Annotated in this window: 53 protein-coding genes and 1 pseudogene (2 of these 54 only partly in view); 24 read left to right on the top strand and 30 right to left on the bottom strand. The window is 63.9% G+C overall.

All coding sequences use genetic code 11. The features are described 5' to 3' along the window. Window positions 1–604 carry the 3' portion of a TRAP transporter large permease gene (locus tag DY201_RS08580; protein WP_165915818.1) on the top strand. The gene continues 1130 nt to the left of window position 1, outside the view, so only the last 604 of its 1734 coding nucleotides appear in the window; its start codon lies off the left edge, out of view; the stop codon is at window positions 602–604. Between the two features lie 262 nt (window positions 605–866). After that, window positions 867–1220: a VOC family protein gene (locus DY201_RS08575; protein ID WP_115730830.1), complete on the top strand. Its 354-nt coding sequence runs from the start codon at window positions 867–869 to the stop codon at window positions 1218–1220. Window positions 1221–1283: 63 nt separating this feature from the next. On the opposite strand, the gene DY201_RS08570 is transcribed toward DY201_RS08575, so the two are convergent. Then, window positions 1284–2393 (bottom strand): TRAP transporter substrate-binding protein, encoded by a 1110-nt coding sequence (locus tag DY201_RS08570; RefSeq protein ID WP_115730829.1) that lies wholly within the window; start codon window positions 2391–2393, stop codon window positions 1284–1286. Between the two features lie 297 nt (window positions 2394–2690). On the opposite strand from DY201_RS08570, the gene DY201_RS08565 reads away from it, so the two are divergent. After that, the gene (locus DY201_RS08565) at window positions 2691–3464 is read left to right on the top strand and encodes a gamma-glutamyl-gamma-aminobutyrate hydrolase family protein (protein WP_115730828.1); all 774 of its coding nucleotides are present in this window, start codon (window positions 2691–2693) and stop codon (window positions 3462–3464) included. Window positions 3465–3500: 36 nt separating this feature from the next. On the opposite strand, the gene DY201_RS08560 is transcribed toward DY201_RS08565, so the two are convergent. The 6 genes from DY201_RS08560 to DY201_RS08535 all read right to left on the bottom strand — a co-directional run bounded on the left by DY201_RS08560 (window position 3501) and on the right by DY201_RS08535 (window position 8615). Beyond that, on the bottom strand, window positions 3501–4484 hold the full coding sequence (locus DY201_RS08560) for a 2-hydroxyacid dehydrogenase (protein ID WP_115730827.1): 984 nt from the start codon (window positions 4482–4484) through the stop codon (window positions 3501–3503). Beyond that, window positions 4481–5515 (bottom strand): LacI family DNA-binding transcriptional regulator, encoded by a 1035-nt coding sequence (locus DY201_RS08555; protein ID WP_115730826.1) that lies wholly within the window; start codon window positions 5513–5515, stop codon window positions 4481–4483. The genes DY201_RS08560 and DY201_RS08555 overlap by 4 nt, the downstream gene beginning before the upstream one ends. A gap of 64 nt (window positions 5516–5579) precedes the next feature. Then, a complete protein-coding gene (locus DY201_RS08550) occupies window positions 5580–6518 on the bottom strand; it encodes a DMT family transporter (protein WP_115730825.1) in 939 nt (312 codons plus the stop codon). Window positions 6519–6648: 130 nt separating this feature from the next. Next, window positions 6649–7161 carry a MarR family winged helix-turn-helix transcriptional regulator gene (locus tag DY201_RS08545; RefSeq protein ID WP_115730824.1) on the bottom strand — a complete coding sequence of 171 codons (513 nt, stop codon included), beginning with the start codon at window positions 7159–7161 and terminating at the stop codon, window positions 6649–6651. 258 nt (window positions 7162–7419) lie between these two features. Next, window positions 7420–7824: a hypothetical protein gene (locus DY201_RS08540; protein ID WP_115730823.1), complete on the bottom strand. Its 405-nt coding sequence runs from the start codon at window positions 7822–7824 to the stop codon at window positions 7420–7422. Between the two features lie 59 nt (window positions 7825–7883). Next, on the bottom strand, window positions 7884–8615 hold the full coding sequence (locus DY201_RS08535; protein ID WP_115730822.1) for an intradiol ring-cleavage dioxygenase: 732 nt from the start codon (window positions 8613–8615) through the stop codon (window positions 7884–7886). Window positions 8616–8801: 186 nt separating this feature from the next. On the opposite strand from DY201_RS08535, the gene DY201_RS08530 reads away from it, so the two are divergent. Then, window positions 8802–9884 (top strand): CobW family GTP-binding protein, encoded by a 1083-nt coding sequence (locus DY201_RS08530; RefSeq protein ID WP_115733677.1) that lies wholly within the window; start codon window positions 8802–8804, stop codon window positions 9882–9884. Window positions 9885–10041: 157 nt separating this feature from the next. Further along, window positions 10042–11016 carry a WD40 repeat domain-containing protein gene (locus tag DY201_RS08525; protein WP_115730821.1) on the top strand — a complete coding sequence of 325 codons (975 nt, stop codon included), beginning with the start codon at window positions 10042–10044 and terminating at the stop codon, window positions 11014–11016. 62 nt (window positions 11017–11078) lie between these two features. On the opposite strand, the gene DY201_RS08520 is transcribed toward DY201_RS08525, so the two are convergent. Then, a complete protein-coding gene (locus DY201_RS08520) occupies window positions 11079–11531 on the bottom strand; it encodes a hypothetical protein (RefSeq protein WP_115730820.1) in 453 nt (150 codons plus the stop codon). Between the two features lie 73 nt (window positions 11532–11604). On the opposite strand from DY201_RS08520, the gene DY201_RS08515 reads away from it, so the two are divergent. After that, window positions 11605–12036, top strand: coding sequence for a MarR family winged helix-turn-helix transcriptional regulator (locus DY201_RS08515; protein WP_115733676.1), 432 nt, complete (start codon window positions 11605–11607; stop codon window positions 12034–12036). 49 nt (window positions 12037–12085) lie between these two features. Here the strand turns inward: DY201_RS08515 and DY201_RS08510 are convergent, their stop codons facing one another. Then, window positions 12086–12538: a hypothetical protein gene (locus DY201_RS08510; protein WP_131922232.1), complete on the bottom strand. Its 453-nt coding sequence runs from the start codon at window positions 12536–12538 to the stop codon at window positions 12086–12088. Between the two features lie 151 nt (window positions 12539–12689). On the opposite strand from DY201_RS08510, the gene DY201_RS08505 reads away from it, so the two are divergent. The 4 genes from DY201_RS08505 to DY201_RS08490 all read left to right on the top strand — a co-directional run bounded on the left by DY201_RS08505 (window position 12690) and on the right by DY201_RS08490 (window position 18293). Then, window positions 12690–14075, top strand: a complete 1386-nt coding sequence (locus DY201_RS08505; RefSeq protein WP_425358718.1) for an aspartate aminotransferase family protein — start codon at window positions 12690–12692, stop codon at window positions 14073–14075. Between the two features lie 30 nt (window positions 14076–14105). Next, window positions 14106–15494: a glutamine synthetase family protein gene (locus DY201_RS08500; protein WP_115730817.1), complete on the top strand. Its 1389-nt coding sequence runs from the start codon at window positions 14106–14108 to the stop codon at window positions 15492–15494. 112 nt (window positions 15495–15606) lie between these two features. After that, on the top strand, window positions 15607–16842 hold the full coding sequence (locus tag DY201_RS08495; RefSeq protein ID WP_115730816.1) for a putative DNA modification/repair radical SAM protein: 1236 nt from the start codon (window positions 15607–15609) through the stop codon (window positions 16840–16842). Continuing rightward, entirely contained in the window at window positions 16842–18293 is a 1452-nt protein-coding gene (locus DY201_RS08490) for a UdgX family uracil-DNA binding protein (RefSeq protein WP_115730815.1), read from the top strand. Before DY201_RS08495 ends, DY201_RS08490 begins: the two co-directional genes overlap by 1 nt. On the opposite strand, the gene DY201_RS08485 is transcribed toward DY201_RS08490, so the two are convergent. The 4 genes from DY201_RS08485 to DY201_RS08470 all read right to left on the bottom strand — a co-directional run bounded on the left by DY201_RS08485 (window position 18290) and on the right by DY201_RS08470 (window position 22801). Further along, window positions 18290–19570, bottom strand: a complete 1281-nt coding sequence (locus tag DY201_RS08485; RefSeq protein ID WP_115730814.1) for a glycerate kinase type-2 family protein — start codon at window positions 19568–19570, stop codon at window positions 18290–18292. The genes DY201_RS08490 and DY201_RS08485 overlap by 4 nt on opposite strands. 18 nt (window positions 19571–19588) lie before the next feature. Then, window positions 19589–20095, bottom strand: a complete 507-nt coding sequence (locus DY201_RS08480; protein ID WP_115730813.1) for a heme-degrading domain-containing protein — start codon at window positions 20093–20095, stop codon at window positions 19589–19591. Window positions 20096–20152: 57 nt separating this feature from the next. After that, on the bottom strand, window positions 20153–21469 hold the full coding sequence (gene guaD / locus DY201_RS08475) for a guanine deaminase (RefSeq protein ID WP_115730812.1): 1317 nt from the start codon (window positions 21467–21469) through the stop codon (window positions 20153–20155). Between the two features lie 111 nt (window positions 21470–21580). After that, window positions 21581–22801, bottom strand: a complete 1221-nt coding sequence (locus DY201_RS08470; RefSeq protein WP_115730811.1) for a urate hydroxylase PuuD — start codon at window positions 22799–22801, stop codon at window positions 21581–21583. A 147-nt stretch (window positions 22802–22948) separates the two neighbouring features. Between DY201_RS08470 and DY201_RS08465 the strand changes: the two genes are divergently transcribed. Beyond that, complete coding sequence (locus DY201_RS08465; RefSeq protein WP_115730810.1) at window positions 22949–23869, top strand: LysR family transcriptional regulator; 921 nt, start codon at window positions 22949–22951, stop codon at window positions 23867–23869. Between the two features lie 27 nt (window positions 23870–23896). Here DY201_RS08465 and DY201_RS08460 read toward each other — a convergent pair whose 3' ends face one another. Both DY201_RS08460 and DY201_RS08455 read right to left on the bottom strand, forming a co-directional pair. Next, window positions 23897–25207 carry a serine hydrolase domain-containing protein gene (locus DY201_RS08460; protein ID WP_245432118.1) on the bottom strand — a complete coding sequence of 437 codons (1311 nt, stop codon included), beginning with the start codon at window positions 25205–25207 and terminating at the stop codon, window positions 23897–23899. Between the two features lie 81 nt (window positions 25208–25288). Beyond that, window positions 25289–25621 (bottom strand): annotated as a pseudogene (locus DY201_RS08455) (SRPBCC domain-containing protein); the annotation flags it as partial. Between the two features lie 254 nt (window positions 25622–25875). Here DY201_RS08455 and DY201_RS08450 point away from each other — a divergent pair. Together DY201_RS08450 and dps are read left to right on the top strand one after the other, a co-directional pair. Then, window positions 25876–26391, top strand: a complete 516-nt coding sequence (locus tag DY201_RS08450; RefSeq protein ID WP_115730809.1) for a winged helix-turn-helix transcriptional regulator — start codon at window positions 25876–25878, stop codon at window positions 26389–26391. A 192-nt stretch (window positions 26392–26583) separates the two neighbouring features. Next, window positions 26584–27087 carry a DNA starvation/stationary phase protection protein Dps gene (gene dps, locus DY201_RS08445; protein WP_115730808.1) on the top strand — a complete coding sequence of 168 codons (504 nt, stop codon included), beginning with the start codon at window positions 26584–26586 and terminating at the stop codon, window positions 27085–27087. Between the two features lie 61 nt (window positions 27088–27148). Here dps and xdhC read toward each other — a convergent pair whose 3' ends face one another. The 4 genes from xdhC to uraH are packed head-to-tail and all read right to left on the bottom strand — an operon-like array spanning window position 27149 to window position 32248. Beyond that, on the bottom strand, window positions 27149–28039 hold the full coding sequence (gene xdhC / locus DY201_RS08440; protein ID WP_115730807.1) for a xanthine dehydrogenase accessory protein XdhC: 891 nt from the start codon (window positions 28037–28039) through the stop codon (window positions 27149–27151). Continuing rightward, the gene (gene xdhB, locus DY201_RS08435; protein ID WP_115730806.1) at window positions 28036–30396 is read right to left on the bottom strand and encodes a xanthine dehydrogenase molybdopterin binding subunit; all 2361 of its coding nucleotides are present in this window, start codon (window positions 30394–30396) and stop codon (window positions 28036–28038) included. Before xdhB ends, xdhC begins: the two co-directional genes overlap by 4 nt. Window position 30397: 1 nt before the next feature. Beyond that, window positions 30398–31879 carry a xanthine dehydrogenase small subunit gene (gene xdhA / locus DY201_RS08430; protein WP_115730805.1) on the bottom strand — a complete coding sequence of 494 codons (1482 nt, stop codon included), beginning with the start codon at window positions 31877–31879 and terminating at the stop codon, window positions 30398–30400. Between the two features lie 3 nt (window positions 31880–31882). After that, window positions 31883–32248, bottom strand: a complete 366-nt coding sequence (gene uraH, locus DY201_RS08425) for a hydroxyisourate hydrolase (RefSeq protein WP_115730804.1) — start codon at window positions 32246–32248, stop codon at window positions 31883–31885. A gap of 180 nt (window positions 32249–32428) precedes the next feature. Here uraH and puuE point away from each other — a divergent pair, with 180 nt between their 5' ends. The 9 genes from puuE (at window position 32429) to DY201_RS08380 (ending at window position 43223) form a co-directional block, all read left to right on the top strand. Further along, on the top strand, window positions 32429–33862 hold the full coding sequence (puuE, locus tag DY201_RS08420; protein ID WP_115730803.1) for an allantoinase PuuE: 1434 nt from the start codon (window positions 32429–32431) through the stop codon (window positions 33860–33862). Between the two features lie 6 nt (window positions 33863–33868). Then, complete coding sequence (locus DY201_RS08415; RefSeq protein ID WP_115730802.1) at window positions 33869–34714, top strand: bifunctional allantoicase/(S)-ureidoglycine aminohydrolase; 846 nt, start codon at window positions 33869–33871, stop codon at window positions 34712–34714. A gap of 23 nt (window positions 34715–34737) precedes the next feature. Further along, complete coding sequence (locus tag DY201_RS08410; protein ID WP_115733674.1) at window positions 34738–35238, top strand: ureidoglycolate lyase; 501 nt, start codon at window positions 34738–34740, stop codon at window positions 35236–35238. 3 nt (window positions 35239–35241) lie between these two features. Beyond that, a complete protein-coding gene (locus DY201_RS08405) occupies window positions 35242–35835 on the top strand; it encodes a nucleoside deaminase (protein WP_115730801.1) in 594 nt (197 codons plus the stop codon). 194 nt (window positions 35836–36029) lie between these two features. Continuing rightward, window positions 36030–38030, top strand: a complete 2001-nt coding sequence (locus DY201_RS08400) for a CocE/NonD family hydrolase (RefSeq protein ID WP_115730800.1) — start codon at window positions 36030–36032, stop codon at window positions 38028–38030. Between the two features lie 142 nt (window positions 38031–38172). Continuing rightward, entirely contained in the window at window positions 38173–39756 is a 1584-nt protein-coding gene (locus tag DY201_RS08395; protein WP_115730799.1) for an ABC transporter substrate-binding protein, read from the top strand. 16 nt (window positions 39757–39772) lie between these two features. Next, window positions 39773–40732, top strand: coding sequence for an ABC transporter permease (locus DY201_RS08390; protein ID WP_115730798.1), 960 nt, complete (start codon window positions 39773–39775; stop codon window positions 40730–40732). A 9-nt stretch (window positions 40733–40741) separates the two neighbouring features. Next, a complete protein-coding gene (locus tag DY201_RS08385; protein ID WP_115730797.1) occupies window positions 40742–41572 on the top strand; it encodes an ABC transporter permease in 831 nt (276 codons plus the stop codon). Continuing rightward, the gene (locus DY201_RS08380) at window positions 41565–43223 is read left to right on the top strand and encodes an ABC transporter ATP-binding protein (RefSeq protein WP_115730796.1); all 1659 of its coding nucleotides are present in this window, start codon (window positions 41565–41567) and stop codon (window positions 43221–43223) included. The genes DY201_RS08385 and DY201_RS08380 overlap by 8 nt, the downstream gene beginning before the upstream one ends. Before the next feature lie 149 nt (window positions 43224–43372). Here the strand turns inward: DY201_RS08380 and DY201_RS08375 are convergent, their stop codons facing one another. The 6 genes from DY201_RS08375 to bcoG form a co-directional block, all read right to left on the bottom strand. Then, entirely contained in the window at window positions 43373–44314 is a 942-nt protein-coding gene (locus DY201_RS08375; RefSeq protein ID WP_115730795.1) for an alpha/beta hydrolase, read from the bottom strand. 9 nt (window positions 44315–44323) lie between these two features. Next, window positions 44324–45106 carry a carnitinyl-CoA dehydratase gene (locus DY201_RS08370; protein WP_115730794.1) on the bottom strand — a complete coding sequence of 261 codons (783 nt, stop codon included), beginning with the start codon at window positions 45104–45106 and terminating at the stop codon, window positions 44324–44326. Between the two features lie 12 nt (window positions 45107–45118). Continuing rightward, a complete protein-coding gene (locus DY201_RS08365; RefSeq protein WP_115730793.1) occupies window positions 45119–47236 on the bottom strand; it encodes an acetate--CoA ligase family protein in 2118 nt (705 codons plus the stop codon). 82 nt (window positions 47237–47318) lie between these two features. Continuing rightward, entirely contained in the window at window positions 47319–48482 is a 1164-nt protein-coding gene (locus DY201_RS08360; protein ID WP_115730792.1) for an acyl-CoA dehydrogenase family protein, read from the bottom strand. Window positions 48483–48744: 262 nt separating this feature from the next. Beyond that, window positions 48745–49842, bottom strand: a complete 1098-nt coding sequence (locus DY201_RS08355; RefSeq protein ID WP_115730791.1) for a carnitine 3-dehydrogenase — start codon at window positions 49840–49842, stop codon at window positions 48745–48747. A 31-nt stretch (window positions 49843–49873) separates the two neighbouring features. Further along, window positions 49874–50791 carry a 3-dehydrocarnitine:acetyl-CoA trimethylamine transferase BcoG gene (gene bcoG, locus DY201_RS08350; RefSeq protein WP_115730790.1) on the bottom strand — a complete coding sequence of 306 codons (918 nt, stop codon included), beginning with the start codon at window positions 50789–50791 and terminating at the stop codon, window positions 49874–49876. Window positions 50792–50970: 179 nt separating this feature from the next. On the opposite strand from bcoG, the gene DY201_RS08345 reads away from it, so the two are divergent. Next, the gene (locus DY201_RS08345) at window positions 50971–51951 is read left to right on the top strand and encodes a GlxA family transcriptional regulator (protein ID WP_115730789.1); all 981 of its coding nucleotides are present in this window, start codon (window positions 50971–50973) and stop codon (window positions 51949–51951) included. On the opposite strand, the gene DY201_RS08340 is transcribed toward DY201_RS08345, so the two are convergent. From DY201_RS08340 to xylA, 4 genes are all read right to left on the bottom strand, one after another. After that, window positions 51948–52706 (bottom strand): TIGR01458 family HAD-type hydrolase, encoded by a 759-nt coding sequence (locus DY201_RS08340; RefSeq protein ID WP_342635174.1) that lies wholly within the window; start codon window positions 52704–52706, stop codon window positions 51948–51950. The genes DY201_RS08345 and DY201_RS08340 overlap by 4 nt on opposite strands. A gap of 62 nt (window positions 52707–52768) precedes the next feature. Continuing rightward, window positions 52769–52999, bottom strand: coding sequence for a hypothetical protein (locus tag DY201_RS08335; RefSeq protein WP_115730787.1), 231 nt, complete (start codon window positions 52997–52999; stop codon window positions 52769–52771). Window positions 53000–53052: 53 nt separating this feature from the next. After that, window positions 53053–53595, bottom strand: coding sequence for a GNAT family N-acetyltransferase (locus DY201_RS08330; protein ID WP_115733673.1), 543 nt, complete (start codon window positions 53593–53595; stop codon window positions 53053–53055). Window positions 53596–53720: 125 nt separating this feature from the next. After that, complete coding sequence (xylA, locus tag DY201_RS08325; RefSeq protein WP_115730786.1) at window positions 53721–55046, bottom strand: xylose isomerase; 1326 nt, start codon at window positions 55044–55046, stop codon at window positions 53721–53723. Between the two features lie 151 nt (window positions 55047–55197). Here xylA and DY201_RS08320 point away from each other — a divergent pair, with 151 nt between their 5' ends. Beyond that, window positions 55198–55557 carry a nuclear transport factor 2 family protein gene (locus DY201_RS08320; RefSeq protein WP_115730785.1) on the top strand — a complete coding sequence of 120 codons (360 nt, stop codon included), beginning with the start codon at window positions 55198–55200 and terminating at the stop codon, window positions 55555–55557. A gap of 17 nt (window positions 55558–55574) precedes the next feature. Here the strand turns inward: DY201_RS08320 and xylB are convergent, their stop codons facing one another. Further along, window positions 55575–56476 carry the 3' portion of a xylulokinase gene (gene xylB, locus DY201_RS08315; protein WP_115730784.1) on the bottom strand. Its footprint extends 550 nt past the window's final position, so only the last 902 of its 1452 coding nucleotides appear in the window; the start codon falls outside the window, past its right edge — the gene reads right to left on this strand; the stop codon is at window positions 55575–55577.

Here is a 56476-nt window from a genome sequence, read left to right as displayed (position 1 = left end):
CGGCGTCAACGGCCATCTCTGGGTCGAGCACCTGCTGGTGTCGCTGCCCGGCGGTGAGGTCGGCTTCCTGATCGCCGTCAACATCCTGGTCTTCCTGCTGGCCTTCTTCCTCGACTTCTTCGAGCTGGCCTTCATCATCGTGCCGCTTTTGGCGCCGGCCGCCGACAAGCTCGGCATCGACCTGATCTGGTTCGGCGTGCTCCTGGGTGTCAACATGCAGACCAGCTTCATGCACCCGCCGTTCGGCTTCGCGCTGTTTTACCTGCGTTCGGTCGCGGCCCGTGTGCCCTATCTCGACCGCATCACCGGCAAGAACATCGAGCCGGTGACAACGGGACAGATCTACTGGGGTGCCGTTCCCTTCGTCTGCATCCAGATCATCATGATCGGGCTGACGATCGCCTTCCCGCAGATGGTGATGCACTACAAGGGCACGCCGGTCGATCCAACCACCATCGAGATCAAGATGCCCGACATGCCCGGACTGGGTGGTGGCCTCGGCCTGCCGCCGCTTGGCGCACCGGCTCCCGGCACGGCACCTGCCCCCGGCCCAGCACCTGCAGCACCTGCCAACGACCTGACAAAGCCTCCGAGCTTCAACTAAGCCACAAACCAGAAGGGCGCCCAAGTGGCGCCCTTCTCATTTACCCCGACACGAGTTGCGGTCCCTGACCGGTTCAGTAAGTCCGGTCACTTCCCCCTTGGAAGCCTGTCCACCGTTATGCGGGAGTCCCACGGCCGGACTGCGACGGCACTTGCCGCGCGGCCGGCGGGTTTGTGGCAACACGCTGAACGTCAGCGCACGGTCTTTCCGGTCTCGATAAGTCAAATCCTGTCCGCAACCCATCAAGGACAGGAAAACGAACATGAATCACGCCAATCTGACCACCACCGACGTCGCCGCCCTGTCGGGCTTCTTCGTCTCCCACTTCGGCTTCAAACAGCTCGACATGCGCGGCCAGGAAGCATTTGCCGTCTTGCGCGGCACCGATGGCTTCGTGCTCAACCTGATGAAACCGTCCAGGGATGACGGTCCCTACCCCTCCGGTTTCCATGTCGGCTTCTTCGTCGATAGCCCTCGGAGGGTCCGCGCGAAACAGGCCGAGTTGGCCGAGGCCGGTTTCGACACGGGCGAGGTGCAGGAGCTGACGCGCGGCGGGTCGACGACCTTCTATTGCAATGCCCCCGGCGGCGTTTTCGTCGAGGTCGCCTCCTCCTGAGCAAACGAAGAGGCCCGGGACGCATGTGCGCCCCGGGCCTCTGACACGGTGCAGTGCGGAAGCTTAGAGCTTGCCGTTTCGCTGCTGGATCATCATGAAGGTGTCGTAGTTGTATTCGGCGATCTGGGCCCAGAGGTAGTGCTCCTTGCGGAAGCCCTTGATCGAATCCCAGATCTTCTTGAAGCCGGGATTGCTGGCTTCCATCTCGGCATAGACCTCGTTGGCCTTGTCGAAACAGGCCGAGAGGATTTCCGGGCTGAACGGACGCAACTGCGCGCCGTTGGCAACAAGGCTCTTGACCGCCGTCGGATTGAGGAAGTCGTACTTCTGCAGCATGTTGGCGTCGGCCGCCTGGGCCGCCGTGCGCAGCAGCGCCTTGTAGGCTGCCGGCAGCTCCTCGACCTTGGCCTTGTTGAACATGAAGTGGACCGTCGGGCCACCTTCCCACCAGCCGGGATAATAGTAGTAGGGCGCGACCTTCTGGAAGCCGAGCTTCTCGTCGTCATAAGGGCCGACCCATTCGGCAGCGTCGATGGTGCCCTTTTCCAGCGCCGGGTAGATGTCGCCGCCGGCGATCTGCTGCGGTACGACGCCGAGCCGCTCGACGACCTTGCCGGCGAAACCGCCGATGCGCATCTTCAGGCCCTGCAGATCGGCGACCGTGTTGATCTCCTTGCGGAACCAGCCACCCATCTGCACGCCGGTGTTGCCGCCGGGCAGACCGTAGAGACCCTGGGTCGCCAGGAATTCGTTGAACAGGTCGATACCACCGCCATGGTAGTGCCAGGCGTTCATGCCGCGTGCATTGAGCGCGAACGGAACGGCCGCACCGAGCGCCCACGTGGGGTCCTTGCCCCAGTAATAATATGCCACCGTGTGACAGGCTTCGACTGTACCGGCGGTCGTTGCGTCTGCTGCCTGCAGGCCAGGCACGATTTCGCCGGCTGCAAACACCTGGATGGTGAAGTTGCCGTCAGTGGCTTCCGACAGGTGCTTCGACAGGACTTCAGCACCACCATAGATGGTGTCGAGCGACTTCGGGAAGGACGACGCGAGCCGCCATGTGATCTTGGGATTGGACTGGGCAATTGCCGGTGCCGCAAGCGTCGCTGCGGCGGCGGCCGCACCTACGCCGGTGGTTCCGGCCTTCCTGATAAATGAACGGCGATCCATCAAAATCCTCCCATAGTGGACCGAAAGACATACGACGCTGGGGAAATATCTGGCCTCCCACCACTAACGCCGACCGCGACAATACACGGCGAAGGGGATGAGTAAAGCGCGCCCGAGAGGGCGGGGAAGGTTTGACCGGGCAAAACGCTGCGGCAGCCCAAGCATCTAAAACTATAGTCTAATCCCACTCGTCTGGCACATACGAGATATGCAAACTTGTGTTGGAAAAGCGCCTCGGGATCGCCTATTTTGTAGGCAAGGAAACAGCCTGCTTTCCACAAGGATGCGAACCCGATCATGCACCAGCCGCTTGTTGCCGTGTCGTCAGATGTCAAGCAGTTCGAGAACTACACCTGGCATGCAGCACCCCAGCAATATCTCGAGGCGGCAATCTCCGGCGCCGGTGTGCTGCCGGTACTGGTGCCCAATTTCGGCGACCGCCTAGACCTCGACGAGCTGTTGTCATCCGTCGACGGGGTGATGCTGACCGGCTCGAAGTCCAACGTCGATCCGCGCCTGTATGGCGAGGAAGCGACCGAGGCCAACGGCCCCTACGACTTCGCCCGCGATGCCACGACCATGCCGCTGATCCGCAAGGCGATCGAGCGCGGCGTGCCGCTGCTCGCCATCTGCCGCGGCATCCAGGAATTGAACGTCGCGCTTGGCGGCTCGCTCGCCACCGAAATCCAGGAGCGCGAAGGCATCGCCGATCACCGCGCACCCGTCAGCGACAACCAGGACGAACGCTTCGCCATCCATCAGGTGGCGACCATCAAGCCAGGCAGCTGCCTTGCCGGCGTGTTCGGCCCAGGCGACATCCTGGTCAATTCGGTCCACCGCCAGGCGGTCGAACGGCTCGGTTCGAAGCTCCAGGTCGAGGCGGTGGCACCCGACGGTACTGTCGAAGCTGTGTCGGTCCGCGACTCTCGCGCCTTCGCCGTCGGCGTGCAATGGCACCCCGAATACTGGGTCAAGTCGGACGACGTCTCGCAGCGTATCTTCAAGGCCTTCGGAGATGCCGTGCGGGCCCATGCTGTCGCAAGGCAGGCGGCACGGACGGCAGCGGAGTAAGCTCCGGGCAGCACCACCCCAGCCAGATCGGCTCAGCTAGATCCTGGCCGTCACTTCGGCGGTCTCGGGGACCGGCGTCAACGCCCGGCGCTCTTGGGAAAACCACGAAAAGATGTTGTCGGCGGCAAGATCGGCCATCGCTTGCCGGGTGTGGACGGTGGCGGAGGCAACGTGCGGAAGCAGCGATGCGTTGGGCAGGTCGATCAGCGCCTGCGGCACATTCGGCTCGTCAGTGAAGACGTCGAGGCCGGCCGCCAGGATGGTGCCTTTTGACAGGGCCTCGATCAGGGCTGCTTCATCGACGGTGGCGCCGCGACCGACATTGACGAAGACGCCGTTGGCACCGAGGGCTACGAGAATCTCCGCACTGACAATTTTTTCCGTCTGCGGCGTGGCCGGAGCCACCGACACCAACGTGTCGACGGCGGCTGCCAGTTCCTTCAGCGTCGGATAGTAGGCGTAGGCGACGCCATCGACAGGGCGACGATTGTGATAGGCGATCGGCAGCCCGAAGGCTTCGAGCCGGCGCGCGATGGCCAGGCCGATGCGGCCCATGCCGAAGATGCCGATGCGGCGGCCGCGCAGCGTTCCCGGTGTCAACCGATAGCCGCCCTCGCTGCTCCAGCGCCCGTCGCGCAGCCATGCCTCGGCCCGTGGCAGCTCGCGCACCGTGTTGATGAGCAGGCCGATAGCGGTATCGGCGACCTCCTCGGTCAGAACATCGGGCGTGTTGGTGACCATGATGCCACGCATGCCGGCATGGCGCGCGTCGACGGCATCATAACCAACACCGAAACTGGCGATGATCTCGAGATTGGGAAGTGCGTCGATGAAAACCGCGTCGACGCGGCCGGCCGAGGCAAGGCCGCGCACCTTTGACTTCATCTCCGCAGTCAGCAACGCAGGATCGCCTTCCGCTAAGTGGACGAGCGGAAATGCCGATTTGAGCCGCTCGGCGACGCGCGGGTGCAACAGGCCGGGGATCAGGATCGCCGGCGCTTCGGAATTCGACACGATCATGTGCGTTCTTTGGGCTTTCCGGTCGACTGCCTGACATGCAGCTCGGGCTTGATCAGTTCCTGGGACGGGCGCACCGACTGGCCGTTGAGCTTGTCAAGCAAAGCGCTGGCGGCGCGGCGGCCAACCTCACGCTGGCCGTTCCACACCGTAGTCAGCGCCGGCGTCGCGATCTGCGCTTCCTCGAGATCGTCATAGCCGGTAACGGACACGTCGATACCTGGCACGAGGCCGGCACGGGCGATGCCGTTCATCAGACCGATGGCGACGAGGTCGTTCCAGCAGCAGGCGGCGGTCGGCTTGTCCTTCAGTGCAAGGAACTGCCCCGCCGCCTCGAAGCCGCCTTGCTTGGTGCGCGGGCCGGCGATGCGCCAGGTCGGCAACACTTCGAGCCCCGCCGCCTCCATGGCGTTGAGATAACCCTGGTAACGGTGGCGGCCGGTCGACGTCTGGTCGGTGCCGCCGATCATGGCGATGCGCTTATGCCCGAGCGAGATCAGGTGGTTGGTGGCAAGGGCCGTGCCATAGGCGTCGTCGCCGCGAAACACCGGGACCTCGGCGCCCTCGACCGACCGCGCAATCAGCACCGCGGGAAGTCCGTTCTCCTCGGCCATGACGATGTCTTCCGCCGGCGTTCCAATGGCAGGTGACATGATCACCCCGTCGGCGCCGAGTTGCAGCAGCGTGTCGACGAAGGTGCGCTGCTTCTCCAGGTCGTCATAGTGGTTGGAGAGGATGAAGGTCTGCCGGCTGCGGTCGAGCTCACTCTCGATGGAGCGCAGGATCTCGGCGTAGAACGGGTTCATGATGTCGTGGACGACGACACCGACGATGCCGGAACGCGAGGTGCGCAGGCTGGCGGCGCGGCGATTGTAGATGTAGCCGATCTCGCGGGCATGCTGCTTGATGCGGTCACGGGTGACGTCGGCGACAAGCGGGCTGTCGCGCAAGGCGAGCGACACGGTCGCGGTCGAAACGCCGAGCGCGTCGGCAATCGTCGAAAGCTTGATCTTCTGAGCCAGCGGGCCCTCCATCCGCAAGCGTGAACGGACGGTCTTTTAAACCGTTTAAAGCCGTATGCCATTGTTCAACGGCAAATCAAAGCTTTTTTGCCAGCTCTTCGGTTTCGGCACTTGGTGCGGCGCGGTTCCGGACCCTCAGCGTGTGCTCGCGATGGATGATGTAGAGCCCACTCGCTACGATGATCGCAGCACCGGCAAGCGTCCAGCGATCGGGCAACTGGTCGAATACCAGCCAGCCCAGGATGATCATCCAGACCATCTGCAGATAGGGGTAAGGCGCGAGTGCGGTGGCCGAGGCGCGCTGGTAGGCCTTGATCAGCAGCCAGTGGCCGAAACCACCGAAGACGCCGAGCCCGAACAACACCAGCCAGTCATAGAGGTGGAGCGGCAACGAACCGGCGAGCGGAACGGCGGGCAGCATGAAGATTGCCGGAACGACTGCCGAATAGAGAATCAGGCTCTCTGCCGTCTCCCGCCTGCCCATCTGGCGCGTCATGATGGTGTAGAGCGACGAGCTCAGCATGGCGCACAGCGAAAAGATGTGCCCCATGTCGAAGCCGCCGAAGCCCGGCCGGGTGATGACGAGCACGCCGATAAAGCCGACGAAGACCGCGAGCCAGCGCCGCCAGCCGGCCCATTCGCCAAGTAACGGCCCGGCAAGTGCGGTGATGACCATCGGGCTGGCGAAGTTGATCGACACGGTTTCGGCAAGCTGAAGCGTCTGCAGCGCGAGGAAATTGAAGATCGTCGAGCCGAACATGAAGACGGCGCGCAGGATCTGCAGCCACAGGCTCTGGGGCACCAATCGCTCCGGCCGTTCCCAGGCCTTGAACAGCACCAGCACGATCACCGCATGTACGGCAAAACGCACCCAGGTGACGAAGGGCGCGGCCATGCCCGACGTCACCAGATGCTTGGCGCTGGTGTCGAGGAAGGAAAACACCAGGCCCGAAGCAAATATCAGCAGGATCGCCGACGAGGGCGTTGCGATTTCTGCTGGTTTTTGAGGAGACACGCTGGCAGGCCGGGCAAATGACGATGGATTGTTGGCTATTGCGCCTATCGCGGCTGCCCGGCAAGGCTAAATAGGTGAACCAAGACATTTTCCATCCCTGATACGGGAGGGAACGCCTTTGCCGGTGCGGCTACTCCGCCGCTTCGGCTTCCACTTCGGGCTCGACCTCGGCCGCGCCCTCGACATCGGCGGCTGCCTCGTCATCGATCAGGGTCAGGTCCGACAGATTGGCCTCGATGCGCAGCAGAAGCTTGGAAAGCTGCTTGACGTCCTTCTTGTCAAAGCCCTTGAGCGCCTGCTTTTCGGTCTTCTTGACCGACTTCTCGACGGCGCGGATGGCGTCGCGGCCGGTTTCGGTGAGGAAGATGTGGGCCTGGCGGGCATCGGTTTCGGACGCACGCTTTTCCAGGAACCCCTGGGCCTGCAACCGGTTGATGGTCTTGGTGATGGTCGGGGGACGCACGCCGAGCCGCGATGCGAGCTGGCCGGGAGTCTGGCCGTCATCGTCGTGCAGCGACAGCATGATCTGGTCCTGGCCGGCATAGAAGCCATGCGCCAGAAGCCGTGCGGCCAGCGAGGTGCGCGCCAGCCGGGCGACCTGGTGAAGCCGGCTCATCGCCGCGCCTTTGTTGGACTTGGACATCCGCATCTCCTGCGCCACGCCTCGTACCGTGATGGCCGAGAATAGTTGCTGCGTGGCCCTTTGCAATCGACCGCACGAGAGATTGTTGCCTGCTCGTTTTGCCGGCAACCGACCACCCGCACGAGCGCTCTGTGCCAGATGCATGTTACAGTTCGATGACAGGAATGCTTCGTCGGCAAATTGCCAGTACGAATACGCGCCGCGGACACAGGTGGTGGCGCGAAATCGCGCGGGATTACATGCGGGATTACATTATGTTCAGCGAGGGGTGTCGGCGAAAGGCAGAGCGATCACCTGATGATCGTCTTCGAAAAACACATAGCCCGGTCGCATTGTCCGCAATTCGACAATCTTGAGATGCCCAACCGCCTCGACAAGAGAGACGAGCAAACGCAACCGCCGAACGTGTTCGTGCGCGCCGGCCTTGACCCAGGAAAGCGCTGACTCTTGTGCCCCGGGATGACGTGAGGTCGAAAACCGTGTCGGGACCGCCATGTTGGCTTCGAACCACAACAACTGCTCCGCGAGATCCGCTGCAAATGGCGCTTCGGCCGGAAGCTCCCTTCGAAGAGCGTAGGCGATCTTGAACAGACCGCTACGATGCCCGAAGGGTTCGTGTGTCGAGTGCGTGACAAATCGAAGCAAAGTAGCGCTCGCTTTCATTCGCTCAATCGAAGCGACGAGTGCAAGAGTGTCAACGCACGCTGACCTGAGAGTTCAGATTATCCCGCCCTTTTCACGGCAATGATCATCAGTGCCTCATATGTGGAGGCGGCTTCGCGCACCGCACTTTGCACGCCCGACCCGGCGCGGCGCAGGATGCCGTCGTCGGCGTTCATCGTGTCGCGCCGTCCGTCCCGCTGGTTGTAAGGCGCCCTGGTCGAGAAGATGCGCTCGCTGAGATCGTCGGGAAAGAACATCTGCCCGCTCATGGCCCTGCCCTCCTCCGGAAACGCCTTGAAGTGGATGTGGGTGGTGCGCCCGCGATACCAGCCAGGATAGATGGTCTGGAAAGTGGCGACGCCGGCCTTGTCGGCCCGCTGCCACCCCCGCAGGAATTTCTGGCCCGTGGTGTCGACGTCGCGGCCATCGCCCTGGCCGGGATAGCCCGAATAGTGCCCGCTCGCATCGCAGTGCCAGAGGTCGACGCGGGCGCCCTCAATCGGATTGCACGCCTCGTCCACGATCTGCAGGCGCACGGTGAGGCCGACGCCTTCGCGGCCCTCGGTGATTTCGCTGCGCTCGAGCTCCGGGTCGAAATAATAGGGGCCTTCGGTGGTCTCCGGCGTGATCGAGCAGACACCGGCTTCCGGCAGAAGCAGCGAGGCCGATTGCGACGGAGCCTGCTGCGCGAACAGTTGCACCGGTACGAGTGCTGTGCCGCCGGCCGTCACCGCGATCAGGCCGAGCGCCCGGCGGCGGTTGAGTTTGCTGGGAAAGGATGCCTTGTGCATCGCTGGCTGTCTCCGCGAAATGGGGTCGGCAAGCCCTTGCCTAGCCATCAATCTAGGTGCAGGCCGGTCGTCCTCCCAATGAAACTTCCGTAATGTACGCAAGGTGGCGCCATGATGCCGTTTGAGACGTGCAAAAGCTTGGCCGGCATCCTATATGGATGCCTCTATCCGATCCCGAGGACGACCATGACCGAAGCTCAGACCCAAATCCCCGTCACCGTGCTGACCGGCTATCTCGGTTCCGGCAAAACGACGCTGCTCAACCGCATCCTGTCGGAGAACCACGGCAAGCGATATGCGGTCATCGTCAATGAATTCGGCGAAATCGGCATCGACAACGACCTGATCGTGGAATCCGACGAGGAAATCTACGAGATGAACAATGGCTGCGTCTGTTGCACCGTGCGCGGCGACCTGATCCGTGTCGTCGAAGGCCTGATGCGCCGGCCCGACCGTTTCGATGCCATCGTCGTCGAGACAACCGGTCTTGCCGATCCGGTGCCGGTTGCACAGACCTTCTTCATGGACGACGACGTCCGCTCCAAGACCAAGCTCGACGCGGTCGTTGCCCTCGTCGATGCCAAGCACCTGCCGCTGCGCCTGAAAGACAGTCGCGAAGCCGAGGATCAGATCGCCTTCGCCGACGTCGTCGTGCTCAACAAGACCGACCTGGTGACAGCAGACGAGCTGCGCGACGTCGAAGCCGCCATCCGCGCCATCAACCCATCGGCGAAGATCCACCGCACCACCCGCGCCGGCGTGGCGCTCGACCAGGTGCTCGACCGCGGCGCTTTCGACCTGAAGCGCGTGCTCGCCGACGACCCGCATTTCCTCGACGCCCATGATCATGACCACGACCACGATCATGATTGCGGCCCGAACTGCGACCACGACCACCATCATCACCACCACGATCATGACCATCATGATCACGACCACCACGAGCATGGCGCGGTGTCGCCGATCCATGACGTGACGGTGCAGTCGGTGTCGCTGCGCGGCGGCGAGATGGATTCCAAGAAATTCTTCCCCTGGATCGAGAAGATCACCCAGATGGAAGGGCCGAACATCCTGCGCCTCAAGGGCATCATCGCGATCAAGGACGACCCGGACCGCTACGTCATCCAGGGCGTGCACATGATCATCGAGGGTGACCACCAGCGTGCCTGGAAGGACGACGAGAAGCATGAGAGCCGGCTGGTGTTTATCGGCCGCGAGCTCGACGCCGAGCGCCTGAAGCGCAGCTTCGAGGCTTGCCAGGCAGCCTAGCCATCGGACAACAACGGCCCTCGATCTGTCGGGGGCCGGTCGCTTGCCTCGCCCCAGATGCGAGTCGAGCGCCAGCATCGACCCAGCGTCGAAGTTGACGCTTGCTCACCCTGTCCTTAGGGGTGAGGACAAATCAGCACCGGAAGTCTTACAGCCCATGCCGACAGTCGCCCCGCTTGATCTCGACGGACATTGCGTCACAGCAAGCTTCCTCGACGACATCCCCTTCTTCGCCCTTGCCGACGGCATGGTGCACTGGCTCGATCACGGCCAGAAGTCGGTGAAGCTGCATGACGGGCTGCTGTCGGCGACGACGACGACCAAGAACGACCTGATGATCTCGGGCGGCGAGGACGGCAAGGTAATGACACTGACCTCGGCCGGCGTCACGGCTGAGCTGGCGAGCGTCGGCAAGAAATGGGTGACCTCTGTCGCTGCCGGCCCGCAAGGCGCCGTGGCTTACGCCAGCGGTCGCAATGCCTGGGTGCGTTTCGCCGACGGCAAGACCAAGGAATTCCCCCACCCCCGCTCGGTCGAAGGCATAGCTTTTTCACCCAAGGGCATGCGCATCGGCGTTGCCCGTTACAATGGCGCGACACTGCATTTCCCCGCCGCCGACGGCACCCCGACCGAGCTGCAATGGGACGGGGCGCATACCGGAATCACATTCTCGCCCGACGGCGCCTTCCTGGTCACGACCATGCAGGAGAACGCTCTGCATGGCTGGAAGCTCGTCGATGCCAAGCACATGCGTATGACCGGGTATCCGGCCAAGGTGAAGAGCCTGTCGTGGAGCGCCAAGGGCAAATGGCTGGCAAGCTCCGGCGCGCCGGCAGCGATCGTCTGGCCCTTCACAGGCAAGGACGGCCCGATGGGCAAGGCGCCGCTGGAACTCGGCACCCGCGGCAACACCATGGTGACCTCGGTTGCCTGCCATCCAAGCGAAGACATCGTCGCCATTGGCTATGAAGACGGCATGGTGCTGGCGGTGCGTTTTGCCGACGCCAAGGAAGTGCTGCTGCGCCGCCCCGGCAAAGGCGCCATCACCTCGATGGCCTGGGACAAGGAAGAACGTCGTCTCGCCTTTGGCAGCGCCGCCGGCGATTGCGGCGTCATCGACATCACCGGCTAGCACAATTCCAGGGAGAGACGTGAACGCGGTTTTCCCCTGGAATGATGCGATCCCGCTCAAACTCAGCCGGCGCGAACAGCCCTCGCCGGTTTGCGCCGAAGCGCCAGGCCGTCACGCATATTGAGCGACAGAAGCGCAATATTGACGGCCCCGGCCGCCAACTCCAGCGTCTGCACGATGATGAACACCGCGTCGAAACGGCCTTCCGCCGCCCAGCCGGCCAGCAGATAGGCAGACGGCAGCAGCACCAGCAGGCCGTTGGCGGCGATGACGCGCATGCGGCGCTTCTTGTGTTGGACGACAGGGCGCTTCCAGCCCTTGCCGAGCGAGAATCCCGTGCCCCCGGCAATGATCATCGCCGGGACAAGCACCGCCATGCCGGCGAGAACCGAGGCCTTCACCGTGGCGATGATTTCGGCGCTGCCGGTGAGTTCGGCTGCAACCGTGGAAATCCAGAAACAGCTGACCGTGAGCAAGGCAACCCCGCCGGCCACGGCATGAAGCTTCACTTTCATTGTCGAACCTCCATTTTGCATAGCAAGCTATATATCATTGCATAGCATGCTATTCAACGGCTATTTCCCTGTCATGGCTTTTCAGAAAGAACGCTCCGCCGGATACCTTGCCAACCAGATGGCACGCCTCTTCGCCAAGGGCCTGCACGAGCGCATTCGTCCACTCGATCTGGCACCGGCACAGTTCATGACGCTGCTGGCCTTGTGGGACGAGGATGGGCTACCCCAGCGCGAGCTGGTGCGGCGCCTCGACGTCGAACAGGCAACGATGGCCAACACGCTGACAAGGATGGAGCGCGACGGCCTGATCGAGCGGCGCGCCAACCCGGACGACGGACGCTCGCAGGCCATCCACCTGACGCCGAGAGCAAAAGCGCTTCGCGACCCGGCGACCACCGCCGCCCGCGCCCAGAACGAGGCGGCGCTGGCAGGCTTTTCGGAAGAGGAACGGGACACCTTTCTGGCGCTGATGCGGCGCGCCATTGCTGCCATGCATAAAGATTGACCACCAGTCTGCGCGAAGAGCGAAACCAGCGTCGACCTATCCGGCTCGACTATTCCACCAGGCAGGTGGCCCGGCCGGTGAAATTGTAGGTCTTGCCTTCGCCGCCGGTGGCGTCAGTCATGTCGAACACGGTGACCGAATACTGGCCGATATAGTCGCCCTCGTCGCCGGACTTGGTTCTTACCGTGATCTCGACATAGCCATGCGGCTTGTCGGCTTCGCGCTCGCGATACACGACCATGCGCAACTCCTCGCCGTCGAGCCAGTATTGCGCGAGATGGTCGCGTTCGAAGCTCATCTTGCGCAGATCCTGCGAGATCGCCTTTTCCGAAATCTCGATCTCGCCGCGGAAATTGAACACCGGGCTGCCCATGCCACGAGTGACGCCACTCTCGATGGTCAGGTTCACCGCCTCATCCTTGGCACCGCATGAGAGCCCGCCAGAGGCACCGGCCGGGCCCGCGGCAAGCAGGATCGACATGGCGGTCATGATAGCACGCATCGGCATCTCCCCCCAAAGCACAGTCTGATGATCGCCATTGCGACGGCCGGGTCAAGACGGCCGCGCTGAGCCAATAGAGACCGTTGCAACGGCCAGTTGCCGTTTGCAGTGGCGGCTGGCTAGAGTGGCGCCCGTCTTTCCAATGGGAGCCATGATGAATCGCATCGAACGACCTGAAGCCACCGAAGGCGGCGTGCCGCTGTCGCGCATCGCAGAGCTTGCAGCGACGGAGGCGGAAATCTTCCGCCGCGCCCGGCCCAAATCGGAGGCCGCGTTGGGCAACGGCCTGGCAGGGTTCTTCAACGGCGTTCCGATGCACTGGATGAAAGACTGGCCGACGCCCTTTCCCATTCTTGTCGACAAGGCGAACGGCGCCACCATCACCGATGTCGACGGCATCAGGCTGGCCGACTTTTGCCTCGGCGACACCGGCTCGATGTTCGGCCATTCGCCGGCGCCTGTCGCCCGCGCCATCCGCAGACAGGCAGCCCGCGGCCTGACCTACATGCTGCCGTCGGAAGATTCGCTCACTCTCGGCCTGTTGCTGGCAAAACGCTTCGGCCTGCCACATTGGCAGATCGCCACCACCGCCACCGACGCCAACCGCTTTGCCCTGCGCGTCGCGCGGGCCATCACCGGCCGCGACAAGATTCTCGTCTTCAACGGCTGCTACCACGGTGCGGTCGACGAGACGATGGTGCGGCTCGCCGACGGCAAGCCGATCAACCGCCCCGGGCTGGCAGGGGAATTCCGTGACCTCACCGCCCGCGCGCGCATCGTCGAATTCAACGATCTTGCAGCACTGGAAAAGGCACTGAGCCATGGCGATGTCGCCTGCGTCATCACGGAGCCGGTGCTGACCAACTCCTGCATGGTGCTGCCGGAACCCGGCTTTCTCGAAGGCGTGCGCGCGCTAACCCGTAAGGCCGGCACGCTGCTTTTGATCGACGAGACCCATACCATCTCGACCGGCCCGGGCGGCTACACCAAGGAGCACAATCTCGACCCCGACCTGTTCGTGCTCGGCAAGCCTGTCGCCGGCGGCGTGCCGGCCAGTGTCTGGGGTATGAGCGAGGAGGTCGCCGCCCGCTACGCCGCCTACAACAGCGCCAAGGAACCGGGCTATTCCGGCATGGGCACGACTCTGTCGGCCAATCCCCTCCAGTTCGCAGCGATGCGTGCCACGCTCGAAGAGGTGATGACCGAAGAAAACTACGCCCACATGGAGAAGCTGGCCGAACGGCTCGCAACCGGCCTCGACAAGGCGATCCGAAAACGGAAACTGCCCTGGCACGTGATGCGCGTCGGCGCCCGTGCCGAATTCATCTGCGCGCCCGGCCCGCTGCGCAATGGCGGCGAGGCCGAGCATGCGCATGCCTCCCGGCTGGAGGCTGCCATGCATGTGGCGCTGGTCAATCGCGGTGTGCTGATCGCGCCGTTCCACAACATGATGCTGGTCTCGCCGGTGACGACAGCGCGGCAGGTCGACAAGCTGGTCGCTGCTTTCGACGATATTGCCGCCCGTCTTGCGGCATGAGACAAGGCACAAGGACAATCGAGTGACATCATGACATCACCTTCCGGCTCGACCGTCGACGAGGCCAGAGCGTTTCTCGACGCGAACCCTGATATCGAAGCCTTCGACATCGTCTTGACCGACGCCAATGGCGTTGGCCGCGGCAAGATCATCCGCCGCCATGAGTTGATGGGGCTCTACGAAGGCGGGCGCCACCTGCCCATTTCCATCCTCGGCCTGGACATCACAGGCGAGGACGTCCACGAAACCGGCCTGATCTGGGACTCTGGCGACGGCGACATGCGCGCCTGGCCGATCCCTGGCACGCTGAAGTCTTTGCACGGCACAAGCCCGGCCCGCGGCCAGGTGCTGATGTCGATGTTCCATCTCGACGGCGCGCCGATGACCTCGGACCCTCGGCTGGCGCTGAAGCGGCAGGTCGACAGGCTGGCCGAAAAGGGCCTCTACCCCGCCGGCGCCTTCGAGCTCGAATTTTTCCTGCTCGCCAACGAGCGCGACGGCGACGGCAAGGTCCAACCGGCCCGTGCCGTGCTCGACGGCCGCGCGTCCGGCAAGACAGAAGTCTATTCGGTCGACCACCTGCACGGCATGGAACCGCTGTTCTCCGACATCTATGCCGCCGCCAAGGCACAAGGCATTCCCGCCGAGACGGTGATCTCGGAATATGCGCCGGGCCAGTACGAACTCACTTTGCGCTACCGTAAGGACGTCATGCAGGCCGCCGACGACCTGCTGATGCTGAAGCGGCTGGTGCGTGCCCAGGCCCGCCGCCACGGTGTCACCGCCTGCTTCATGGCCAAGCCGATCGAGAAATATGCCGGCTCGGGCATGCATTTTCACGTCTCGTTGCTCGACAGCGACGGCAACAACGTCTTCACCGAAGCCGAAGAAGGCACCTGGGAGCCCAATCTGCTACACGCGCTCGGCGGCCTGGCCGAGACGATGGCGGAATCGATGCTGGTGTTTGCGCCGCATGCCAACTCCTGGCGTCGCTTCGTCTCCCAGTCCTACGCTCCGGTGGCCCCGACCTGGGGCGTCAACAACCGCTCGGTGGCGCTGCGCGTGCCGGCGGGCGACGCCAAGAACCGCCGCATCGAGCACCGTCCCTCTGGCGTCGACGCCAACCCCTACCTCGTCGCGGCGACCATCCTCGCCGGCATCTCGAAGGGGCTGGAGGAACAGCTGGACCCCGGTCCTGAGACATCAGGCAACGGTTACGAACAGGCCGAAGGCACCGAAAGCGTGATGCCGCCGGACTGGCGATCGGCGATCGAGGCGGCGAAAGCGTCGGAATTCCTGCGCGAGGCGCTGGGCCACGACCTGCACCGCACGTTTACGGCGATCAAGGAAAGCGAATACCTGCGCGTCGCCCGCACGGTGAGCGAGCTCGACTACCACCTTTATCTGCACGAGGTGTGATCCCCGGGATGGCGGCTAATACCGCCATCCATTCGCCGACACGTCGTTCACAATTTGCCGCATCATAGCGAACCCTCTGGCCTTGGCAGCCAAAAGAACATATCATGAACTAATGACAGTTCTTTCGACCCCCGAGAAACTCGCGATCCTTTCCGACGCCGCGAAATATGACGCCTCCTGCGCCTCTTCGGGTGCCGGCGGCCGCGACTCGCTTAAGTCGCGCGGCATCGGTTCGACCGAGGGCATGGGCATCTGCCACTCTTACGCGCCCGACGGCCGCTGCATTTCGCTGCTCAAGATCCTGCTGACCAATTTCTGCATCTACGACTGCAGCTACTGCATCAACCGCTCCTCCTCCAATGTCCGCCGCGCCCGCTTCACGGTCGACGAGGTGGTGCGGTTGACCATGGATTTCTACAAGCGCAACTACATCGAGGGATTGTTCCTGTCTTCCGGCGTCATCCGTTCGCCCGACGAGACCATGACCGAGATGGTGGAGGTGGCCAGGCGGCTGAGGCTCGACGAAAAGTTCGGCGGCTACATCCATCTCAAGACGATCCCGGAAGCCTCGGCCGAGTTGGTCGAAAAGGCCGGCCTCTATGCCGACCGCCTGTCGATCAATGTCGAACTGCCGACCGATGAGGGGGTGAAACGACTGGCGCCGGAGAAGCGACCGGAGACGATCCGCGTCTCGATGGCAAAGTTGCGCTCGAAGATCGAGGAGAAGGCGGAGCCGACATTGAGGACGAAAACGCGTGAACGCTTTGCTCCCGGCGGGCAGTCGACGCAGATGATCGTCGGCGCCGACGCCACTTCAGATGCCGGCATCCTCAAGACCAGCGCTCGCCTTTACGGCAGCTACCAGTTGCGGCGCGTCTACTACTCCGCCTTCAGCCCGATCCCCGACGCCTCCTCTGCCCTGCCTCTGAAGAAGCCGCCGCTGATGCGCGAGCACCGGCTCTACCAGGCCGACTGGCTGATGCGTTTCTACGGCTTTGAACAGGGCGAGATCCTCGACGGCACGCCTGACGGCATGCTCGACTTGGAAATCGACCCCAAGCTCGCCTGGGCGCTGCGCAATCGCGCCTCGTTTCCCCTCGACGTCAACCGCGCCGACAAGGAGATGCTGCTGCGCATCCCGGGCTTCGGCACGCGCGCCGTGGAACGCATCATCGAGACCCGCCGCTTCAAGCGGCTGCGGCTCGAGGATGTCGGCCGGCTGTGCCAGTCCATCGCCAGGGTGCGCCCGTTCATTATAGCCGATGGTTGGTCGCCGGGTGCCACGACCGACGCAGCACGGCTGCGCGAGACGATCGCGCCAAAGCCACGACAACTCGAGCTGCTGTGATGGTATGCCAACCCACCTTGTCGCTGGCCGCATATGTCGTGCAGCTCGCCGGCCCGACCGACTTCGACGGCTGGCGCGACGCCGCGCGAAGACTGGCGACAAACGAGGTGAAGCCCGAGGACATCGAGTGGCATGTCGGCGGCGAAGCGACCGAGCTGCCGGCGCCGACCCCGGGTGTCGAATTCAGGGTCTCGAGAGACTTCATCGACCGCGCCGCCATCGTCGCCTGCCATTCCGACAGCCAGCGCTTCGCCCTGCTCTACCGGCTGCTGTGGCGGCAGCGCAGCGAGCCGCATCTGCTCCGCATCGCTTCCGACCCCGACGTGCGCCGTTTCGAAGCGATGGAAAATTCGGTCAGGCGCGACGAGCACAAGATGCACGCCTTCGTCCGCTTCCGAAAGATCGGCGACGGCGAGGCCGAACACTTCGTTGCCTGGTTCGAGCCTGACCACTTCATCCTCGAATTGGCAGCACCGTTCTTCGTGCGTCGCTTCACCGGCATGCATTGGGCGATCCTGACGCCACACGGCTCGGCCGAATGGGACCGCGAAAGACTGGTGCTCGGCCCCGGCGCGTCGAAGGATGATGCGCCCGCCGCCGACCAGTCGGAGGAGATGTGGCGGACCTATTTCGCCAGCATCTTCAATCCGGCCCGCCTCAAGGTGAAGGCAATGCAATCGGAGATGCCCAAGAAATATTGGCGGAACCTTCCCGAGGCTTCACTCATTCCGGGACTGATATCAGGTGCCGACCAAGCCGCCCGCGAGATGATCGCAAGGATGCCGACCATGCCCGCGCCGCATCACCAGGCGATTCAGGCCAGGCACTGGCCGGCTGCGGAACAACAGGCAGTGACTGAAGCGCAATCCATCGACGCCTTGCGCCGGCAGGCGAGCCAGTGCCGGCGCTGCCCGCTGTGGAGCGAGGCGACGCAGACCGTCTTCGGCGAAGGCCCCGACACGGCCGAACTGATGTTCGTCGGCGAGCAGCCCGGCGACCAGGAGGATCTGCAGGGCAGGCCTTTCGTCGGCCCTGCAGGCAAGATCTTCGACGCGGTGCTCGACGAGGCTGGCATCGACCGCACCGCGGTCTACGTCACCAATGCCGTCAAACACTTCAAGTTCGAGCCGCGCGGCAAACGCCGCATCCACAGCAAGCCCAATGCCGGCGAGGTGCAGGCCTGCCGTTGGTGGCTGGCGCAGGAACTCAAGCTGTTGAAGCCGAGGCTGGTGGTGGCCCTCGGCGCGACCGCTGCTCAGTCGTTGCTGAACGCCCCGGTTGCCATCACCAGGCAGCGTGGCGATATCATCAAACGCGACGACGGTCTCGCCGTGTTCCTGACGATCCATCCGTCCTACATCCTGCGCATCCGTGACCCACAGGAGGCGGCAGCCGAGCGCGCCCGCTTTGCCGCCGATATCAGGACCGTGCGCGCGATGATGGCTGCCTAGCGGACCAAGATCGCCCTGAGATCATTCACGTTCGTGCCGGTCGGCCCGGGCACGAAAAGATCACCCACCGAATGGAACGCCGTCCAGGCATTGTTGCCGGCGAGCATCGCCTTGGCGTCGACGCCGGCGGCATGCATGCGCGAAACCGTCGAGCCGTCCGCAAAGGCGCCGGCATTGTCCTCGGAGCCGTCGATGCCGTCGGTGTCGGCGGCAAGTGCATCGATGCCTGAGACGCCGTCGATGCCAATGGCGAAGGCGAGCAGGAACTCGCTGTTGCGGCCGCCTTTCCCCCCTTTTTCACCAGGTTTGGCGCGCAGCGTGACGGTGGTTTCGCCGCCGGACAGTATCAGAACCGGCTTGTTGAACGGCCGGTTGCGGGTCGCGACCTCGCGGGCGATGGCCGCATGCACACCACCGACCTCGCGTGCCTCACCTTCGATGGCGTCGGAGAGGATCACTGTCTCGACGCCCTGCTTGCGCGCCGCTTCAGCGGCGGCATCGAGCGATACGGCGGCAGAGGCGATGACATGCACCTTGTTGCGGGCAAAGCGCGGGTCGGTCGGCTGCGGCGCGTCGGCGGCTGCCGAGTTGATATGGGCCATGACATTGGCGGGCAGCGCGATGCGATAGGTCTCGATCAGGCGCAAGGCGTCGGCGCGCGAAGCCGCATCGGGCACTGTCGGACCCGAAGCGACCAGCGCCGGGTTGTCGCCGGGAATGTCCGACACGACCAGCGAAACGACACGCGCCGGCCATGCGGCAGCGGCGAGCCGGCCGCCTTTGATGCCTGAGATGTGCTTGCGGATGGTGTTCATCGCCGAGATCGGCGCGCCGGAGGCAAGCAGCGCCTCGTTGACGGCGATCTCGTCGGCCAGCGTCAGATTGCCGGCAGGCGACGGCAGCAGAGCCGAGCCGCCGCCGGAAACCAGCGCCACGACAAGATCGTCCTCGCTCAGGCCAGCAACCGTCTCCAGCAGAAGCTTTCCCGCCTCGAGGCCGTTGGCGTCGGGCACCGGGTGCGAAGCCTCGACGATCCTGATGCGATCGCAAGGGGCGGCAAAGCCATAGCGGGTGACGACCACGCCCTCCAGTGGCCCGTCCCAGGCTTTTTCGAAGGCAGCTGCCATCTGCGCCGAGCCTTTGCCTGCGCCGATGACGATGGTGCGACCCTTGGGCTTTTCCGGCAGATGGCGGCGGATGGTGAGCTCGGGGTCGGCAGCAGCCACGGTGGCTTCGAAAACGCTGGTCAGAAAATGCTTCGGGTCGGTCATGGCCATCGGGACGTTCAAACTCTCTCAGCTGTTCGCAACGGGGGGCAAGGCGAGGTCGTGGCTGGGAATGCCCAGGTGCTCGCAGATCGCCGCGACCACCACCTCATGATCCTGCCTCTCCGGCAGGCCTGAAACGGCAATGGCGCCGACGACGCCGACGCCCTTGACGCGGATCGGGAATCCGCCGCCGGCCAATACATAGTCGTCGATCGGCAAGGCATCGCCGACAGCGAATGTGCGGTCGGTCCGTGCCTTGTGCAGCACCATGCGGTAGCTGCTGCGGTGGAAGGTCCTGACGACGTTGATCTTGCGCCGCGCCCATTCGGTGTTGTGGACCGTCGAGCCTGGCAGCGCGCAGTAGAACAGCGCCCGATCCCACAGGCGGATGTCGACGATGATGGGAAATTTCTCGGTCACCCCACGGGCGCGGATGGCCGTGCCGATGTCGAAGGCAACCGCCTCATCGAAGCGGTCGAAGACCAGTCGGTCTTCCTGTTCGGCGAGCTTTTTCAGGTCCTCGGCTGCTGCCATCGTCCGTTCCTCCGTCAGACACGGCTCACATGGCAGACGCGGGCGAATGACGCAAGGTCAGGCGGCCTGATCCATTGTCGACTTTGCGGCTTTGCCCGCGACATAAACTTCCACCACGGCACGGTCATCACCGAGCGTCTGGAGCAGGAACAGCTCCTCGGCCAGCGTGCCGGTGCGCTCCATCCGGAGCCGCATGCCAGGCGTGGCGCGGGCATTGAGCACCACGATGTCGGCATCGGTGCCGACGTCGAGCGTGCCGACCTTGTCTGCGATCGACAGCGACTCGGCATTGCCGCGCGTCAGCTGCCAGTAGGAGGCGAGCGGGTTGAGCTTCTCGCCATTGAGGGCGATGACCTTGTAGGCCTCGTCCATGGTGCGCAGCATCGAATAGTTGGTGCCCCCGCCGACGTCGGTGGCGGTGGCGATCCTGAGCGGCTTGTCGCGCTTCCGGTAACGCTGGTAATCGAACAGGCCCGAACCAAGGAACAGGTTGGAGGTCGGGCAGAACACGGCGATCGAGCCATGCTCGGAGATCGCGTCGGATTCGCGCTCGCCGAGGTGGATGCAGTGGCCAAGCAGCGTGCGCTTGCCGAGCAGGCCGTAGTGTTCGTAGACATCGGTATAGTCGCGAGACCAGGGATAGAGTTCCTGGGTGAAGGCGATCTCGGCGTGGTTTTCCGACAGATGCGTCTGGATATGCAGGTCGGGGTGCTCGCGCGCCAGCTGGCCGGCCATCGCCATCTGCTCGGGCGTCGATGTGATGGCGAAGCGCGGGGTAATGGCATAATGCTGACGGCCCTTGCCATGCCATTCCGTGATCAGCGCCTTGGTGTCGTCATAGCTCGCCTGCGGCGTGTCGAGCACACCATCGGGCGCATTGCGGTCCATCATCACCTTGCCGGCGATGTTGAGCATGTTGCGCTCGTGCGATTCGGCGAAGAAGGCTTCGGCCGACTGCTTGTGCACCGAGCAGTAGGCCGCAACGGTCGTCGTGCCATGGCGCACCATCTCATCGAGGAACAGGCGCGCGATGCGGCGGCCATGCTGGGCGTCGATGAAGCGCGTTTCCTCGGGGAAGGTGTATTTGTTCAGCCATTCCAGCAGCTCGGCGCCATAGGAGGCGATGATCTGCATCTGCGGGATGTGAACATGGGCGTCGATGAAACCGGGCAGGATCAGATGCGGGCGATGGTCGACGACCTTGGCGTCGCCGGCCTGGGCCGCAACCTCTGAAAAGGCGCCTACGGCTGCGATCCTGCCGTCGCGCATCAGCACGGCACCGTCTTCCTCATAGGCATAGGACGCATGGTCGTCAGCGCTGTCGGGCCAGCGCAGGAAGGACAAGGTACGGCCGCGAAGAAGTGTGGTGATCATGATCGAACTCTACAGGCTTTCTGGCGTGGCGAAATCGCGGCCCGTATCGCCGCGCGTCGAATTGGGCGCGACGAGCGCGCCCCCGAACTTTCAATCCATATGTCTCAGGCGCTACTTGCGCGCCTGTTCGTACCAGGCAACCAGCAACGCCCGCTCCTCGGGCGTGATCTGGGTCACGTTGGCCGGTGGCATGGCATGGCTGCGACCGGCCTGCAGGTAGATTTCGCGCGCATGCAGGGCGATCGCGTTGTCGGTCTCCAGCACCACGCCCTTGGGCGCATGGTAGACGCCTTCGTAGGACGGCTCGTTGGCATGGCACATGGCGCAGCGGCCGAGCACGGTATCGCGAACCTTTGGGAACTGCGCGGCCGCGATGTAGGGCTCGGTGGTGACGGACGCGTTCTTGTCCTCGCCGGTCAGCACCTTTGGCACCGTCGACAGCCACATGATGACGACGAACAGCAGGGCGGCGGCGAGCCAGGTCCAGTGCGGATTGCCTTCGCGCTTGTGCAGAGTGTTGAAGTAGTGACGGATCAGCACACCGATGATGAAGATCAGCGCGGCGATGATCCAGTTGAACTCGGTGCCGAAGGCCAGCGGATAGTGGTTCGACAGCATCAGGAACACGACCGGCAGGGTCAGGTAGTTGTTGTGCGTCGAGCGGGTCTTGGCGATCTTGCCATATTTCGGGTCGGGCTTGCGGCCGGCGATGAGGTCGGCGACGACGATCTTCTGGTTGGGAATGATGACCATGAAGACGTTGGCCGACATGATCGTCGCGGTAAAGGCGCCGAGATGCAGGAAGGCGGCGCGGCCGGTGAACAGCTGCGTATAGCCCCAGCTCATGAAGACGACGACGACGTAGAGGATGATCATCAGAAGCGTGTCGTGGTCGCCGAGCTTCGACTTGCAGAGCAGGTCGTAGACGATCCAGCCGAGGCCGATCGAGGCGAGTGAGATGGCGATGGCGACAGGCGCCGATACGTCGAGCACGTTGCGGTCGACAAGGAACAGCTCGGCGCCGCCGTAATAGACCAGGCAGAGCAGCGTGAAGCCGGAAAGCCAGGTGGCATAGGATTCCCACTTGAACCAGGTAAGGTGCTCCGGCATCTGGGCCGGCGCCACCAGATATTTCTGGATGTGGTAGAAGCCGCCGCCATGGACCTGCCATTCCTCGCCATGCGCGCCGACCGGCAGATTATCGTGCTTCCTCAGCCCGAGGTCGAGGGCGATGAAGTAGAACGATGAGCCGATCCAGGCCATGGCGGTGATGACATGCAGCCACCGCACGGCGAAGCTCGCCCAGTCCATGAAAAACGCCAAGTCGTACATCCGCCGTCCCTTTTTCGCAGCGTGCCGATCTTACGATGCCCGATGCATTGGGGAAGTGGAAGGATTCGCGATGACTTTCAAAAAAATCTGGAAAATACTAGCGTAGCGCTGCACGGCACAAGCCGGCTATGGAACCATCGGTCTCGCATGGCATATCTCGATAACATCGCTGTCTTCGTCCGCGTCGTGGAACTCGGCAATCTTTCCGCCGCGGGCCGGGATATGCGCATTTCGCCGGCGGTTGCCTCCAACCGCATCAAGGAGTTGGAGAAGCACCTCGGCGTCCGCCTGTTCAACCGCACGACGCGCCAGCTGATGCCGACCGAGCACGGCAACGTGTTCTATTCTGGCGCCAAGCAGGTGCTGGAGGCGATCACCGAGGCCGAGGCTGCGGTCTCTGCACTTTCCGGCCAGCCGCGCGGCACCATCCGCGTCACCGCCCCGCTTGGCCTTGGCCGTCGCCTGGTCGCCTCGGGCATTCCCGAATTCCATGACAAGTATCCCGACATAGAGGTCAGGCTCAGGCTTTCGGACCACAATGTCGACATCCTCAAGGAAGGTCTCGACGTCGCCTTCCGGCTCGGCGTGATCGAGGATTCCAGCCTCAGGATGCGCGGCATCATGGAATGCGAGCGCGTGCTGGTCGCAGCGCCCAAATATCTCGAAAAGCGCGGCGAACCTGAAAGCCCGAACGAGTTGATCGGCAAGAAGCATGACTGCCTGATGCTGCGTTATCCCGGATCGCGCGAATATTTCTGGACGTTGGAGACGCCCAACGGGCCGACCAAGTTCGAGGTCCACGGTCCCTTCGATTCCGACGACGGCGACGTACTGACCGGCTGGGCGCTTGCCGGGCGCGGCATCATCAACAAGCCACGCTTCGAGGTCGAGCCCTTCATCCGCGACCAGCGGCTGCACATCATCCTGCCGCAGACGCCGCCGACGCCGGTGCAGTTTGCCGCCGTCTATCCGCACAAGAAGCTGCAGGACCCGAAGGTCCGGCTGCTGCTCGACTTCATGGCCGAGCGCTGCCACAAGCTGATCAAGGATATTTTGGCCGGCAAGTGAAGCTGGCGGGGAAGTGAGGCTTGCGCCTCACCCGGCGATGGCCTGGTAGGCCGATGTCCAGAAATCGACATGGTGCTTGGGTGCCTCAGGCGAATCCATCAGCCGCTGGGTCAGCAGCACGCCGGCAAGGTCGTTTTCGGGATCGGCATATCCTGAGGTGCCGTAGCCGCCGTCCCAGCCGAAGCGCCCAGGCGTCGTAAAGAGATTGTCGCGCTTGAGCGCCACCGACATGCCGAGACCCCAGCCCGAATTGCCGTTGAAGAACATCGCTGCACTCGCCTTTTGTTCTTCGCTAAGCTGGTCGGTGGTCATCAGCTCGACCGAGGCGCGCGACAGGATGCGCTCGGCGCCGAGTTCGCCCTTGCCAAGCAGCATCTTCTGGAAGGCGAGATAGTCGTCGGCTGTCGAGACGAGCCCGGCACCGCCGGATTCGAAGGTCGCGGGCCTGGCGAACAATCCACCCCTGGCCTCGTCATAGACGCCAAGCTTGCCGGTCTGGAAATCCCAGGAGTAAGCGGTGGCGAGCCGGTCGACCTTCTCCGCCGGCACGTGGAAGCCGGTATCCTTCATGCCAAGCGGTCCGAAGATACGCTCCTGCATGAAGGCGGACAGCGGTTGGCCGGCAGCGCGCGCGACCAGCACGCCTGCAACGTCGAGGCCGGTGTGGTAGAGCCAGCCCTCGCCCGGCTGATGTGCGAGCGGCAGATAGCCGACGGCCTTCATGAAGGCGTCGGGCGAGCCGCGGAACAGGTCGGCGCTGGGTGCTATGCCAGCCTCGACCATCGCATGCTGCACCGGATAGGCGAATGGATAGACCATGATCGCGCCGACGCCGAAGCGCAGGGTGAGCAAGTCGCGCAGCGTGACAGGCCGGTTGGCTGGAACGGTATCGGTGAGCTTGGCATCGAGGCTCTTGAGCACCTTGCGGTCGGCAAGCTCGGGCAGCCATGTGTCGACGGGATCGTCGAGCCTGAGACGGCTTTCCTCGACCAGGATCATCGCAGCAGTCGCGGTGACCGGCTTGGTCAGCGAGGCGATACGGAAGATGCTGTCGCTCCGCATCGGCGCCGAGCCGTTGAGCGCAAGCGTGCCGGCTGCCTCGACATGGATCTCGCCGCCGCGGCTGACCGCCCAGACGAGACCAGGTACATCGCCGCGCTCGACATGGCCGGCCATGACCTTGCGCATCCGATCGAGCCGCTCCGGTACAAAATTTCGCACACTCATCGCCGTCTTCCCTGTTGCAGCTGTGGCGGCCGAAGCCGGTTGTGCCGGCGCCACCTGGGCACTGGCCGCCGTCGGCGCGGCAAGAGCCGCCGACAGCGCAAATCCCTTCATCAAGCTACGACGATCCAATCCCGAAGACATACTCATCTCAGCCTCCTTGTCTGGCATCTCTCCCATCTCAGGCGCACCGCGCTAGGCGGCGACCGCCACCGTCTCGACTTCGCCGGTCAGGGTCTCGAGCCGGCTCCTGCAGCCGGCCTCGCGATCGGCCAAGCCGTATTGTCCGTCGAGGAACGAATCCTGCTCGACATAGGTCAGTCGCGTGCCATTGCCTTCGGCCGTGAACTCGATGGTGGCGAGCGCGGCGGAAAAGCGGATGCCGGCAAGCGCCATGACATAGGCGATAACGACGCGGCGGTCGGCAACGATGTCGAGATAGGTGGTGTCGTTGGAAATCTCAGGACCTCCCTGCAAGCGGAAACGGCTGCGCTCCGATCCGCCAATGCGGACATCGAGCGAGAATTCATCGACCTCCCAGCCTTCGCCTTAGGCGACCCAGCGGCGCTTGCGCTCGGCACTGGAGAAAGCGGCAAACACCTCGGCGGGCGGCGCTGCGTAACAATGGTCGATGCTGAAGCCGGCCTGAACTGCTGACGTCGCGGTCATGTCTCTCTACATCGCGCGCCATTGTCGGCATTCACAACCGGTTGCATAAACTAACTGGTTGTACGATAGGCAGACTGATTTTACATTGCAACTGGTTTTTTGGAGACACTTGCATGAACCAGCAGCATCGGTCGGGCTGTCCGATCAACCTGACCCTCGAGGTGGTAGGCGACAAATGGAGCCTCATCGTCCTGCGCGACATGATGTTCGGCAATCGCAGGCACTTCCGCGAATTGCTGACCCAGTCCGAGGAAGGCATCGCCTCCAACATCCTGGCCGACAGGCTGCGGCGGCTGCTCGAGGACGGGCTGATCAGCAAGGCTGACGACCCCAGCCACAAGCAGAAGGCGATCTACTCGCTGACCGAAATGGCGATCGAGCTGCTGCCGGTTTTCGCGCAGATCGCCGCCTGGGGTCGCAAATGGCTGCCGGTCAGCGAAGAGCTCAGCATCCGCGCCGAACTGCTGGAAAAGGGCGGGCCCGAAATGTGGCAGCGTTTCATGGAGGAACTGCGCACCGACCATCTCGGCGAGCCGCTGTCGGAGGCAGCACAGCACCGGCTGCCGGTGCGCCAGGAGCTGCAGGCGGCCTATCTCGAAGTGGTTGCCCGCAACGCCGTGGCAGGTTGATTTTCGACCCGCGCAACTCCAGGAAAACGGTGCAGCGGTTTTCCGTCCTGAATTGCGCAAGACAAGAAGATGGAGCGTTTGCGCGCTTCGAAGAGAAGCGGAGACGCTCTTGGCCGGCCCGGAACCGAACTGTCATGAGGCTGTTGTAGCCTGCGTGCGTCGCCAGGCGGCCACCTCGCGACGCGACCAGTCATCAAGGAGCAGGCAATGATTTCCCACCCGACGCGCAATGATCTCAAGTCCAACGCCAAGAAGGTTTCGATCGAACTGCTGAACACACGGCTTGCCGAGGCGATCGACCTGGCGCTGATCACCAAGCAGGCGCACTGGAACGTCAAGGGCCCGCATTTCATCGCCATCCACGAGATGCTGGACGGCTTTCGCAAGGACCTGGACGGGCATATCGACACCGTCGCCGAACGTGTCGCCCAGTTGGGCGGGGCTGCCCTCGGCACCTCGCAGGTCGTCGTCGAGGCAAGCAAACTGAGGCCCTACCCGACCGACATCTCAAAGACCAAGGATCACATCGCAGCCCTGATCGACCGCTATGCCGACGCCGCAAAAAGCGTGCGCGCCGCGATCGACGAGGCTGGAGAGGCGGGCGACGCCGACACGGCCGACATCTTCACCGCCTATTCGCGCATGCTCGACAAGTCGTTGTGGTTCCTCGAGGCCCACACCCAGGAAAGCGAATAGCCGCCGGCCGACCTCGGGTCGCCGCGCCGGTCACTTTGCCCTGTTCACTTGGCCCCGTTCACTAGGCCCTGAGAACCAGCGCGGTCATGATCTCGGCTGCGGCGAGCGCGGCGATGACGGCTGGGCGTTTGTCCTTCACCGCGTCGCCGCCGATCGGGCAGATCAGCCGCGCGAACTGTGCCTCGCTGCCGCCGGCGGTCTTGAGGAACCAGCTCCTGAACGTCGCCTTCTTGGTCTTGGAGCCGATCATGCCGACATAGGCCGCGTCGGCGCGCTTGAGCGCTTCGGCGACGATCAGGAAATCGAGCGCGTGGTCGTGGGTCAGCACGACGAAGGCCGTGCCGGCGGGCGCCTCGCGCACCATCTCTTCGGGCATCGGCGTCAGCCGCGTGACGACGTTGTCGGGCATGTCGTCGAGCGCATCAGTGCGGGTCTCGACGACCACGACATTGAGCGGCAGGAGCGCAAAGGCCGATGCCAGCGCATGGCCGACATGGCCGCCGCCGAAGACATGGACATGCGGACGTGCCGCGTCGGACGCTTCGGCTGTGGCCAGAAGATCGGCGCGCATGGCCGCGTCGACGTTCCTGACGGCGACCTCGACTCGACCACCGCAGCATTGGCCGATCTCCGGCCCGAGCGGAATGTCGAGGGTGAGACTGTCCTTGGCATCCCTGGCAGGGTCGAGATAGCGCGCCGGGACAGGGTCGCCGGTGACATGCTCCATCACAGTGCTGCGCTTGGACGAACCGGCCAGCATCGCGCGTGCCGTATCGATGGCCATGAATTCGAGCTGGCCGCCGCCGATGGTGCCGAAGATGCGCTGCGGCGACACCAGCATCCAGGCGCCCTTCTCGCGTGGCGTCGAGCCCCTGGCCTCGGCCACCTCGACCAGCGCCACGGCGGGCGCTGCATCGAGGAAGGCCCGGAGGCTCTTGGCGATCGTGCTCACTTTGCCAGGGCCGCCTCGGCCCGCAGGCGTTCGATCGCCATCAGCACGCGCTCCGGCGTAGCCGGAGCGTCGAGGCGCGGACAGATCTTGTGGTCGGCAACACTTGCCACCGCGTCCGACAGCGCGTGCAGCACTGCCATGCCATGCGGCAGCGGCGGCTCGCCCACAGCCTTGGAGCGATGGATCGTCGGCTCATAGGCCTCGGACCAGTCGGTCAGCGCGACGTTGAAGATCTTGGGCCGGTCGGAAGCGAGTGGGATCTTGTAGGTCGACGGCGCATGTGTGCGCAGCCGGCCCTTGCCGTCCCACCACAGCTCTTCGGTGGTCAGCCAGCCCATGCCCTGGATGAAGCCCCCTTCGACCTGGCCGATGTCGATCGCCCGGTTCAGCGAACGGCCGGTGTCGTGCAGGATGTCGGCGCGCTCGACGACATATTCGCCTGTCAAGACGTCGACCGAAACCTCTGCACAGGCCGCGCCATAGGCATAGTAGTAGAAGGCGTGGCCCCTGCCCTTGCTGCGGTCCCAGTGGATCTTCGGTGTCTTGTAGTGGCCGGCGGCCGAAAGCTGGATGCGGTTGAGATAGGCCTGCTTGACCAGATCGTTGAACGAAATCTCCTGGTTGCCGACGCGCACGCGGTTTGGCAGGAAGACCACTTGGTCGGCCGGCACCTGATACTTCTCGGCGGCGAAGTCGGTCAGCCGCTTGCGGATCTGCCGTGCCGCATCCTGCGCCGCCATGCCGTTGAGGTCGGCGCCGGACGAGGCTGCGGTCGGCGCGGTGTTCGGTACCTTTGCTGTTGTGGTCGCAGTGATCTTCACCCGCTCGAGGTCGATCTGGAACTCCTCCGCCACCACCTGCGCCACCTTGAGGTGCAGGCCCTGGCCCATCTCGGTGCCGCCATGGTTCATATGCACCGAACCGTCGGCATAGACATGCACCAGTGCGCCGGCCTGGTTGGACTCTGTCTTGGTGAAAGAGATGCCGAACTTGACCGGCGTCAGCGCCAGGCCGCGCTTGATGAAGCGGCTGTTGGCGTTGAACGCCGCGATCTCGCGCCGGCGCCGTGCGTATTGGGCGCTTTCCTCGAGTTCGGCAACGATGCGCTGGATGATGCAGTCCTCGACCCTCTGGTGATAGGGCGTGAGGTTGCGCTCGCCCGGCGTGCCGATCTGGTCGTAGAAGTTCAGCTTGCGGATTTCGAGCGAGTCCTTGCCGACGGCAAAGGCGACCTCGTCGATGACCCGTTCGGCGCCGACCATGCCTTGCGGACCGCCAAAGCCACGGAACGCCGTGTTGGAGACGGTGTTGGTGTAAAGCGGCGCCGACTGGGCATGGACGTTGGGATAGAAATAGGCGTTGTCGCAGTGAAACAGCGCCCGGTCGCCGACCGGCCCCGACAGGTCGGCCGAAAAGCCGGCATTGAGCGCGAACATGTAGTCGACGCCGAGGATGTTGCCTTCGTCGTCGAAGCCGACCTCGTAGTCGATGGCAAAGTCGTGGCGCTTGCCGGTGGCGGTCATGTCTTCGTCGCGGTCGAGCCTGACCTTGACGGCGCGCTTGTGCTTCTTGGCAGCGATCGCGGCAATCGCCGCGCACTGGTTGGCCTGGGTTTCCTTGCCGCCGAAGCCGCCGCCCATGCGGCGCACTTCCACCGTCACCGCGTGGCTCGGCACGCCAAGCACATGCGAAACCAGGTGCTGGGTCTCGCTTGGCCCTTGCGTCGAGCAATAGACTGTTACCTCGTCGTCTTCGCCGGGCACAGCCAAAGAAATCTGGCCTTCGAGATAGAAATGGTCCTGGCCGCCGAGCTTCATCCGCCCCTTGATCCGGCGCGGCGCCGCAGCGATCGCTGCCGCCGCATCGCCGCGCTTGAGCGTCAGCGGCGTCGTCACCTGCTTGTCTTTTTCGGTATCGAGATCCCAGATGCTGATGACCGCAGGCAGTTCGTCATATTCGATCTTGGCCAGCCGCGCGGCGCGGCGCGCCTGCTCGCGGGTTTCGGCGATGACGGCAAAGATCGGCTGGCCGTGGAACTGCACCTTGCCCTGGGCAAGAACGGGGTCGTCATGCATGCCGCTCGGCGAGACGTCGTTTTCGCCTGGCACGTCGGCATAGGTCAAAACGTCGACGACGCCAGGTGCAGCGCGGACCGCCGACAGGTCGACGGTCTTCAAGGTGCCATGGGCAACATTGGACAGGCCAAGCCCGACATGCAGCGTACCCGCCGGCTCGGGCATGTCGTCGATATAGACCGCCTCGCCGGCAACGTGCTTGTGCGCGGAATCATGGCGCTGGTCGGTGTGGACGCCGCCGGTAATCTTCTGCGCCTTGAGGTTCGGAGTGTGCTGGGTCATCTCACGCGGCCTCGTATCTCGACACCTGCAGCGGTGCCTTGGTGCCGGTCGTTTCCATGTAGAAACGCAACAGCAGGTTCTTCGCCGCCAGCGCGCGGTATTCTGATGTGGCACGCATGTCGGTCAGCGGCGTGAAGTCTTCGGCATATTTTGCCATCGCCGCCTCGACCGTTTTTTCCGTCCAGGGCTGGCCGACAAGTGCTGCCTCGACCGCTGCGGCACGCTTCGGCGTCGCCGCCATGCCGCCATAGGCGATGCGGACCTGGTCGACGCTGCCGTCCTTGGCAAGCTTCAACCAGAAGGCGCCGAGCGTAGCGGTGATGTCTTCGTCGCGGCGCTTGGTGATCTTGTGGACGGCAAAATGCTCGCCCTTGGCGGGCACCGGCACATGCACGGTCTCGACGAATTCACCCGGCGCACGGTCCTGCTTGCCATAGGCGATGAAGAAGTCCTGCAGCGAAATGGTCCTGCGGGTATTGCCCTTGCGCAGCGTGAGCGTCGCGCCGAGTGCGATCAGCGGCGGCGGCGTGTCGCCGATCGGCGAGCCGTTGGCGATGTTGCCGCCGATGGTGCCCATGTTGCGTACCTGCTGCCCACCGATGCGGTCGATCAGCGGCCCAAGCGCTGGAATGCGCTTCGACAGCGTCTCAAACGCTTCGGTGTAGGTGACGCCGGCGCCGATCGAGATGACGCCCTTGTCCTCAGACATGGTGTGCAAGCCATCGATATTGGCGATGAACACGGCGGGTGAGATGGCGCGCATGTGCTTGGTGACCCACAGGCCGACATCGGTCGAGCCGGCAACCACGGTCGCTGTCGGCTCGGCTTCGAGCACAGCGGCGAGATCGTCGACGCTGGCCGGGATAACGAAGCGCTCCTTGCCCGCGCCGACTTCGACTCGGGTGCCATCCCTGAAGGCTTCGAGCCGGGCGGTGATCGCCTTGCGTTCCACCAGCAGCGGATCCTTGGCGACCTTGCCATAGTCGGAGATGGCGCGTGCGGCGCGCATGATCGCCTCATAGCCGGTGCAGCGGCACAGATTTCCCTGCAGCGCCTTCTCGATCGCCTGGTCGGATGGATCGGGTGTTTCCATCCACAGGCCGTAGAGCGACATGACGAAACCCGGCGTGCAGAAGCCGCATTGCGAGCCGTGGAAATCGACCATCGCCTGCTGCACCGGGTGCAGTTGGCCGTTGCTGGTGCCTAGATGCTCGACCGTCACGACATGGCAACCGTCCAGCGACCCCATGAAGCGGATGCAGGCGTTGACGCTTTCATAGACCAGCTTGCCGCTGGAGAGCCGGCCGACCAGCACCGTGCAGGCGCCGCAGTCGCCTTCTGCACAGCCTTCCTTGGTGCCGCGCAGGGTACGCTGGAGCCGGAGATAATCGAGCAGCGTGGCGTCGGGCGCGACATGGCCCAGCGTCACATCCTCGCCATTGAGGATGAAGCGGATGTGGTTGCGTGTCTTGACCATCGCCATCGTTCAGCTCCCCCTATAGGTGGAATAACCGAAGGGTGAGATCAACAGAGGCACATGATAATGCGTGCGCTCGGCCATGCCAAAGCGGATCGGCACGATGTCGAGGAAGGCCGGCTTCGGCAGCTCGATGCCCAGGCCGCGGAGATAATCGCCGGCTGCGAAGATCAGCTCGTACTCGCCTGTCTCGAACTCGTCGCCGGCCAGAACCGGCGCATCGCAGCGGCCGTCGGAATTGGTGGTGACCTTCTTCAGCAGCGTGCGCGCGTCGCCGTCGATGCGAAACAGCGAGATCGCCAGACCTTCGGCAGGCTTTCCGGTAGCAGTATCAAGGACATGGGTGGTGAGGCGTCCGCCTTCGGCCTTTGTCATTCGCTCTCCCTATTGGCGCTGAACGCCATCGATATAGATTTTGCGCCATTTAAGGCCATTGCATAAGGTGTGGTCGAGCAGAGCACTACAAAAAGACTTTCAAAATTTTTCGAGGGAATGTCTGACGCACCTTTCGCTATTCTGCTCAAGTGCCCGGCAAGAATCCGGTTTTGAGGGAACATGCGTTACGTAAGAGATATGCGCGGCTACGGCGCAAACCCACCCCACCCGCAATGGCCTGGCAACGCGAATGTTTGCGTGCAATTCGTGGTCAACTACGAAGAGGGCGGCGAAAACAACATCCTGCATGGCGATGCCGCTTCGGAAGCGTTCCTGTCGGAGGTGGTCGGCGCGGCACAATGGCCCGGCAAGCGCCACTGGAACATGGAATCGATCTACGAATACGGCGCCCGCGCCGGCTTCTGGCGGCTCCACCGCATGTTCACCGAAGCCAATGTGCCTGTTACCGTCTATGGCGTGGCGACCGCCCTTGCACGTTCACCCGACCATGTCGCTGCGATGCAGGACGCAGACTGGGAGATCGCCTCTCACGGCCTGCGCTGGATCGACTATCGCGATCATGCGGAAGCCGACGAACGCGCCGACCTGATCGAAGCCATCCGCCTCCACACCGAAGTCGTCGGCGAACGCCCCAAGGGCCTCTATCTCGGTCGTACTTCTGTCTATTCGGTGCGGCTTGCCGCTGCCGAAGGTGGCTTTGAGTGGATTTCCGATACCTATGACGACGAGTTGCCCTACTGGCTCGACCATGACGGCCACGGCAATGCGATTCCTCCTCAACTCGTCATCCCCTACACACTCGACGCTAACGACATGCGTTTTGCCACAGCCCAGGGCTTCAACTCGGGCGATCAGTTCTACGCCTATCTCAAGGACAGCTTCGACACACTGTACCGCGAAGGTGCTGATGGCCGGCCGCGCATGATGAGCATCGGCCTGCACTGCCGTCTCGTCGGTCGCCCCGGCCGCGCCGAGGCGCTGCGCCGCTTCATCGACTATGTGCAGGGTCACGACAAGGTCTGGCTGGCCCGCCGCCAGGACATCGCCCAGCATTGGCGCGATACCCATCCTTACCAGCCGCAGGCGCTGCGCCCCTCGCGCATGGCCCGCGACGAATTCGTCCAGCGCTTCGGCTCGATCTTCGAGCATTCGCCCTGGATCGCCGAACGCGCCTTCGAATTCGAGCTCGGCCCAGCGCATGACAGCGCCGGCGGCCTGCACAATGCGCTTTCCCGCGCCTTCCGCTCGGCGAGCGAGACGGAGCGCCTCGGCGTGCTGACTGCCCACCCCGATCTCGCCGGCAAGCTGGCTCAGGCCAGACGCCTGACCGAGGAATCGACGAAGGAACAGGCCTCCGCCGGTCTCGACGCGCTGACCGACGCCGAGCGCGCCCGCTTCACCGAGCTCAACACGACCTATGTGGAGAAATTCGGCTTCCCCTTCATCATCGCCGTGCGCGACAATGACAAGGCGAGCATCCTCAAGGCATTCGAGACCCGCATCGCCAACAACCGCGACCAGGAATTCCTGACCGCCTGCAAGCAGGTGGAACGCATCGCCTGGTATCGACTTCACGACCTCCTTCCAAGCTAAGAGACCATGGCCAACCGCTCCTACTACGCTCCGAAAGGCGGCTTGCCGCCCCAGACAGACCTGATCACCGACCGCGCCGTCTTCACCGAAGCCTATGCGGTGATCCCGAAGCGCGAGTTTTCGGACATCGTCACCAGCTTCCTGCCCCACTGGGACAAGACGCGGGTCTGGGTCATTGCGCGACCGCTCTCGGGCTTCGCCGAGACCTTCTCGCAATACATCATGGAAGTGCAACCTGGCGGCGGCAGCGATCGGCCGGAGCCGGACGCGGGCGCCGAGGGTGTGTTCTTCGTCGTCGAAGGCGAAGTGACGGTCACGATTGCGGGCAAAAGCCATGTGCTGACGCCGGGCGGCTATGCCTACCTGCCGCCGGCAAGCGCCTGGACGATGCGCAACGCAGGCTCGGAGACCACGCGTTTCCACTGGATCCGCAAGGCCTATGAATATGTCGAAGGCCTCGACGCGCCCGAGCCGCTGTTCCTCAACGACAACGACATCGCACCCAACCCGATGCCCGACACCAACGGCACCTGGGCGACCACACGCTTCGTCGATCCCAACGACCTGCGCCACGACATGCATGTCACGATCGTGACCTTCGAACCGGGCGGCATCATCCCGTTCCCCGAGACCCACGTCATGGAGCACGGCCTCTACGTGCTCGAAGGCAAGGCGGTCTACCGGCTGAATAACGACTGGGTCGAGGTTGAAGCAGGCGACTTCATGTGGCTGCGCGCCTTCTGCCCGCAGGCCTGCTATGCCGGTGGTCCCGGCAAGTTCCGCTACCTGCTCTACAAGGACGTCAACCGCCACATGCAGCTCGGCGCCTTCAACGCCACGCGCCGCCGCTGAGGACTGAAGCCATGTCGGGTGAGATGAAGCGGATCGTCGCCAAGCCGCTGACGCGGGAGAACTTCGCCGAGTTCGGCGAGGTGATCGACACCAACTGCGACACGCACTACCCGATCAACGCTGGCAAATGCGAGCGCTACCATGCGCTCGCCCGCGCCGAGGCTGCCGGCCCCGATGGCCACGTCATCATCAACATCTTCAAGGGAACGCCCTACGATTTCCCGCTGAAGCTCTCGATGGTCGAACGCCATCCCTTTGGTAGCCAGGCCTTCATTCCACTCACCCAGCGCCCTTATCTCGTCGTCGTCTGCCACGACATCGGCGACGGTCCGGGCGAGCCATATGCCTTCATCAGTTCGCCCGGTCAGGGCGTCAACTACCCACGCAACCTCTGGCATGGGGTGCTGACGCCGATCGGCGAGAACCAGGACTTCGTCGTCGTCGACCGGGGCGGCACAGGCCCCAATCTCGAGGAATTCCATTTCTCGCACCCTTATGAAATCGTCCTCCCGGAAGGCTTCTGACATATGGCCGAACTCTCGCTCATCGAACGTCTCTTCGACGTCATCGAACACGACATCATGCCCAAGACCGCCGCAGGCGTGACGAAGGGCAACAAGCTGTTCGGTGCAGCCCTGCTTGCCAAGGACGACCGCTCGCTGGTGCTGGCCGAGACCAACAATGAGCTCGAAAATCCGCTCTGGCACGGCGAGATGCACTGCCTGAAGCGCTTCTACGAAATGCCCAGGGCCACCCGCGCCGACACCAAGGACCTGATCTTCCTGTCGACCCACGAGCCCTGCTCGTTGTGCCTGTCGGCGATCACCTGGGCCGGCTTCGACAATTTCTATTATCTGTTCAGCCACGAGGATTCGCGCGACAGCTTCGCCATCCCGCATGACCTCAAGATCCTGAAAGAGGTCTTCACGCTGGAGCCCGGCGGCTACAACGCCGAAAACGCCTACTGGAAGAGCTATTCGCTGCGCAAGCTGGTGCGCGAACTGCCCGAGGCCGACCGAAAGCGGTTGGAGGAGCGCGTCGCAAAGATCTCGAGGCGCTACGACGAAATGTCGGAGACCTACCAGGCCAGCAAATCAGACAACGACATCCCGCTGAACTGACGCGAACAGGCCAGAGAAATCCGCTCGCTGGCTCATGCCACAGACTTTGCGTTTGGCAACCTGTCGCCAAGTGCATGACCTCGAAAATCGAAGTCGATTTTCGGCCAAGGATCATGCACAGACTTAAGCGCTACAGCGTCCTTTGCGCGTCCGCAGGGACGCGCGGCGCTGTAGGATGGCGCAGGGAGCCAAGCATGAAGACCATCATCGATTTTCCGCGCGACATCGTCGAATTCCCTGACATGGGCATCATCATGCCCGACGGCACGCGCCTGTCGGCGCGGGTGTGGATGCCGGCTGATGCCGACCAGGACCCGGTGCCGGCCATCCTCGAGCACCTGCCCTACCGCAAGCGCGACGGCACGACGACGCGCGACTGCCTGACCCATCCCTATTTCGCCGGCCATGGCTACGCCTCGATCCGCGTCGACATGCGCGGCAACGGCGATTCCGAAGGGCTGATGGACGACGAGTATACCGAGCAGGAATGGCAGGACGCATGCGACGTCATCGCATGGGCAGCGGCGCAGCCATGGTGCAGCGGCAAGGTCGGCATGATGGGCATCTCCTGGGGCGGCTTCAACGGCCTGCAGGTGGCGGCGAAACAGCCCAAGGCGCTGAAGGCCATCATCACCTTGTGCTCGACCGACGACCGCTACGCCGACGACATCCACTACAAGGGCGGCCTGCTGTTGAACGAGAACATGGGCTGGGGAGCGACAATGCTGTCCTACTCCTCCAGGCCGCCGGATCCGGCGCTGGTCGGCGAAAAGTGGCGCGACATGTGGCTCGACCGGCTTGAGCACGAGCCGTTCCTGCCGGCGGTCTGGCTCAGGCACCAGACCCGCGACGCCTACTGGAAGCGCGGCTCGGTCAATGAGGATTTTTCCACGATCAAGGCGGCGGTGCTGGCAATCGGCGGCTGGGGCGACGCCTACAAGAATGCGGTGTCCCGCTTGGTCGAGGGCGTGAAGGCGCCGGTCAAGGGCATCGTCGGCCCCTGGATTCACAAATACCCGCATTTCGCCGTACCCAAACCGGCCATCGGCTTCCTGCAGGAGGCGCTACGCTGGTGGGACCACTGGCTCAAGGGCATCGACACCGGCGTTGAAGGCGATCCGGCGATGCGGCTCTACGTCATGGATTCCGAGCCGCCACGCGACTGGTATCTTGAACGACCGGGCCGCTGGATTGCGGAACAGCAATGGCCAACGCCTGGTATCCAGGCCAGGCAACTCAGGCTTGGCGCGAATGGGCAACTGTCGGAAACAGCTACGCTGACGGAGAAGCTGACAATCAACTCACCGCAGGACTGCGGCATGGATGGTGGCGAATATTGCGCCATCTGGCTCGGGCCCGAACTACCCGGTGACCAACGCATCGACGACGGCAAATCCGCATGTTTCGACGGTGCCACGCTCGACGCGCCGCTCGACATCGTCGGAGCGCCTGTCATCCGGCTCAAGCTCGCCGCCGATCGCCGGCGGGCGATGGTCGCGGTGCGCCTTTGCGATGTCCAGCCTGACGGCGCCTCGACGCGCATCACCTATGGCGTGCTCAACCTCTGCCACCGCAACGGCCACGAATTCCCCCACGACGTTGTGCCAGGCGAGACGATGGAGATCACCGTCAAGCTCGACGATATTGCGTACCGCGTGCTGCCGGGCAATAGGCTGCGTGTCGCCATTTCCTCGACCTACTGGCCGCTGGTCTGGCCATCGCCGGAGGAAGTGACGCTGACGCTGCATGGCGGCGCGATCGAGCTGCCGGTGCGTCCATCGGGCGATGGCGAAGAGTGGAGATTCGAAGAGCCCGAAGGCGCCACGCCCTGGCAGACCGAGACGCTGCGCGAAAGCTCGAACAGCCGCACGGTCGAACGCATCGACGGCACGGTGACCTTGAACATCGTCGACGACTTCGGCGAAATCCGCGATTCCGACCACGGCCTTGTCATCGGCGATGTCGCGCGCGAGCACTGGACAATCGACCGGTCCGACCCGCTTTCTGCCCATGGCGAGACCCACTGGACACAGACTTTGTCGAGAAACGACTGGGCGATCCGGACGGAAACTTTCACGACAATGCGCTCCGATCGCCAAAACTTCCAGTTGACTGGTCGGATCGAGGCTTATGAAGGCGACAAGCTCGTCTTCGAGCGCGATTTCGACGAAATCATCGCGCGCGACCACATCTGACGCGAAAGCGGCTTAGTCCAAATGCGACATGGAGATTGCGCCACTCGATGTCGCATTCGGCCTTGCTGATGCCCTTACGTTACGGTCAATATTGCCACCAGAAGTCGAGCAATAACGACCGCCAGAGTGAGGAGCCTTTCCAATGTCGAATGAACTGGAATATCTGAGCCGCCGAGTCGCTGCGGGCAAATTGAACCGTCGCGATTTCCTGGGCCGCGCTGCGGCCCTGGGCGTCGCGGCAACTTTCGCAAACTCGTTGCTGGCCAGCGCCGCCAGGGCCGAAGGGCCCGTCAAGGGCGGCATCCTGCGCGCCGGCATGCAGGGTGGTGCAGCCACCGACAGCCTCGACCCTGCATCCTGGTCGAGCCAGGTGCCCTATTTCTTCGGTCGCCAGTGGGGCGAGCAGTTGGTGCAGATCTCGGCTGAGGGCGAGCCCAAGCCGGCGCTGGCCGAGGAGTGGGGGGCTTCCGACGACGCCAAGACCTGGACCTTCAAGATCCGCAAGGGCGTGCAGTTCCACAACGGCCAGGAGATGACGCCGGCAGACGTCGTCGCCACCATCGAGCGCCACTCCGACGAGAAGGCAAAGTCCGGCGCGCTCGGCCTGATGGGCGGCATCGCCTCGGTCAAGGCCGACGGCCAGAACGTCGTCTTCGAACTCAAGGACGCCAACGCCGACCTACCGTTCCTGCTCGACGACTACCATCTGATGATCCAGCCCAATGGCGGCAAGGACAAGCCAGATGCCGGCATCGGCACAGGCCCCTACAAGGTCACGGTCAACGAAGCCGGCGTGCGCCTCGGCGGTGAGAAGTTCGCCAACTACTGGCGCGACGACCGCGGCTTTGCCGACCAGATCGAGATCATCGTCATCAATGATGCCACGGCGCGTACATCGGCACTCCAGGGCGGCCAGGTCGACATCATCAACCGCGTCGAGCCGAAGATCGTCGAGTTGATCAAGCGCGTGCCCGGCGTGGTCATCCGCAACGTCGCCGGCCGCGGCCACTATGTCTTCATTGCCCACTGCAACACCGCTCCCTTCGACAATAACGATCTCCGGCTGGCGTTGAAATATGCGCTCGACCGCGAGGAGATGCTGCAGAAGATCCTGATGGGATATGGCTCGGTCGGAAACGACACGCCGATCAACAAGGCCTATCCGCTGTTCACCGAAATGGAACAGCGCAAGTTCGATCCGGAAAAAGCCGCCTTCCACTACAAGAAGTCGGGACATTCCGGTTCGGTGTTGCTGCGCACCTCCGACGTCGCCTTCCCCGGTGCCGTCGACGCCGCCCAGCTCTACCAGCAGAGTGCCGCCAAGGCGGGTATCACGCTCGAGGTCAAGCGCGAACCCGGCGACGGCTACTGGTCGGAAGTCTGGAACAAGCAGCCCTTCTCGGCCTCCTACTGGGGCGGCCGCCCGACCCAGGACCAGATGTATTCGACCGCCTATTATTCGAAGGCCGAGTGGAACGACACGCGCTTCCAGCGCGAGGACTTCGACAAGATGCTGTTTGCCGCCCGTTCGGAACTCGATCCGGAGAAGCGCAAGAAGATCTATGCCGACATGGGCCAGATCGTGCGCGACGAAGGCGGCGTCATCACGCCGATGTTCAACGACTTCATCGACGCCACCAGCGCCAAGGTCGGCGGTTGGGTCGATGACGGCAACCAGGAGATGATGGGCGGCTACGCACTGTCCAAGTGCTGGCTCAACGCCTGACAAAGGCATTGAGCGCATGTCCAATCCGATCCTGAAACTGATAGCCCAGCGCATTGCGCTGGGCCTTCTGCTGCTCCTGGCCGTTTCGGTCCTGATCTTCGCCGGCACCCAGATCCTGCCCGGCGACGTCGCCCAATCCATTCTCGGCCAGTCGGCCACACCGCAGGCGCTCGCCAACCTGCGCGAGGAACTTGGTCTCAACGCGCCTGCCTATGTCAGGTATTTCCGCTGGCTCGGCGGCGTCTTGACCGGCGACCTCGGCACCGCACTTTCGAGCCGGCAGGATATCGCCACAGCCATCGGCGGGCGGCTGTGGAACACGCTGTTCCTCGCCTTCTGGGCGGCGATCGTGTCGATCCCGCTGGCCATCATCCTCGGCCTGCTCGCCGTGCGCTACCGCAATGGCTGGATCGACAAGACCATCTCCGGCCTGGCGCTGGCCTCGACCTCGCTGCCAGAGTTCTTCGTCGGCTACCTGCTCGTCTATTTCTTCGCGGTGAAATGGCAGATCTTTCCCGGCATCTCCACCGTCTATGACGGCATGCCGTTCCTCGAGCGGATGCGGGCGATCGCCCTGCCGGCAACGGCCCTGACACTTGTGGTGCTGGCCCACATGATGCGCATGACGCGTGCGGCGATCCTCAACGTCATGCAGTCTGCCTATATCGAGACCGCCGAGCTCAAGGGCCTGTCGCCCTTCGAGATCATCCGCAAGCACGCCTTCCCCAATGCGATCGCCCCTGTGATCAACGTCGTCATGCTCAACCTCGCCTTCCTCATCGTCGGCGTCGTCGTCATCGAGGTGATCTTCGTCTATCCCGGCATGGGGCAATATCTGGTCGATCATGTCGCCAAGCGCGACGTGCCGGTGGTGCAGGCGGTCGGGCTGATCTTCGCTGCCGTCTATATCGGCCTCAACATCATCGCCGACATTGCAGCCATCGTGGCCAATCCGCGCCTCAGGCATCCGAAGTGAGGGCGCGCCATGCTTGACCTGAAGAATATTCCACTCGGCGCCGCGATCGGGCTGGTACTGACCGCATTGTTCCTGATCGCGGCGATCTTCGCGCCGCTGATCGCACCCTACGGCCTGGGCGAGATCGTTGGCGACGTCTGGGCACCAATGTCGTCGCAGTTCCTGCTCGGCACCGACAATCTTGGCCGCGACCTGCTCTCGCGCATGATCTTCGGTGCGCGCACGACGATCTTCATCGCCGTGATGGCAACCGCACTGTCGTTTTCGCTCGGCGCGATCCTCGGCTTCACCGCAGCCGTCGTCGGCGGCTGGCTCGACACCGGCATGTCGCGCTTCGTCGATCTCTTGATGGCAATCCCGACGCTGATCTTCGCACTCGTCGTGCTGTCGGTGTTGCCGTCGACAGTGGTGACGCTGATCCTGGTCATGGGCATCCTCGACGCCACCCGCGTCTATCGCCTGTCGCGGGCGGTAGCCGTCGATATCAACGTCATGGATTTCGTCGAGGCGGCCAAGCTGCGCGGCGAAGGCAAGGGCTGGATCATTTTCCGCGAGATCTTGCCCAATGCCCTGTCGCCGCTGATCTCCGAACTCGGCCTGCGCTTCATCTATGCCGTGCTGTTCCTGTCGGCACTGTCCTTCCTTGGCCTCGGCGTGCAACCGCCAGATGCCGACTGGGGTGGCATGGTCAAGGAAAACAAGGACGGCATCGTCTTCGGCATCCCGGCCGCACTGATCCCGGCCGCCGCGATCGCAGCGCTCGCCATCTCCGTCAACCTCGTCGCCGACTGGGTGCTCAACCGCACCACCGATCTCAAGGGAGGGCGTGGCAATGGCTAAGGCACCCGTTCATGGTTCCGGACCGCTGCTCGACATCCGCAACCTCAGGATCGAGGCCAAGGTCTACCCGCCCGGCGAAGCGCCGCGCACGGTAACGCTCGTGCACGACGTGTCGCTGACGCTCGAGAAAGGCAAGGTACTCGGCCTGATCGGCGAATCCGGCGCCGGCAAGTCGACAATCGGCTTGTCCTCCATGGCCTATGGCCGCGGTGGCGTGAAGATCACCGGCGGCGAGATCATGCTCAACGGCCGCGACATCCGCAAAGGCGGCACGCAAGGCATCCGCGCTTTGCGAGGGCGCGAGGTCTGCTATGTCGCGCAGTCGGCGGCGGCCGCCTTCAACCCGGCGCACCGGCTGATGGACCAGGTCGTCGAAGCCTCGATCCTGCACGGCGTGGCGAGCCGCGCCGAGGCGGAACGGCGCGCCGTGGCGCTGTTCAAGAAACTCAGCCTTCCCGATCCCGAGAACATCGGCAAGCGCTTCCCCCACCAGGTCTCGGGCGGCCAGTTGCAGCGCGTCATGACGGCCATGGCCTTGTGCTCCGAGCCCGACCTGATCGTCTTCGACGAACCGACGACCGCCCTCGACGTCACCACCCAGATCGACGTGCTCGCCGCCATCAAGGACGCGATCCGCGATACAGGTGTGGCCGCGCTCTACATCAGTCACGACCTCGCCGTCGTCGCCCAGGTCTCTGACGAGATCATGGTGCTGCGCCATGGCAAGCTGGTCGAGTGGGGCGGAACGCGCCAGATCATCAAGGAGCCGCGGCAGGAATACACCTCGGCGCTGGTCTCCGTGCATGAGATCGAGCACGAGGAAAAGAAGCCCGGCGCCGCGCCGTTCCTTTCGGTCCGGAACGTGACGGCCGCCTATGGCGGCGGCAAGATCAAGGTGCTCAAGAACGTCTCGGTCGACATCCTGCCCGGTCAGACGCTCGCCGTCGTGGGCGAGTCCGGTTCGGGCAAGTCGACGCTGGCCCGCGCCATAACCGGCCTTTTGCCGCCCGAAGAAGGCAGCATCACCTTTGCCGGACGCACGCTCGGCAACCGCCTCGCCGACCGCAGCCGCGACGACCTGCGCGAACTGCAGATGATCTACCAGATGGCCGATGTGGCAATGAACCCACGCCAGACCGTGGGCACCATCATCGGCCGTCCGCTGGAGTTCTATTTCGGCATGGGTGGCAAGGAGCGCGATACCAGGGTCGCCGAACTGCTGGACAAGATCGAGATGGGGCGCGGTTTCATCGATCGCTACCCGGCGGAGCTTTCCGGCGGTCAGAAACAACGCGTCTGCATTGCCCGTGCGCTTGCCGCCAAACCGAGACTGATCATCTGCGACGAGGTGACGAGCGCGCTCGATCCGCTGGTCGCCAACGGCATCCTCAAGCTGCTGCTCGGGCTACAGGCCGAGGAAGGTGTCGCCTATCTGTTCATCACCCACGATTTGGCGACGGTGAAGTCCATCGCCGACTCCATCGCTGTCATGTATCGCGGCGAGATGGTCCGCTACGGGCCGAAATCGGACGTGCTGAAGCCGCCCTTCGACGATTACACCGACCTGCTGCTGTCGTCGGTGCCTGAGATGGAGATCGGCTGGCTGGAAAAGGCAATCGGCGGACGCAGGATGGCAAGCGCCGGGAATTAAGCAGCGGGCCCCTTCCCTCGCCCCGTTTACGGGGAGAGGGTGGCCGCGTAGCGGTCGGGTGAGGGGCAGCGCAGAACTTCGATCGGTTAGTGCCGCCCCTCATCCGCCTGCCGGCACCTTCTCCCCGTAAACGGGGAGAAAGAAGCCAATCACCACACCCACTCGCCTCGCCCCAGCGCGGCCGCCGCATCGACGATGTGGGTGAAGCTTTGGCGGGCGCGGGTGACGGTGTGGCGAGCCCTCAGGTAGCCGTGCACCAGCCCCGGCTCCTCGTGCCAGAACGCCTTGCCGCCTGCCGCGACGATACGCTGGCCATAGGCCTCGCCGTCTGACGACAGCGGGTCGCATTCGGCCGTGATGATGACTGTCGGCGGCAGATTGGCGAAGTCGGCGTCGGCAAGCGGCGACAGCGTGATGTCACCGGTGCGGTCCTCGCCGCCGCTGCGGATGTGCTTGTAGAATTCGAGATCACGCATGGTCAGCATCGGCGCCTCGGCGTGGCTGACATAGGAGCCTTGGCTGCGGTCGCCGCCAAGGCCGGGATAGACCAGCAATTGCCCGACCGGACGCCTTGCGTGCCCGCGCGTCGCGTGGCTGGCGGCAGCCGCGATGTTGCCGCCGGCGCTGTCGCCGGCAAGCATGATGGGCTGACTGTATCTCGCCACCGCCCATTCGAAAGCGGCCATGGCATCGTCGAAGGCAGCCGGATGCTTGTGCTCGGGCGCCAGCCGGTAGTCGACCGAAACGACCTCGTAGCCGGTGCGACCGCAGAGTTCGGCACAAACGTCGTCATGGCTGTCGAGCCCACCCAGGATGAAGCCCCCACCATGAAAATAGAGCACCACGGCCTCCGGCGCCTTGCCGGCGAGGCGATAGACGCGGATCGGCACGTCGCGCCCTGGCGCCACGATGGCAGTCGTTTCGGCCGACACGCCCTCGGGATAACCGGCGAAAAACTCGCGGCACATGCGGTCGTAGATTTCGCGCTGCTGGGCGATCGTGTAGTCGATGGTATCAGGCGGATAGTAGGAATTGGTCCGCTCGATGAAGGCCCAGGTCTCGGCGTCGATGAGTTTGGCGTAGTTGGTCATCGAGCCGGCCTACTTCCCCTTCCACACCGGATCGCGCTTTTCGGCGAACGCCTTGAAGCCTTCGAGATTGTCCTCCGAGGCGTAGAGTTCGTCGACCGTTGGGAATTGGCGCTTGGTGATGCGGTTCATCGTTTCCTGGAAGCCGGTTCCCTCGGCCGCGCGCGCCACCTCCTTGATGGCGGCGAAGACCAGCGGTGGACCGCCGGCAAGCAGGCGGGCGATCTCCCATACACGGTCCTCGAGCCCGTCGGCCGGCAGCACCTCGTTGACCAGGCCCCAGCGATGCGCCTCGGCCACGTCCATCCAGCGCCCGGTCAGCAGAAGGTCCATCGCCACATGGTAGGGAATGCGCTTGGGCAGCTTGATGGTGGCAGCGTCGGCCAGCGTGCCGGCCTTGATCTCCGGCAAGGCAAAGCTCGAATGCTCGGAGGCGTAGATCAGGTCGCAGGACAGCGCCAGCTCGAAGCCGCCGCCGACAGCCATGCCGTTGACGCAGGCGATGACAGGCTTGTTGAGGTCGCGCAGTTCCTGCAGCCCGCCGAAGCCGCCGACGCCGTAATCGCCATCGACCGCATCGCCATTGGCAGCCGCCTTGAGGTCCCAGCCGGCCGAGAAGAACTTCTCCCCCGCGGTCTTGACGATGGCGATGCGCAGGCCGTCATCGTCGCGGAAGGCCTTGAAGGTCTCGCCCAAGAGCCGCGATGTAGCGAGGTCGATGGCATTGGCCTTGGGCCGGTCGAGCGTGACTTCGAGGATCGCACCCTCGCGACGTGTTTTCACGACATCGGACATTCTTCTCTCCCTCTAGGCCGTCACCAGCAGCGCATCCGCAATCCAGGCGCCCTGCCCTTCGCCGCAGACGATCAGCGGATTGATATCGAGTTCCTCGATTGCGTCGGCATGATGCAACGCAAAGCCTGATATGGCGATGATCGCATCGACCGCGGCACCGACATCCGCGCTGGCGCGGCCGCGATAGCCTTGGAGCAACGGATACATCTTCAGCCCCTTGAGCGCCGCCTCGACCTCGCCGCGCGCGGCGGGCAGCAGCAGCGTGGCGCTGTCCTTGAGCAGTTCGACCAGCACGCCGCCGGTACCGATGGTCATCACAGGCCCGAACAGCGGATCGCTGGTGACACCGACGATCAGCTCGGCCACGCCGCCCGAGACCATCTTTTCGACATAGAGGCCGAAGCCGAGTGGCAACAGGGCTGAAGCCGCCGCGCCGACCTCCTCGCCGGTCCGCAGGTCGAGCCTGACGGCACCGAGTTCGCTCTTGTGGGCGACGCCGAGCGCCTTGAGCGCAACGGGATAGCCCAGCGCCTCCGCCACAGCTATGGCCTCCGCGACGCTTGCGGCGCGACGGCCGACCGGCACGGCGAGACCCGCGTCGCGCAGCAGGGATTTGGCTGCGGCTTCGTCGAGCGTCGCCTTGCCCCCCTCTGGCCTGTTGCCGGAGCGGGGTGCATCAGTGTCACGCCCCACCGCCGCCGCAACGGGCCTCGCCAACGCCTCGCCAATGAATGCCGCAGCCTCCGCCGCGTCCATCGCCTCCGCTATGCCCTGCAACGGCACGATGCCACGCGCGAACAGATCGGCGGCGTGTTCTTCGGTCAGGTTCTCCGACATCGATGCAACCACCGCACCAGACGCGCCATTGGCTTTCAGCGCCGCCTCGAAGGCGCTGACGGTCGGCCACCAGTCGGCATCCGAGCAGCGGTCGTTACGCGGGAAATCGAGCACCAGCATGTTGAGGTCGAAACCGCCTGATGCCATGGCGGTGAAAGTGGCCGTCATCGCCGGCTCGTCGTTCCAGATGAAGGTGTGGTAGTCGAGCGGATTGGCGACCGCAACGAAGGCGCCGAGCGTCGATTTTATCCGCGCATAGTGCTCGGGCGTAAGCGCCGGAAAGCTCAGCCGCCGGCCTTCGGCGCTGTCGGCCATGACGGAGGCCTCGCCGCCCGAACAGCTCATCGACGATAGCGTGAAGCCCGGCAGAGGACCGACAGCGTGCAACAGCTTCAGCGTTTCGAGCAGGGACGGGATGGTGTCGACACGGGCAATGCCCAGGCGTTTGAGGAAGGCATCGGAGGCGGCATCCGAGCCAGCCAGCGACGCCGTGTGCGAGATCGTCGCCTTGCGCGCCTGCTCGGAGCGGCCGACCTTCATGGCGACGATCGGCTTGTTCAGTTCGCGCGCCCGCGCCGCCAGTTTCTCGAAGCCGTCGACGGTGTCGAAACCTTCGATATGCAGGCCAAGGCAGGAGACGCGCTCGTCCTCGATCAGGCCCAGCGCCATCTCGGAGAGCCCGGTCTGCGCCTGGTTGCCGGCCGTCATCAGGAAGGCGACCGGCAGGCCGCGCTTCTGCATCGTCAGGTTGCAGGCGATGTTGGAGGATTGCGTGATGATGGCAACGCCGCGCCGATCAGGTGCGAGCCTCTGGCCGCCGTGCTGGTCTGGCCACAAAAGCGCGCCGTCGGCATAGTTGATCAGGCCGTAGCAATTGGGTCCGATGACAGGCATCGCACCGGCGGCCGCCACCAACTCGGCCTGCAGCCGCTCGCCATCGGCATCGTCGTGGCCGGCCTCGAGGAAGCCGGAGGCAAAGCAGATCGCCCCGCCCGCCCCGCGCTCGGCAAGCGCTGCGATCACTTCGATGGTCAGGAAGCGGTTGACACCGACAAAGGCGGCATCGGGGGCTGCCGGCAGTTCGGCCACCGAGCGGAAGGTTCTGATGCCCTCGACCTCGGCCTTTGTCGGGTGCACCGGCCAGATGTCGCCGGCAAAGCCCATCTTCAGGCATTGCCTGACCACGGCCGCCGCCTGCGAACCGCCGAACACTGCGATGGATCTGGGGCGCAGCAGGCGTTCGAGACGGCCGCCAGGCTTCGGGGTGGAGGTGGTCAAAGTCGAGCTACTCATTTCCACCTCCACCCGGCCCTGCGGGCCACCTTGCCCACAAGGAGCAAGGTCAAACCGGATTGCCGCCTGCGCAGCGCCAAGCTCATCCGCCCACCGCCCTCAGTAACGCGCGCGAAATGATGTGGCGCTGGATTTCCGAGGTGCCTTCCCAGATGCGTTCGACGCGCGCATCGCGCCAGATGCGCTCGAGCGGCAGGTCGTCCATCAGGCCCATGCCGCCATGGATCTGGATCGCCTCGTCGGCAACGAAGGCCAGCATCTCGGTGGCCTTGAGCTTGGCCATCGCCATGTCCTGGTCGGTGACCGTGCCCTGGTCGTATTTCCAGCCAGCCTCCATCACCATCAGCTCGGCCGCCTTGAGCTCGGTCGCCATGTCGGCAAGCTTGAACGACACGCCCTGGAACTTGCCGATCTGCTGGCCGAACTGCTGGCGCTGCGCGGCATAGTCGATGGCATGGCCGAGCGCGCGTTCGGCACGGCCGAGGCAGGTCGCGCCGACCTGCAGGCGGGTGGCGCCGAGCCAGCTGTTGGCAACCTCGAAGCCCTTGTGCACCTCGCCAAGAACCTGGCTTGCCGGCAGCCGGCAGTCATCGAACTCCAGCACCGAATTGGTGTAGCCGCGATGCGAGACGTTGCGGTAGCCGTCGCGCACGGTAAAGCCAGGCGCACCCTTGTCGACGAAAAACGCGGTGATCTTCTTGCGCTTGCCGCGTGGTGTCTCTTCCTCGCCCGAAGCCATGAAGACGATGGCGAAATCGGCGATGTCGGCGTGGGAGATGAAATGCTTGGTCCCGTTGAGCACCCAGTCGCTGCCATCCTGGACAGCAGACGCCTTCATGCCGCGGAGGTCGGAACCCGCCCCCGGCTCGGTCATTGCGAGACAGTCCGACTTTTCGCCGCGGATGCAGGGAAACAGATACTTCTCGCGCTGCTCGGGCGTGCCGGCCAGCAGGATGTTGGACGGGCGCGCCACGCAGGTCCAGTGCAGTGCGTAGTTGGCGCGGCCGAGCTCTTTCTCATAGAGTAGCCAGGTCAGCGTATCGAGCCCGGCACCTCCGACATCCGCCGGCATGTTGGCGGCATAGAGCCCGGCTGATATCGCCTTTGCCTTGATCTCTTCGATCAGCTCGCGACGGAGATGGCCTGATCGTTCAACCTCCAGCTCATGCGGATAGAGCTCATTCTCGACGAAGGCGCGCGTCGTGTCGACGATCAGCTGTTGTTCCTCGGACAGACCGAAATGCATGGCTTAGACCCTTGATTGCAGCGGGTTACCGGACTTGCACGCCAGAGGAGCGGAATCACCCCCACTCCGTCGCGCTACGCGCGCCACCTCTCCCCCTGCCCGAGGGAGAGGAAGGCCAGCGGGGCGCCGGGTGCCCTTGCCTGATAGTTGGTGAAGAGGGGCGGCGGCCGAAGACGTCGCACCCTTCCTCTCCCCCGTCGAACGTGGGAGAGGTGGTTTGCGCAGCAAACCGGAGTGGGGGTCGACCTCCACGCGCATCGCCTCAGCCCTTCTTGCCAGCAACTTTCTTCGCAGCCTTTGCTGCCTTCTTCACCGGCTTGCTCGCCTTGGCCTTTTCTGCGGCCTTCGAGACCTTGGGCTTGGCCTGGGCGGCGAGCTGTTTCGTGTAGTCCTTGTAGAGCGCACCAGCGCCCCAGCCCTTGCCTTTGTTCTGCTTCGACAGCGCATCCATGATCGCAACGAGATTGTCGTCGCGGATCTTTTCCAGCTCGCGGATCGACCATTTGTCGGATTGTTCGTCCGACTGGGTGGCGATCAGGTCGACAAGCTCGTCATTGAACTCCGGCACGTCCATCAGCTTGGTCCACGGCCATTTCAGGCACGGCCCGAACTGAGCCATGAAGTGGCGCATGCCGGCCTCTCCGCCGGCGACCCGATAGACCTGGAACATACCCATCTGGGCCCAGCGCAGGCCGAAGCCGTAGCGCATGATGTCGTCAAGTTCCTCGACCGAGCAGATGCCGTCCTTGATCAGCCACAGCGCCTCGCGCCATGCCGCCTCGAGCAGGCGGTCGCCGACGAAGGCCTCGATCTCCTTGCGGATGACGACAGGCTTCATGCCGATCGACGAATAGATCTCCTTGGCGACCTCTATCGCCTCGGGGAAGGTCTGCGCGCCTCCGACGATCTCGACGATGGGCAAGAGGTAGACCGGGTTGAACGGATGGCCGACGACCAGCCTTTCAGGATGCTTCTTCATCGCCACCTGCATGTCAGACGGCTTGATGCCCGAAGTGGACGAACCGATGATCGCGTTGGCTGGCGCATGAAGATCGATCTCGGCCAGCACCTTGTGCTTGAGGTCGAGCCGTTCGGGCACGCTTTCCTGGATGAAGTCGGCATCGGCGACCGCTTCGGCGATGGTCTTGGCGAAGGTCAGCTTGCCTTCCTTAGGCAGTCCACCTGGTACCATCTGCTTGTAGGCGCGGCGCGCACCCTTCATCACTTCGCCGACTTTGCGCGACGCCTCCGGATCGGGATCGAAGATCGACACGTCGATGCCGTTGAGCAGCAGCCGCGCCACCCAGCCCGCGCCGATCACCCCGCCGCCGATGGCGGCCGCCTTTGAAATTGTGCTCATCACAAAGCCCTCCCGGCGTTCTGAAATCTCGTTATGCTGCCAGCGGCGCGCGCTTGACGAGGTTGAGCTTCTTGCGCACCTCTTGCGGCCCGATCACCCGCGCGCCGAGGGTCTCGACGACGGTGACGGCCTTTTCGACCAGTTGCGCATTGGTGGCGAGTACGCCCTTGTCGAGCCAGAGATTGTCCTCGAGGCCGACGCGCACATTGCCGCCGGCCAGCACCGCGGCCGCCGCATAGGCCATCTGGTTGCGGCCGAGCGAGAAGGCCGAGAAGGTCCAGCTCTTCGGCACGTTGTTGACCATCGCCATGAAGGTGTTGAGGTCGTCGGGCGCGCCCCACGGCACGCCCATGCACAGTTGCACCAGCGCGTCGGGCGCCAGCACGCCCTCCTCCACCAACTGCTTGGCGAACCACAGATGGCCGGTGTCGAAGGCCTCGATCTCAGGCTTCACGCCCATCGCGGTCATCATGCCGCCCATGGCGCGCAACATGCCCGGCGTGTTGGTCATGACATAGTCGGCCTCGGCGAAGTTCATCGTGCCGCAGTCGAGCGTACAGATCTCCGGCAGGCACTGGCGCACATGCTCGACGCGGTTGGTGGCGCCGCCCATGTCGGTGCCGGCTTGCTGCAGCGGCAGCGGGGTCTCGACACCGCCAAACACCATGTCGCCGCCCATGCCGGCGGTCAGGTTCAGCACCACGTCGACATTGGCAGCGCGGATGCGCTCGGTCACCTCGCGGTAAAGATGGATATCGCGGCGCGGCTTGCCGGTCTCGGGATCGCGGACATGGCAGTGGACGATGGCAGCACCGGCCTTGGCCGCCTCGATGGCCGAGTCGGCAATCTCCTTGGGCGAACGCGGCACCAGATGGCTGCGATCCTGCGTGCCGCCGGACCCGGTCACGGCACAGGTAATGAAAACCTCGCGGTTCATTTCGAGCGGCATCGCAGTTCCTCCTATACGAAACTTAGAGCGCCGCGCGTCCATTCGGACGCGCAAAGGACGCTCTAACACCTTGAACCTACGCATCGTGCTTACCGAAAATCGGTGCCGATTTTCGGGCCGATGCGTTAGGGATCATCGCGCCGCTTGCCTCGACTTGTTTTGCGTTTTACGAAAGACAAATGGCAAAAAGCGAAAAGCCGACAATCTTTCGCGAGGACCGCTCACCGCTCAAGGTGACGATGCTGGTGTTCTCCGGCGCGTCGATCATGTGCGTCGCCTCGACCATCGATCCGCTGCGCGCCGCCAACCGCATTTCAGGCGAAACGCATTTCGACTTCCGGCTGGTGTCCGCCACCGGCGAACCGGCGATCACCACCTGCGGCCTGCCGGTGGCGGTATCGGGCGCCTTCGACCCCGACGCGCCATGCGACGTGCTGATGGTCATCGCCGGCTTCGGCACGCAGGGCTACACCACATCGAAGCTGCTCGGCGGCATCAGGCGCTGTGCCCGCCAAGCCCGCGCCGTCGGCGGCATCGAGGCCGGCACCTGGCTCGTCGCCCGCGCCGGGCTGCTCGAGGGCCGCACGGCGACCACACACTGGGAAGACATGGAGGATTTCGCCGCAGCCTTCCCCGAGGTCGAGGTCCGCCCCGACCGCTACATCATCGACGGCCCCGTCTTCACCTCGGGCGGTGCCGCCCCCACCTTCGACCTGATGCTGCATCTGGTGCGCTCGCGCCTTGGCATGGCCACCGCCCTCGATGTCGCCAGCGTCTTCATCTACGACCAGTCGCGCGCCGCGACCGACGCGCAGCCCTTGGTCTCGCTCGGCCGGCTCGACGGCTACGACCCGCGCCTCGCCCAGGCGATCCGGCTGATGGAAGCGCATGTCGACCAGCCGCTGACCATCGCCGCGATCGCCAGACGCGCCGGCGTGACGGCACGCACGCTGGAAAGCATCTTTCGCGCCTCGATCGGCGAAACGCCCGGTGCCTACTATCTCAGGCTCAGGCTGAACGCCGCGCGCCGGCTGGTTGTCGACACCCGCGTCAGCATGGCCGAGGTGGCAGAGCGCACCGGCTTCTCATCGGCCGCCTCGTTCTCTCGCAGCTTCTCGCATGCCTTCGGCACGCCGCCGATGAGGATGCGCAGAGGCTAGCCTCGACGGGCAAGAATCCAGTCGACCGCTGCCGTCAGATCGTCGACGACAGCGCTCGGATGCGGCGCGTGGCGGCTCTCGTCACCGGCGCGATATTTCCCCGTCCGCACCAGAAGCCCGCCGCCAAGTCCTGCCCGCAACGCGCCGGCGACGTCGCTTTCGGCGTCGTCGCCGACCATCACCGCCTGCCCCGGCTGGCAGTCCAGCCCGGCCAGTGCGGCATGGAAGAAGTTCCGCGCGGGCTTGCCCAGCACCGTCGCCTGTTTGCCGGCGGCAAACTCAAGCGCTGTGACGAAGGCGCCCGCATCGAGGCTGAGCCCACCATCTGTGTCCTTGAAGGTACGGTTGACCGCAAGCGCGAGAAACTCGGCACCGTCGATGAGTTGGCGGAAAGCGAGGTTCATCGCCGCATAGGTGAAGGCGTCTGCGGCATCCCCGACCACCACGGCCTTTCGCTCGCCGAATTTGTTGCCGGCGAATTCGGGCACGAGGTCGGGATGGACCAGAAGCTGCGGCGCGCAACCCTGGCGGCTGAGCCAGTCGACAGCCGCACGCGCCGGCGTGAACAATTCGTCGCGACCGACGGCAACGCCGAGGCTTGCCAGTTGCGCAACGATCGCCCGGTGCGGCGAGCGTGTCGTGTTGGAGACGAAGCGGATCGGCAGGCCCTCGGCGCGCAGACGCTCGATGGCCGCGACCGCGCCTGGGATCGGCGTGTCGCCGTCATAAACGACGCCGGAAAGATCGAGCAACACCGCGCGTATCATGCAAGAAGGATGGCCGACCGCCCTTGCTTCGTCAAACCACGCTGTCGGGATCAGGCCGCCTGGTTGACGACGCCGTCGATGCGCGAACGCATGCTCTGGGCCAATATGGCCTCAAGGCGCGACGCAACCGCCCGGGTCCATTCGTCGGAAAGCTCAGGCTCCAGCGACGGCGGCAATGCCATCAGCCGGTCGACGATCGAACCTGTCTCCGACCTGTTCAGCAGGGCGTCGATCGCCGGTTCGTGGGTATGTGTGATGAAAGTCTCTTGTTCCCGTCTCATGGCGCGGTAAGTCGCTGATTCGACTGGCGTCTTGAGGGCGAGAAAGAGGCATTTCAGGGGCAGGCGTACAGCTGCGCCCTGTGGCTCAACCCATGCGATTCCTGTCCCGTCACCATCCGACCGAGCGGCTTTTCGAACAGCACCGTGATCAGCCCGCTGTCCCATTCCTCGTCGGGATAATTTGCCGTCTCGACATAGCCGAGCGCGCGGTAGAAGGCCTGGCTCTGCTGGTTGAACTTATCGGTTTCGAGCCGCACTTTCTGCAAGCCGGCCTTGCCGATCTCCTGTTCGGCCCGCGCCAGCAGCAGCCTGCCGAGGCCGAGGCGCTGGAATCTGCCGGAGACGTGCAGTGCTTCGATGAAGTCGCCGCTCCAGTGGACCATGCCGGCGACCTGACCGTCGACTTCCGCGACCCAGAAGGCAAGGCCGTTTTCATCGACATAATGACCGCCGACATCGGACGAGAGGTAGCGTTCGGCAGCCGCCTCGGTGATCTCCGGCCGCCAGGTGCTCTCGAACGTATCGGCCAACACCTGCTTTACCTCGGCGAAGTCCGCTGTTCTTGCCGGCCGCACCGAAATGTTGCGCTTGTCCATGCTGTCGCTCCTGCTCTCGAGGCGCCGCTCTAGCAGCAACACGGCATCGGGGCATCGGACAGCGTGGACAAAAAATGGCGCCAGTCCGGAGGCCAGCGCCATGGTTCATCGTCGTGCGAAAGCCGTCAGACGTAACGGTTGACGACGTTTTCCAGATATTCCTGCCGGCCTGACTTCGGCTGCGGCTCGATACCTTCGGCGACAACCCGCGCGGCGATCTGTTCGAGGCTGCGTTCGCCAGCAAGCATCGCCGTGGCTTCAGTCGAGGTCCAGCCGGCGTAGCGCGCGTCGAGCGGAGCCGACAGTGCCTTGTCCTCGATCATCTTCGCCGCTGCCTTGAGGCCACGCGCGCATGCATCCATGCCGCCAATATGGGCAACCAGCAGATCCTCGGGATCGAGCGACTGGCGGCGCAGCTTGGCATCGAAATTGGTGCCGCCCGTATTGAAGCCGCCGCCCAGCAGCACCTGGTAATAGGCCAGCGCCATCTCGGGCACGTTGTTGGGGAACTGGTCGGTGTCCCAGCCCGACTGGTAGTCGTTGCGGTTCATGTCGATGGAGCCGAAGATGCCGAGCGCATTGGCGGTCGCCAGCTCATGCTCGAAGGAATGCCCGGCCAGGATCGCATGGCCCTGCTCGATATTGACCTTCACCTCGTTCTCCAGCCCGTACTTCCTGAGGAAGCCATAGACGGTGGCAACGTCGTAATCGTACTGGTGCTTGGTCGGCTCCTGCGGCTTCGGCTCGATCAGGATGGCGCCGGTGAAGCCGCTTCTGTGCTTGTAGTCGACGACGAGGTTGAGGAAGCGGCCGAGTTGATCGAGCTCGCGGCCCATGTCGGTGTTGAGCAGCGTCTCATAGCCCTCGCGACCGCCCCACAAGACATAGTTCTCTCCCTTGAGCCGCCTGGTGACGTCCATGCAATGCTTTACCGTCGCCGCGGCATAGGCGAAGACGTCCGGATCGGGATTGGTCGCAGCCCCCGCCATGAAGCGCCGGTTGGAGAACAGGTTCGCCGTACCCCAGAGCAGCTTGACGCCGGTCTTCGCCATCCTGCCTTCGAAATGGTCGGCAATCTCGTCGAGGCGCTTGGCACTCTCTGCGAAGGTCGCACCCTCCGGTCGCACGTCGGCGTCGTGGAAACAGTAGTAAGGAACGCCCAGCAAGGAGAACAACTCGAAGGCGACGTCGGCCTTCAGCCTGGCATCGTCCATCGTCTCGCCGGACCCCGTCTTTGCAAACCAAGGCCGCTCGAAGGTCTGGCCGCCGAACGGGTCGCCGCCGGGCCAGGCAAAGCTGTGCCAGTAGGCGACGGCGAAGCGCAGATGGTCTTCCAGCCGCTTGCCGAGCACCACTTCGTCGGCATTGTAGTGACGATAGGCCAGCGGGTTACTGCTGTCGGGGCCTTCGTAGCGGACAGGCTTGATGTCGCCGAAATAGCCGGTGCTCATGGCAGAACTCCTTTCAGTGAGTACGCATGACTGCTCCAGACGGGGCGGTCGCAGAATTTCCGATTTCGATTACCTCAGGCGTAATTGGTTCCAATCGGCACTGCTGCGACAAGGATCGCGTAAACCAAGACGTGTCAGACGGAGAGCAGAAATGACCGACTACAACGCCATCACCGAGGCCTATATCGCAGCCTGGAACGAGACCGACGCCGCCGTCCGCAAGGGACTTGTCAAAGCCACCTTCGCCCCAGGCGTGAGCTATCGCGACCCGATCATGCACGGCGACGGCCATGACGGCATCAACGCGCTGATCGCAGGCGTGCACGGCCAGTTCCCCGGCTTCCGCTTCAAGCTGAAGGGCAAGGCCGACGGCTTCGGCGACAACGTCCGTTTCTCGTGGGGCCTTGGCCCTGAAGGCGCGGAAGCCGTGATCGAAGGCAGCGACTTCGCCACGCTCAAGGACGGCCGCCTCAGCATCGTCACCGGCTTCCTCGACAAGGTGCCGGGCTGATCTGGCACGCTCGGCGTTCACATCGTCTCCCGGATCGCCGGATAGAGCTTGCGATAACGCTGGTAGGCATGGTCATAGGCGCCAGCCAGCGCTGCCACCGGCTCGATGGTTTCGGCCGTATCAGGCTGCATGCAGACCTGATGCGGGTCGGCACCCTCGGCTGCGATGAGGCCGAGGCGCGCAGCGCCGAAGGCAGCGCCGAAATCGCCGTCGGCGGGAATGTCGACGGGAAGCCCGAGCGCTGTCGCGATCGACTTCAGCCAGTAGCGTGAGCGCGAGCCGCCGCCGATGGCGGTGACGCGCGTCAGCGACGTTCCGGCCGTGGCCAAAGATTCGAGGCTGTCACGGAAGGCGAAGGCGACGCCCTCGAGCACGGCCTGGGTCAAGCCCGCGCGGTCGATCTCATGCGCAAGACCGGTAAACGAGCCGCGGATCGCCGCATCGTTGTGCGGGGTGCGTTCGCCCGAGAGATAAGGCAGGAAGCTCACACCAGAGGGGGCGCGCAATTCGTCGCCGAGTTCGCCAGTCAGCTCGCCCGCATCCTTGCCCGTGATGGTGCTCAGCCAGTTGAGCGAATCCGTCGCCGACAGGATGACGCCCATCTGATGCCAAGCTTGCGGCAGCGCATGGCAGAAGGTGTGAACGGCACTTTCCGGATTGGGCAGGTAGGCGCCATTGGCGGCAAACAGCACACCCGAGGTTCCGAGCGACACGAAGGCAGCGCCCGGCTTGACCGTGCCCATGCCGCAAGCAGATGCGGCATTGTCGCCCGCGCCGCCTGATATCACCACGCCCGGCCCCATTCCCCATTTCGAAGCCAGTTCGCCGCGCAGCGTGCCTGCCTTGTCGGTGCCCTCGACCAGCGACGGCATATGTTCGGTGCCAAGGCCCGTGGCGGCGAGCAGCTCCGGTGACCAGC

It is taken from the genome of Aminobacter aminovorans (genome assembly GCF_900445235.1).
Classification (GTDB): Bacteria; Pseudomonadota; Alphaproteobacteria; order Rhizobiales; family Rhizobiaceae; genus Aminobacter; species Aminobacter aminovorans.
The sequence above is the reverse complement of the archived record's forward strand: the minus strand, read 5'-3'. Positions and strand labels throughout refer to the sequence as shown.

Excerpts from the sequence above, each read along its gene's own strand:
- DY201_RS08530 (WP_115733677.1), top strand. The coding sequence starts at position 8,802 with ATGACCGAAGCTCAGACCCAAATCCCCGTCACCGTGCTGACCGGCTAT.
- DY201_RS08495 (WP_115730816.1), top strand. The coding sequence starts at position 15,607 with ATGACAGTTCTTTCGACCCCCGAGAAACTCGCGATCCTTTCCGACGCC.
- DY201_RS08380 (WP_115730796.1), top strand. The coding sequence starts at position 41,565 with ATGGCTAAGGCACCCGTTCATGGTTCCGGACCGCTGCTCGACATCCGC.
- DY201_RS08365 (WP_115730793.1), bottom strand. The coding sequence starts at position 47,236 with ATGAGTAGCTCGACTTTGACCACCTCCACCCCGAAGCCTGGCGGCCGT.
- DY201_RS08545 (WP_115730824.1), bottom strand. The coding sequence starts at position 7,161 with ATGTCCAAGTCCAACAAAGGCGCGGCGATGAGCCGGCTTCACCAGGTC.
- DY201_RS08465 (WP_115730810.1), top strand. The coding sequence starts at position 22,949 with ATGGCATATCTCGATAACATCGCTGTCTTCGTCCGCGTCGTGGAACTC.
- DY201_RS08345 (WP_115730789.1), top strand. The coding sequence starts at position 50,971 with ATGGCAAAAAGCGAAAAGCCGACAATCTTTCGCGAGGACCGCTCACCG.
- DY201_RS08330 (WP_115733673.1), bottom strand. The coding sequence starts at position 53,595 with ATGGACAAGCGCAACATTTCGGTGCGGCCGGCAAGAACAGCGGACTTC.
- DY201_RS08565 (WP_115730828.1), top strand. The coding sequence starts at position 2,691 with ATGCACCAGCCGCTTGTTGCCGTGTCGTCAGATGTCAAGCAGTTCGAG.
- DY201_RS08320 (WP_115730785.1), top strand. The coding sequence starts at position 55,198 with ATGACCGACTACAACGCCATCACCGAGGCCTATATCGCAGCCTGGAAC.
- guaD (WP_115730812.1), bottom strand. The coding sequence starts at position 21,469 with ATGATCACCACACTTCTTCGCGGCCGTACCTTGTCCTTCCTGCGCTGG.
- xdhA (WP_115730805.1), bottom strand. The coding sequence starts at position 31,879 with ATGGCGATGGTCAAGACACGCAACCACATCCGCTTCATCCTCAATGGC.
- xdhB (WP_115730806.1), bottom strand. The coding sequence starts at position 30,396 with ATGACCCAGCACACTCCGAACCTCAAGGCGCAGAAGATTACCGGCGGC.
- DY201_RS08410 (WP_115733674.1), top strand. The coding sequence starts at position 34,738 with ATGAAGCGGATCGTCGCCAAGCCGCTGACGCGGGAGAACTTCGCCGAG.
- DY201_RS08450 (WP_115730809.1), top strand. The coding sequence starts at position 25,876 with ATGAACCAGCAGCATCGGTCGGGCTGTCCGATCAACCTGACCCTCGAG.
- DY201_RS08560 (WP_115730827.1), bottom strand. The coding sequence starts at position 4,484 with ATGATCGTGTCGAATTCCGAAGCGCCGGCGATCCTGATCCCCGGCCTG.
- DY201_RS08500 (WP_115730817.1), top strand. The coding sequence starts at position 14,106 with ATGACATCACCTTCCGGCTCGACCGTCGACGAGGCCAGAGCGTTTCTC.
- DY201_RS08535 (WP_115730822.1), bottom strand. The coding sequence starts at position 8,615 with ATGCACAAGGCATCCTTTCCCAGCAAACTCAACCGCCGCCGGGCGCTC.
- uraH (WP_115730804.1), bottom strand. The coding sequence starts at position 32,248 with ATGACAAAGGCCGAAGGCGGACGCCTCACCACCCATGTCCTTGATACT.
- DY201_RS08405 (WP_115730801.1), top strand. The coding sequence starts at position 35,242 with ATGGCCGAACTCTCGCTCATCGAACGTCTCTTCGACGTCATCGAACAC.
- DY201_RS08515 (WP_115733676.1), top strand. The coding sequence starts at position 11,605 with ATGGCTTTTCAGAAAGAACGCTCCGCCGGATACCTTGCCAACCAGATG.
- bcoG (WP_115730790.1), bottom strand. The coding sequence starts at position 50,791 with ATGCCGCTCGAAATGAACCGCGAGGTTTTCATTACCTGTGCCGTGACC.
- DY201_RS08485 (WP_115730814.1), bottom strand. The coding sequence starts at position 19,570 with ATGGCCATGACCGACCCGAAGCATTTTCTGACCAGCGTTTTCGAAGCC.
- DY201_RS08335 (WP_115730787.1), bottom strand. The coding sequence starts at position 52,999 with ATGAGACGGGAACAAGAGACTTTCATCACACATACCCACGAACCGGCG.
- DY201_RS08575 (WP_115730830.1), top strand. The coding sequence starts at position 867 with ATGAATCACGCCAATCTGACCACCACCGACGTCGCCGCCCTGTCGGGC.
- DY201_RS08470 (WP_115730811.1), bottom strand. The coding sequence starts at position 22,801 with ATGTACGACTTGGCGTTTTTCATGGACTGGGCGAGCTTCGCCGTGCGG.
- DY201_RS08385 (WP_115730797.1), top strand. The coding sequence starts at position 40,742 with ATGCTTGACCTGAAGAATATTCCACTCGGCGCCGCGATCGGGCTGGTA.
- DY201_RS08370 (WP_115730794.1), bottom strand. The coding sequence starts at position 45,106 with ATGTCCGATGTCGTGAAAACACGTCGCGAGGGTGCGATCCTCGAAGTC.
- DY201_RS08415 (WP_115730802.1), top strand. The coding sequence starts at position 33,869 with ATGGCCAACCGCTCCTACTACGCTCCGAAAGGCGGCTTGCCGCCCCAG.
- DY201_RS08360 (WP_115730792.1), bottom strand. The coding sequence starts at position 48,482 with ATGCATTTCGGTCTGTCCGAGGAACAACAGCTGATCGTCGACACGACG.
- DY201_RS08355 (WP_115730791.1), bottom strand. The coding sequence starts at position 49,842 with ATGAGCACAATTTCAAAGGCGGCCGCCATCGGCGGCGGGGTGATCGGC.
- DY201_RS08390 (WP_115730798.1), top strand. The coding sequence starts at position 39,773 with ATGTCCAATCCGATCCTGAAACTGATAGCCCAGCGCATTGCGCTGGGC.
- DY201_RS08395 (WP_115730799.1), top strand. The coding sequence starts at position 38,173 with ATGTCGAATGAACTGGAATATCTGAGCCGCCGAGTCGCTGCGGGCAAA.
- DY201_RS08555 (WP_115730826.1), bottom strand. The coding sequence starts at position 5,515 with ATGGAGGGCCCGCTGGCTCAGAAGATCAAGCTTTCGACGATTGCCGAC.
- DY201_RS08490 (WP_115730815.1), top strand. The coding sequence starts at position 16,842 with ATGGTATGCCAACCCACCTTGTCGCTGGCCGCATATGTCGTGCAGCTC.
- DY201_RS08520 (WP_115730820.1), bottom strand. The coding sequence starts at position 11,531 with ATGAAAGTGAAGCTTCATGCCGTGGCCGGCGGGGTTGCCTTGCTCACG.
- DY201_RS08510 (WP_131922232.1), bottom strand. The coding sequence starts at position 12,538 with ATGCGTGCTATCATGACCGCCATGTCGATCCTGCTTGCCGCGGGCCCG.
- puuE (WP_115730803.1), top strand. The coding sequence starts at position 32,429 with ATGCGTTACGTAAGAGATATGCGCGGCTACGGCGCAAACCCACCCCAC.
- DY201_RS08505 (WP_425358718.1), top strand. The coding sequence starts at position 12,690 with ATGATGAATCGCATCGAACGACCTGAAGCCACCGAAGGCGGCGTGCCG.
- DY201_RS08525 (WP_115730821.1), top strand. The coding sequence starts at position 10,042 with ATGCCGACAGTCGCCCCGCTTGATCTCGACGGACATTGCGTCACAGCA.
- DY201_RS08460 (WP_245432118.1), bottom strand. The coding sequence starts at position 25,207 with ATGAAGGGATTTGCGCTGTCGGCGGCTCTTGCCGCGCCGACGGCGGCC.
- DY201_RS08570 (WP_115730829.1), bottom strand. The coding sequence starts at position 2,393 with ATGGATCGCCGTTCATTTATCAGGAAGGCCGGAACCACCGGCGTAGGT.
- DY201_RS08375 (WP_115730795.1), bottom strand. The coding sequence starts at position 44,314 with ATGACCAACTACGCCAAACTCATCGACGCCGAGACCTGGGCCTTCATC.
- DY201_RS08400 (WP_115730800.1), top strand. The coding sequence starts at position 36,030 with ATGAAGACCATCATCGATTTTCCGCGCGACATCGTCGAATTCCCTGAC.
- DY201_RS08480 (WP_115730813.1), bottom strand. The coding sequence starts at position 20,095 with ATGGCAGCAGCCGAGGACCTGAAAAAGCTCGCCGAACAGGAAGACCGA.
- xylA (WP_115730786.1), bottom strand. The coding sequence starts at position 55,046 with ATGAGCACCGGCTATTTCGGCGACATCAAGCCTGTCCGCTACGAAGGC.
- DY201_RS08540 (WP_115730823.1), bottom strand. The coding sequence starts at position 7,824 with ATGAAAGCGAGCGCTACTTTGCTTCGATTTGTCACGCACTCGACACAC.